Origin of the sequence: Lentimicrobium sp. L6 (genome assembly GCF_013166655.1) — a bacterium.
GTDB lineage: Bacteria > Bacteroidota > Bacteroidia > Bacteroidales > UBA12170 > UBA12170.
Genome location: NZ_JABKCA010000023.1, coordinates 1 through 57,671, shown reverse-complemented (window position 1 = coordinate 57,671; position 57,671 = coordinate 1). Strand labels below are relative to the sequence as shown.

49 protein-coding genes are annotated in these 57,671 nt (G+C 36.2%); 30 read left to right on the top strand and 19 right to left on the bottom strand.

The genetic code is table 11. The features are described 5' to 3' along the window. Positions 1-240 precede the first annotated feature (240 nt). Both HNS38_RS07835 and HNS38_RS07830 read right to left on the bottom strand, forming a co-directional pair. A complete protein-coding gene (locus HNS38_RS07835) occupies positions 241-894 on the bottom strand; it encodes an MBL fold metallo-hydrolase (protein ID WP_172346249.1) in 654 nt (217 codons plus the stop codon). Between the two features lie 68 nt (positions 895-962). Continuing rightward, positions 963-1,454, bottom strand: a complete 492-nt coding sequence (locus tag HNS38_RS07830; protein ID WP_172276459.1) for a hypothetical protein — start codon at positions 1,452-1,454, stop codon at positions 963-965. A 290-nt stretch (positions 1,455-1,744) separates the two neighbouring features. Between HNS38_RS07830 and HNS38_RS07825 the strand changes: the two genes are divergently transcribed. Next, positions 1,745-1,912 carry a hypothetical protein gene (locus tag HNS38_RS07825; protein ID WP_172276458.1) on the top strand — a complete coding sequence of 56 codons (168 nt, stop codon included), beginning with the start codon at positions 1,745-1,747 and terminating at the stop codon, positions 1,910-1,912. Between the two features lie 155 nt (positions 1,913-2,067). Here the strand turns inward: HNS38_RS07825 and HNS38_RS07820 are convergent, their stop codons facing one another. From HNS38_RS07820 to panB, 3 genes are all read right to left on the bottom strand, one after another. Next, positions 2,068-2,646, bottom strand: coding sequence for a DUF2179 domain-containing protein (locus HNS38_RS07820; protein ID WP_172346248.1), 579 nt, complete (start codon positions 2,644-2,646; stop codon positions 2,068-2,070). A gap of 242 nt (positions 2,647-2,888) precedes the next feature. After that, entirely contained in the window at positions 2,889-4,103 is a 1,215-nt protein-coding gene (locus tag HNS38_RS07815; RefSeq protein ID WP_172276456.1) for an aminopeptidase C, read from the bottom strand. A 194-nt stretch (positions 4,104-4,297) separates the two neighbouring features. Then, positions 4,298-5,119, bottom strand: a complete 822-nt coding sequence (gene panB, locus HNS38_RS07810; RefSeq protein WP_172276455.1) for a 3-methyl-2-oxobutanoate hydroxymethyltransferase — start codon at positions 5,117-5,119, stop codon at positions 4,298-4,300. A gap of 369 nt (positions 5,120-5,488) precedes the next feature. Between panB and HNS38_RS07805 the strand changes: the two genes are divergently transcribed. After that, a complete protein-coding gene (locus HNS38_RS07805; RefSeq protein ID WP_172346247.1) occupies positions 5,489-5,962 on the top strand; it encodes a hypothetical protein in 474 nt (157 codons plus the stop codon). 171 nt (positions 5,963-6,133) lie between these two features. On the opposite strand, the gene HNS38_RS07800 is transcribed toward HNS38_RS07805, so the two are convergent. The 7 genes from HNS38_RS07800 to HNS38_RS07770 form a co-directional block, all read right to left on the bottom strand. Beyond that, positions 6,134-7,720 carry a T9SS type A sorting domain-containing protein gene (locus HNS38_RS07800; protein ID WP_172346246.1) on the bottom strand — a complete coding sequence of 529 codons (1,587 nt, stop codon included), beginning with the start codon at positions 7,718-7,720 and terminating at the stop codon, positions 6,134-6,136. A gap of 32 nt (positions 7,721-7,752) precedes the next feature. Next, entirely contained in the window at positions 7,753-8,535 is a 783-nt protein-coding gene (locus HNS38_RS07795; RefSeq protein ID WP_172346245.1) for an alpha/beta fold hydrolase, read from the bottom strand. Continuing rightward, positions 8,532-9,251, bottom strand: coding sequence for a ThiF family adenylyltransferase (locus HNS38_RS07790; RefSeq protein WP_216663663.1), 720 nt, complete (start codon positions 9,249-9,251; stop codon positions 8,532-8,534). The genes HNS38_RS07795 and HNS38_RS07790 overlap by 4 nt, the downstream gene beginning before the upstream one ends. Before the next feature lie 107 nt (positions 9,252-9,358). Next, positions 9,359-10,648, bottom strand: coding sequence for an MFS transporter (locus HNS38_RS07785; protein WP_172276450.1), 1,290 nt, complete (start codon positions 10,646-10,648; stop codon positions 9,359-9,361). A 31-nt stretch (positions 10,649-10,679) separates the two neighbouring features. Further along, positions 10,680-11,081, bottom strand: coding sequence for a thiol-disulfide oxidoreductase DCC family protein (locus HNS38_RS07780; RefSeq protein WP_172346244.1), 402 nt, complete (start codon positions 11,079-11,081; stop codon positions 10,680-10,682). 4 nt (positions 11,082-11,085) lie between these two features. Further along, the gene (locus tag HNS38_RS07775; RefSeq protein ID WP_172276446.1) at positions 11,086-11,280 is read right to left on the bottom strand and encodes a hypothetical protein; all 195 of its coding nucleotides are present in this window, start codon (positions 11,278-11,280) and stop codon (positions 11,086-11,088) included. Positions 11,281-11,284: 4 nt separating this feature from the next. Further along, positions 11,285-11,854 carry an isochorismatase family protein gene (locus HNS38_RS07770; protein ID WP_172276444.1) on the bottom strand — a complete coding sequence of 190 codons (570 nt, stop codon included), beginning with the start codon at positions 11,852-11,854 and terminating at the stop codon, positions 11,285-11,287. A 151-nt stretch (positions 11,855-12,005) separates the two neighbouring features. On the opposite strand from HNS38_RS07770, the gene HNS38_RS07765 reads away from it, so the two are divergent. From HNS38_RS07765 to HNS38_RS07750, 4 genes are all read left to right on the top strand, one after another. Then, positions 12,006-12,755 carry a YebC/PmpR family DNA-binding transcriptional regulator gene (locus tag HNS38_RS07765; RefSeq protein ID WP_172276442.1) on the top strand — a complete coding sequence of 250 codons (750 nt, stop codon included), beginning with the start codon at positions 12,006-12,008 and terminating at the stop codon, positions 12,753-12,755. 15 nt (positions 12,756-12,770) lie between these two features. Continuing rightward, positions 12,771-14,003 (top strand): nucleoside recognition domain-containing protein, encoded by a 1,233-nt coding sequence (locus HNS38_RS07760; protein ID WP_172346243.1) that lies wholly within the window; start codon positions 12,771-12,773, stop codon positions 14,001-14,003. Beyond that, positions 14,004-14,588: an SAM-dependent methyltransferase gene (locus HNS38_RS07755; protein ID WP_172346242.1), complete on the top strand. Its 585-nt coding sequence runs from the start codon at positions 14,004-14,006 to the stop codon at positions 14,586-14,588. Between the two features lie 387 nt (positions 14,589-14,975). Further along, the gene (locus HNS38_RS07750; protein WP_172276436.1) at positions 14,976-15,224 is read left to right on the top strand and encodes a hypothetical protein; all 249 of its coding nucleotides are present in this window, start codon (positions 14,976-14,978) and stop codon (positions 15,222-15,224) included. 57 nt (positions 15,225-15,281) lie between these two features. On the opposite strand, the gene gpmI is transcribed toward HNS38_RS07750, so the two are convergent. Then, on the bottom strand, positions 15,282-16,805 hold the full coding sequence (gpmI, locus tag HNS38_RS07745) for a 2,3-bisphosphoglycerate-independent phosphoglycerate mutase (protein ID WP_172276434.1): 1,524 nt from the start codon (positions 16,803-16,805) through the stop codon (positions 15,282-15,284). 104 nt (positions 16,806-16,909) lie between these two features. Here gpmI and HNS38_RS07740 point away from each other — a divergent pair, with 104 nt between their 5' ends. Next, positions 16,910-18,499, top strand: a complete 1,590-nt coding sequence (locus HNS38_RS07740) for a S41 family peptidase (RefSeq protein ID WP_172276432.1) — start codon at positions 16,910-16,912, stop codon at positions 18,497-18,499. 24 nt (positions 18,500-18,523) lie between these two features. Here the strand turns inward: HNS38_RS07740 and HNS38_RS07735 are convergent, their stop codons facing one another. After that, positions 18,524-18,889, bottom strand: coding sequence for a hypothetical protein (locus tag HNS38_RS07735; protein WP_172276430.1), 366 nt, complete (start codon positions 18,887-18,889; stop codon positions 18,524-18,526). Positions 18,890-19,076: 187 nt separating this feature from the next. Here HNS38_RS07735 and HNS38_RS07730 point away from each other — a divergent pair, with 187 nt between their 5' ends. Together HNS38_RS07730 and HNS38_RS21075 are read left to right on the top strand one after the other, a co-directional pair. After that, on the top strand, positions 19,077-19,877 hold the full coding sequence (locus HNS38_RS07730; RefSeq protein ID WP_172346241.1) for a polysaccharide biosynthesis/export family protein: 801 nt from the start codon (positions 19,077-19,079) through the stop codon (positions 19,875-19,877). Between the two features lie 10 nt (positions 19,878-19,887). Next, a complete protein-coding gene (locus HNS38_RS21075; RefSeq protein ID WP_172346240.1) occupies positions 19,888-22,362 on the top strand; it encodes a tyrosine-protein kinase in 2,475 nt (824 codons plus the stop codon). A 51-nt stretch (positions 22,363-22,413) separates the two neighbouring features. On the opposite strand, the gene HNS38_RS07720 is transcribed toward HNS38_RS21075, so the two are convergent. From HNS38_RS07720 to HNS38_RS07710, 3 genes are all read right to left on the bottom strand, one after another. Beyond that, on the bottom strand, positions 22,414-23,049 hold the full coding sequence (locus HNS38_RS07720) for a viroplasmin family protein (RefSeq protein ID WP_172276424.1): 636 nt from the start codon (positions 23,047-23,049) through the stop codon (positions 22,414-22,416). Positions 23,050-23,145: 96 nt separating this feature from the next. Further along, the gene (locus HNS38_RS07715) at positions 23,146-24,756 is read right to left on the bottom strand and encodes a T9SS-dependent choice-of-anchor J family protein (protein ID WP_172346239.1); all 1,611 of its coding nucleotides are present in this window, start codon (positions 24,754-24,756) and stop codon (positions 23,146-23,148) included. Positions 24,757-24,838: 82 nt separating this feature from the next. Next, positions 24,839-29,647 (bottom strand): lamin tail domain-containing protein, encoded by a 4,809-nt coding sequence (locus tag HNS38_RS07710; protein ID WP_172346238.1) that lies wholly within the window; start codon positions 29,645-29,647, stop codon positions 24,839-24,841. A gap of 333 nt (positions 29,648-29,980) precedes the next feature. On the opposite strand from HNS38_RS07710, the gene HNS38_RS07705 reads away from it, so the two are divergent. The 7 genes from HNS38_RS07705 (at position 29,981) to HNS38_RS07675 (ending at position 38,663) form a co-directional block, all read left to right on the top strand. After that, positions 29,981-31,234, top strand: coding sequence for an efflux RND transporter periplasmic adaptor subunit (locus HNS38_RS07705; RefSeq protein ID WP_172346237.1), 1,254 nt, complete (start codon positions 29,981-29,983; stop codon positions 31,232-31,234). Next, positions 31,222-32,694: a TolC family protein gene (locus HNS38_RS07700; protein WP_172346236.1), complete on the top strand. Its 1,473-nt coding sequence runs from the start codon at positions 31,222-31,224 to the stop codon at positions 32,692-32,694. The genes HNS38_RS07705 and HNS38_RS07700 overlap by 13 nt, the downstream gene beginning before the upstream one ends. 10 nt (positions 32,695-32,704) lie before the next feature. Continuing rightward, complete coding sequence (locus tag HNS38_RS07695) at positions 32,705-33,370, top strand: ABC transporter ATP-binding protein (protein ID WP_172346235.1); 666 nt, start codon at positions 32,705-32,707, stop codon at positions 33,368-33,370. Between the two features lie 11 nt (positions 33,371-33,381). Beyond that, positions 33,382-34,638 carry an ABC transporter permease gene (locus HNS38_RS07690; RefSeq protein ID WP_172276412.1) on the top strand — a complete coding sequence of 419 codons (1,257 nt, stop codon included), beginning with the start codon at positions 33,382-33,384 and terminating at the stop codon, positions 34,636-34,638. Then, positions 34,635-35,801: an ABC transporter permease gene (locus tag HNS38_RS07685; protein WP_172346234.1), complete on the top strand. Its 1,167-nt coding sequence runs from the start codon at positions 34,635-34,637 to the stop codon at positions 35,799-35,801. Before HNS38_RS07690 ends, HNS38_RS07685 begins: the two co-directional genes overlap by 4 nt. 218 nt (positions 35,802-36,019) lie before the next feature. Next, positions 36,020-37,381 carry a sigma-54 dependent transcriptional regulator gene (locus tag HNS38_RS07680; RefSeq protein ID WP_172276408.1) on the top strand — a complete coding sequence of 454 codons (1,362 nt, stop codon included), beginning with the start codon at positions 36,020-36,022 and terminating at the stop codon, positions 37,379-37,381. Then, entirely contained in the window at positions 37,371-38,663 is a 1,293-nt protein-coding gene (locus tag HNS38_RS07675; protein WP_172276406.1) for a PAS domain-containing sensor histidine kinase, read from the top strand. Before HNS38_RS07680 ends, HNS38_RS07675 begins: the two co-directional genes overlap by 11 nt. Before the next feature lie 167 nt (positions 38,664-38,830). On the opposite strand, the gene queA is transcribed toward HNS38_RS07675, so the two are convergent. Further along, entirely contained in the window at positions 38,831-39,877 is a 1,047-nt protein-coding gene (gene queA, locus HNS38_RS07670; protein WP_172276404.1) for a tRNA preQ1(34) S-adenosylmethionine ribosyltransferase-isomerase QueA, read from the bottom strand. A 542-nt stretch (positions 39,878-40,419) separates the two neighbouring features. Here queA and HNS38_RS07665 point away from each other — a divergent pair. From HNS38_RS07665 to HNS38_RS07610, 12 genes are all read left to right on the top strand, one after another. Beyond that, positions 40,420-41,922: a glutamine synthetase family protein gene (locus HNS38_RS07665; RefSeq protein WP_172276402.1), complete on the top strand. Its 1,503-nt coding sequence runs from the start codon at positions 40,420-40,422 to the stop codon at positions 41,920-41,922. Positions 41,923-42,085: 163 nt separating this feature from the next. Next, positions 42,086-42,646, top strand: coding sequence for a hypothetical protein (locus HNS38_RS07660; RefSeq protein WP_172276400.1), 561 nt, complete (start codon positions 42,086-42,088; stop codon positions 42,644-42,646). A gap of 112 nt (positions 42,647-42,758) precedes the next feature. Next, positions 42,759-44,444 (top strand): glutamine--tRNA ligase/YqeY domain fusion protein, encoded by a 1,686-nt coding sequence (locus tag HNS38_RS07655; protein ID WP_172346233.1) that lies wholly within the window; start codon positions 42,759-42,761, stop codon positions 44,442-44,444. A 786-nt stretch (positions 44,445-45,230) separates the two neighbouring features. After that, the gene (locus HNS38_RS07650) at positions 45,231-45,599 is read left to right on the top strand and encodes a hypothetical protein (protein ID WP_172276396.1); all 369 of its coding nucleotides are present in this window, start codon (positions 45,231-45,233) and stop codon (positions 45,597-45,599) included. 88 nt (positions 45,600-45,687) lie between these two features. Further along, on the top strand, positions 45,688-49,509 hold the full coding sequence (locus HNS38_RS07645; RefSeq protein WP_172276394.1) for an efflux RND transporter permease subunit: 3,822 nt from the start codon (positions 45,688-45,690) through the stop codon (positions 49,507-49,509). Next, the gene (locus HNS38_RS07640; protein ID WP_172276392.1) at positions 49,506-50,732 is read left to right on the top strand and encodes a TolC family protein; all 1,227 of its coding nucleotides are present in this window, start codon (positions 49,506-49,508) and stop codon (positions 50,730-50,732) included. The genes HNS38_RS07645 and HNS38_RS07640 overlap by 4 nt, the downstream gene beginning before the upstream one ends. Positions 50,733-50,743: 11 nt before the next feature. Then, the gene (locus HNS38_RS07635; RefSeq protein ID WP_172276390.1) at positions 50,744-52,579 is read left to right on the top strand and encodes an efflux RND transporter periplasmic adaptor subunit; all 1,836 of its coding nucleotides are present in this window, start codon (positions 50,744-50,746) and stop codon (positions 52,577-52,579) included. Positions 52,580-52,601: 22 nt separating this feature from the next. Further along, on the top strand, positions 52,602-52,943 hold the full coding sequence (locus HNS38_RS07630) for a heavy-metal-associated domain-containing protein (RefSeq protein WP_172346232.1): 342 nt from the start codon (positions 52,602-52,604) through the stop codon (positions 52,941-52,943). Positions 52,944-52,993: 50 nt separating this feature from the next. Then, positions 52,994-53,686: a Crp/Fnr family transcriptional regulator gene (locus HNS38_RS07625; protein WP_172346231.1), complete on the top strand. Its 693-nt coding sequence runs from the start codon at positions 52,994-52,996 to the stop codon at positions 53,684-53,686. 358 nt (positions 53,687-54,044) lie between these two features. After that, on the top strand, positions 54,045-54,722 hold the full coding sequence (locus HNS38_RS07620; protein ID WP_172276384.1) for a T9SS type A sorting domain-containing protein: 678 nt from the start codon (positions 54,045-54,047) through the stop codon (positions 54,720-54,722). Positions 54,723-54,726: 4 nt separating this feature from the next. Beyond that, complete coding sequence (locus tag HNS38_RS07615) at positions 54,727-55,095, top strand: hypothetical protein (RefSeq protein ID WP_172276382.1); 369 nt, start codon at positions 54,727-54,729, stop codon at positions 55,093-55,095. A 33-nt stretch (positions 55,096-55,128) separates the two neighbouring features. Next, entirely contained in the window at positions 55,129-56,067 is a 939-nt protein-coding gene (locus tag HNS38_RS07610; protein ID WP_172276380.1) for a transporter, read from the top strand. On the opposite strand, the gene HNS38_RS20685 is transcribed toward HNS38_RS07610, so the two are convergent. Continuing rightward, on the bottom strand, positions 56,064-56,198 hold the full coding sequence (locus HNS38_RS20685) for a hypothetical protein (RefSeq protein ID WP_256367515.1): 135 nt from the start codon (positions 56,196-56,198) through the stop codon (positions 56,064-56,066). The two genes, HNS38_RS07610 and HNS38_RS20685, sit on opposite strands and share 4 nt — an antisense overlap. A 56-nt stretch (positions 56,199-56,254) precedes the next feature. Here HNS38_RS20685 and HNS38_RS07605 point away from each other — a divergent pair, with 56 nt between their 5' ends. After that, entirely contained in the window at positions 56,255-56,638 is a 384-nt protein-coding gene (locus HNS38_RS07605) for a hypothetical protein (RefSeq protein ID WP_172276378.1), read from the top strand. Positions 56,639-56,747: 109 nt separating this feature from the next. Continuing rightward, complete coding sequence (locus HNS38_RS07600) at positions 56,748-57,593, top strand: transposase (RefSeq protein WP_216663662.1); 846 nt, start codon at positions 56,748-56,750, stop codon at positions 57,591-57,593. Positions 57,594-57,671: the final 78 nt, after the last annotated feature.

Genomic DNA, 57,671 nt, shown 5'->3' with positions numbered 1-57,671 from the left:
CGTGAAATAAATTGCACATCAGGAATAGATTCCTAGAAATTGGTTTTAACTTTAAGTACTTTAATACACTTTAAGTACTCTAAGTACTTCTCTTTTTGCATGAATTTAACCTCTTTGGAATTCATCTTCTAACCTTAACTAGTTTTCTTAAGTACTTCTAATATTATCTCCGAAGGCCTTTGATCTTTTATCCCGCAACTTTTAACTTTAAGTACTTTAATATACTTTAAGACCTTCTTTCTAATGCACCTCTCCAAAATGAAGAAATGGATTATTAGCTTGTTCATGAGCAATACTCGACTGTGGGCCATGACCAGGATAAACTACAAAATCGCCAGGTAATTGGAATAGCTTATTATTTATGCTCGCCAAAAGCACATCTAAATCACCGGTGGGCAAATCGGTGCGACCAATGCTTTCTCTAAAAAGAACATCTCCAGTGATGACGAATTTATCGCTATGACTCACAAAGCAAAGACTACCATCGGCATGGCCTGGTGTATTGAGGATTTCTAATTCACTATTCCCGAATTTAATGCTTTCTCCTTCATCAATAAAAATTTGAGGAGGGAGTATTTCTGCAATTTGCATTCCATAAACAGCAGCTTGTTTGGCCGCGTTTTCAGTAAATTGGATGCCGTCTTTATGCGCTGCATAATCCATCTGATGATGTTCCTTCAAAAATGGAGCTCCAAAACAATGGTCAAAATGACAATGGGTATTATAAACACCTTTAAGCGTTAATCCTTCACTTTGTAGAAGTCTAGCTATCACTTGGTATTCTTGTTCTGAACTAAAAGAAGGATCTACGATGATGGCCTCTTTGGTCTCGTCCCAAAGCACATAACAATTACACTGAAAAGGATTGAAAGGAAGTATTTTGATTTGAATCATTGTTTTAAATTTTTGACAAAAATAATAGTTTTTGCTTAGTGATGAACACTAATTATAAGGTCCTAAGATTATTCTTTCTCCAAAAGTTCAATTTGTTTTTCTAGCTCTGCTTTTCTATTAAAATCTAATTGATGAAAAGCTTCTTTACTCTTTTGGAAATCCATTAGCTTGTAGATGAAAAAAGCTATGAACAGAGCTGAAATTGTGATGTATAGAAAAAGAGGAGGTTGTTTTTTAAGGATTAATCCATTTTGATTTTGAATATAAATCATGGATGAGATGACCATAATCCCAATGGCATAGATAAAACTTGATTTTGTATCCTTTTTCTTTTTAATATATTCTTTTTCTAGGCTTGTAAACTCCAATACTTTTTCATCTAATTGATCGAGGATTTTATTTTTAGCCTTCTCCAGTTTTTCTTTATTGTATTTTTTTTGCTTGAGGATGGTAATAGTAAAAAGAATAGATTCGAATTCCTTTAAATTTCCTTGCTTAAGTAAGGAAATGAGCTCTTGATCTGTTTTTTCCTCTAGCTCTTTGAAAATACTATCATTCATACTTTGAGATTTTGGGTTTTATTATGAAGAACCAAAATTAGAGTAAAATGAGATAGGTCTGTATTTTTTTGTCAGATTCTCAAAAATTATGATTTAGGTAGCTCGTGACCAGAAAGATTTTAGAAGGGCCGTAAACGGTAATTTATTATTACCTTTATCTCGAGCATTAATATTAAATTATGTAAACTAAATCCCAAATAGCTACTACGTTTTATTGGTTAGGACATCTATTGGCCTTGGCATTTTATGTATTCTTGATTTTGCTTGATTTTAATATTAATTATTTTCAGATGTATGAGACGGAAGTAATTTCTTCAAAATCTTCTAATTGCACATATGAATACTGTGAAAATTTGAATAATGGTGGTTCTGTTGAACAATTAATAACAGGTTATCATGAAGGTGATGTTGCTCAATATTTACTAAAAACACACGCTAGAAGAACAGAGAATCAATAGATTTTTGCGGTAAAGTGGTTGGGTAATCACACTGAAATTATAGGTAATTTTAATAATAATTAGTTTAATAAAATTTATTTTGTAACTACTGATCGTGATTCGCTTTTTCATCATATAATTGAACCATTTGTTCATCAAGAATATATGATAGTTTTTTATTTACCCTTCTGGTTACGGCGAAAAAAGCTTTCCTTCTTTAAAGAATATCCTTGTTTTACCATCTTCACATCTTCTATGGTATAAAAAGCATTAGGATTGTTCTGGTTTAAGATTTTTAGAAAAACTTTCAAGCGGTTTCGCATGATTGTACTGAATACTACTTTAACTGGCTGATCCATACCTTCTGCATCGCTTATGGTCAGTCGATAGTCTGCTTCCCGTAATAAGGAGATAGTGGTTTCTGAGTCTTTCTGAAAGATGACTCTTACCATAACGTATCCTATAGATAGCTTTTGCTCTAAGTAAATTCCAACTACATTTCCTGTTGCAAATCCGCCAGCATAGGCTAAATAGCATAGGGCATTATCTAAGTGATTCATGATTTGACCAATAGCAATCAGCCAGATTAATGACTCCATAAACCCTGCAAAAAAAGCTGGGTATTTTAATCCTTTGGTGGCGAAGATAATTCTAAGTATACCAACAGATTGATCAAAAATTCGTGATAAAAATATCAATATGGGTAAGATGACATAAATAAAAATGTCCGAATTAAATAGGTCTGCAAAGTCCATGATAGTATGCTGCTAGTTTGAGTTATTAATTATAATTCTACTTGTGAAATATTTTTGCAAGAGTACAGTTTTCTTTAACATGATATCTAATTCATATGAAATTATTTCCATTCTATTTAATCTTCGTAAGCATCAGTATATCAGTAGTGTGTGATGATTGTTATTTACTCAGGCATCTTGTCAATAAAAAAAGGGCTCCACTAAAAAGTGAAACCCTAAAACTCAAATGTAGAAATCAAATACTATTTAATTCCCATTTTATCTTTTAATTCCTGTGGAATAGCATCTTTATGTACCAATACATCGATAGTCTTTAAAGCAACAAATGGCTTAGAAGCATAGAAGTATCCTACATAAGGACTTCCTTTTTCGCTCCAGCTATTCTTGACTTTGAAGAATAATTGTCCGTTTTGGTCTTTAGAAATCCCCGTTAATAACATACCATGATCGTCAGTAGTTTTATAGTTATCATACTGCTCTTGACGCATTTCTTGAGTGATAGTTTTTTCAGAAACTGGTTCATCAAAGCTATAAAGCATTTTGTTTTTTTCCTTAGCGTCCATCTTTTCCCATTTTTCGCTTTCCATACCTGCGATTTCTGGCTTGTCGGCATCAGGAACAATAGCTACACCATTTTTCCAGCTAAATCCTTTTTCACTTACATCGGCTCCCCAAGCTACTGAATATCCATTCATAATGGCATTTTCAATGATAGTCATCATATCTTCCATAGGTACATTATGAATTTCGTCTAACATCCAATTGTCTGGAACCTCTAGGATAAAGCTGCTATAAAATGGATGATGAGTATAAGAACCGATTTCAACATAATCACTCATGTCTAAATCTAAATATTCGGCATAAGATTTAGGAGTATATTCCACACCTTCTACTTCGAAAGTTTCAGGAACTTCACCTAAATAAGCATCTAAGATTCCATCAAAACCAGCATGCCAAGCTGTGCTTACTTTTTTGTTCTTGTTTTCAATTACTGTTTTTACGTAACCGTCTAAAAGAGCATCCATTTCACCATGAACGTGTTTTTCTTCACCATATTCTAATCCAGCATAGGCTATTTCAGGAACAGCACCATAGTTTTCGAAAACCCAAGTCACATCGTGAAAAGCTCCACCGCCACCAAAGTTTAAGTTCCCATGCCAACGTACCGTGTTAATTGCTTTTTGGCTATAAGCATTGCGTACTACGAACATTTCGGAAAGGTCAACCTTACCTTTGCCTGTTCTGATTAATTCAGTTTCTAAAAAGCTTAAACCGCTGAAGCTCCAGCAAGTACCAGAACGGTATTGGTTTTTAATAGAGGTAGTAGGAATGTCTTTTACCGCCGTAAAAACATAAGCGTCTTTTTTATCCTCTTCTTTGTCTTTTTTCTTGGCTATGGCAGGAAAAGCCAGCACTAAAGCCAAAATAATGATTGTAAAATGTTTTATATTTCTCATGATATTTAATTATAGTTTTATTCTATTTTTTCTTCATTATGTACCCTGAGCGGAGCCGAAGGTATATGGGCCTTATTTTTTGGTCACTTCGACAAACCTGCCTAGCTTCGTTGCCAGATAGACTCAGTGACCCAGTATTTTCTATATTTAACTTTAAATACTTTTATCTCTAAGTACTCCAAGTACTAGCCCTTTTAATACTGCTCTCTCTCGTTTGGAAATTCACCAGTCTTCACATCATTAATATAAGCTTTTACAGAGCCTTGAATTTCCTCACTTAAATTATGGTAACGACGTAAGAAACGAGGAGAGAACTTTTGAGTAATACCCAACATGTCGTGTAATACAAGTACTTGTCCATCGACTTCATGTCCGGCGCCAATACCTATAACAGGAATTTTTACCATTTTCTGAACTTTGGCTGCCAACGAGGCTGGAATTTTCTCCAGTACCAAAGCAAAACATCCTGCTTCTTCTAGTTTCTTAGCATCATCGAGAAGTTGCTGTGCTTCCTCCTCTTCTTTGGCTCTTACTACATAAGTTCCAAATTTATGTATGGACTGTGGAGTTAAACCCAAATGCCCCATTACTGGAATTCCAGCAGATAGAATACGGTTGACAGATTCTAAAATCTCTTGACCACCTTCCATTTTAATAGCATTTCCACCACTTTCTTTCATGATTTTAATAGCAGAGAGCAGCGCTTCTTTACTATTTCCTTGGTAGGTACCAAATGGCATATCCACCACCACCAAGGCTCTTTGTACGCCGCGCATTACACTCGATGCATGATAAATCATCTGGTCTAATGTGATTGGCAGTGTAGTTTTGTGACCAGCCATTACATTGGAGGCCGAATCGCCTACCAAAATAACGTCTATTCCAGCAGAGTCTAAAAGTGTAGCCATGGAATAATCGTAGGCAGTAAGCATTGAAATTTTCTCTCCTCTATGTTTCATTTCATTTAAAACGTGAGTAGTGATTTTTCTATAATTTGATTCTAAATATGCAGACATATTGTTTGTATTAGGGGGACAAATCTACGATTTATTCTTTTTGTTTCTAATCTCTTGAGATTTTTGCATGATATACGGGGACTTAATTCTTATGGGCTCCTTTGAGTTTATATATTCTATTTGTATTCCGTAATAATTTGATAGTTGAATTTAATGTGGTTATTTTTCTAAGCATATCATTAATCTAGGAGAAAAAAGAGAGATTTAATTCTGATTTATCAAATTTGAAATATGCTTTTAATCAATAGTAGCGCACGTTTAATAAATACAGTCAAACGCTTATTCATTTAATTAACCTTTTTAAGCCATAGGCAAATAAAATTGTAATTTCGCCATTATTATTCAATATCAATCTAAAAGATTTATCAAATGAAAAGAAAATTACATTTTTTGATTATTGTTGCCTTCTTGGGTGTATTTATAAGCTCATGTAAAAAGGATGAGGAAGTTACTCCAGTTGACCAACGTGACCAATGGATAGGTACTTATGTAGGAGAGACTAATGGTTCAATTACATTGACCATGGCGGGGCAAACTTCTACACAGCCTCTAAATGGTGATATAAGTTTTCAGATAAAGAAAGGAAACAATACTAATGAAATTTTAATGGTTGATGAAACAGAGGCCGTTAGAGGTGTTATAAGTGGTACTAGCGTTACCTTTGATCCGATGACCACAGAGCAGGTGCAAGATGGAGTGACCATTCAGCTTACTGCAAATACAGCAGGGACCTTATCGGGGAGTGTATTTAATTATAAAATGATTATTACTGGTCAAGGAGAATATTTAGGTGTTAATTTCCCCATTGAAGGAATAGCAACTACCGTTGCAACTAAGCAATAGAATATCATTTTGAGATAAAATAAAAGGGTGGTTTCTAGTTGGAATCATCCTTTTTAGAAATAGCCAATGGGTGATTATTTCATGTTATTAGTACTGAAGTATTGACCCCTGATAGTGACAGGAGAGTTTGAAGCTCACCTATATCTACCGATCTGTGCATATAAAAGATTCTTAATGAGCCATTAACTTTGAAACCTTTATTCTATTTGAATTCTTTTCCAGAGCTTTCAAAAAATATAAACCTGAATTTAGTTTAATGATGGGTAGCGAAATTTGGTGTTTACCTTGGCTGTAATCTTGCATTGGGATTCGAACTATTTCTTTACCTTGACTATCTGTTATGGTAAATTCTAACTCAGTTTGTTCCAGAATATTCAAATTGATTATTGAATGATCAGTAATGGGATTCGGAGAAACTGATAGTTCCAATTTATTAATGGTTCCACTTTGGATTCCCGAATTCCCTTGGTTTTCATAGCAGCCCATGTCAATCTGGTCTTCCTGAATCCTTAATTGGCCTGCTAAATCCGTATGTGGAAGCAAAAGTCCAGTGGTGTCTGGAGTTCCTGTATTCACAGAGGGGGAATCTCCATGGGGGCTGAAAGGAAAATCACCTGTTCCCACAAACTGAGGGTCAAGGTCAATATTATTATCGTATATGATCAGGCCATTTCCAACACCAGAACCCGTAAAATCTTCAAAACCACCTTCTATATTATTATAATAAAATTCGGGAGCTGAATATACATCATACACACAGACTTGTGGACCTTCTTCGCTGCTGATGGTATTATTCCATATAATGCAGTTCTTGATAATGGGATTGGCTCCCGCATTAATATGAAAACCTCCACCATAAATGGAACTATTATTTACTACAGTATTATTTGTGAAAAGCGTATGGGCTTCTAAAAATGCAAGGGCACCCCCAAAAAAGGTGGAGCCATTATGATCAAAAAGGTTGTTTACAACAGCTTTGCCTGCTTTTGATCGAATACAACATAAGCCTCCACCAATGGCACTGAAATTATTATAAAAAATATTGGCCTCAATATCTGGGTCTGAATATTCAAATGATAAACCACCTCCGGTGCCTGTGGATGAATTTTTTGCAAAATAGTTTCGGCAAACTATTGCATTAGAATATTCGAGGCAAACGGCACCACCGTAACCCCATTCAATAGATGTGCCACCTGCATTATCGAGAAACATACAATGTTCTATTTTGATATCGGAATCTCTGCAATAGATGGCACCTCCGTTTTTATAGGCGATATTGTTTGAGAATGAGCAGTTTGAAAACCGGATTCGGTCAGATTTATTAATGCGGACCGCACCTCCATACCAATAAACAGAATCTGTTGATACTGCTTTCCCATAATTAAATTTGCAGAATTCAAAAGTAGATGAATCGTTGTTTGGGCTAATTTGCTCAAACCAAAAGCCAGCCCATGAGCCCTCATTAGTTTCAAGATTATATAGGCCTGTAGTATCCGAAACAAAAAAGGAGATGGAATCATTTGCTAATCCATTGGCCTGTATCTGTCCTGAAATATTAAAAAAATAATAGCCATCAAAAATGACCTTTACACCAGGGTTGATGGTAAGGATTTGATTGTTAGGTATTAGTATATCATCAATGACTTGAACGGTGTCCGCATTCCATGTTCCGGAAACATTTCCAGAAACTTGAATAATGCTTGCTCTTATTGATACTGTAAGGATAAGGAAAAAAGAAAATAGAAATATTGTCCTCATTTTTTTGTGTTTTGAGCAAATTTAGAATTTAATCACAAACTAGCGTTTGATTCATAAGTTTTTTTAAAAAAATCCATTACCAGCTTCTTGATTTCACTAGGTTTTTGAAAATGAGGGATATGGCCACAGCTGGGAATAAGATGGGTCTCGGCAGAAGATAAATCCCTAATAATCTTCAATTGTTCAGGACTTCCATATTCATCATCTTCTCCTTGAATGGCTAAAACAGGACATTTTATTTGCTTCAGCTCAATATTCATGTTCCAAGATTTGAATGCTGGATCTATCCAAGTATCAGACCAATGATAGAAAACCCAATCGGTTTTATCTCCATGATGTTTTTGTAGGGGTTTTCGGATTTTATCTTGATAAATAGCTCTGATTTTCCGAATTCCTTCTACGCTCATGTTTTCAATAATCACATGAGCGGCTTCAGATATCACACTTAAGCATTTTTGAGGATGGTAGGCAGCAAATAATAGGGCGATGGTAGCACCATCCGAGTGACCGAAAAGGTGACAAGTCTCAATCTTTAGTTGTTCGAGCAGTTTAGGTAAAATAGTTTGGGCCTCATAGCGAACATAATCATAGGGATAATTCTGAGGAACTGGTGATGATTTTCCATACCCACTGCGATCGTATACCAACACGTTCATGCTTGTTAATTCAGAAAACTCTTCTGGCAAATTCTTCCATTGTGCCACCGAACCTAATCCTTCATGCAGAAAAACTAGATATTCTGCCTCCTCTGATTTTTGAAAAAGCTCATAATAGATTTTTTGCCCATTTATATTTCCGAAGCCTGCTTTTTTCATTTCGAATTCATTAAATCTCGAATGACTATGCTCGACAAGAAATTACCAAAGATGGCAGGCATATAACTAATGGTTCCTACTGTAGTCTTCTTGTTTTGTTCGCCTTCGGTGAGAATGACTGCCGATTCGTCTACTACTTCAGGAGAAAAAACCACTTTTATTCCTTCATAAACGCCCAATCTATGGAGCCTTTTTCTAAGGATTCTAGCCAATTTATCATTATATGATTTGGAGATATCAGCTATCTGAACTTGGCTGGGGTCTACCTTTCCACCAGCACCCATTGAACTAGCGACTTTCAACTCTTTTTGTAGACAGTGGTAAAGTAGAAATATCTTAGGAGATAAGGTATCTATGGCATCTACCACATAATCATAGGGATGGTCGAGGAGTTCTTCCATCCGCTCATCTTTAATGTATTCGTTTATGGTGGTGATTTTTAAATCCGGATTGATATCCAGTAGCCTTTGTTCCATGATTTTAGCTTTAGATTGATCTAAAGTACTTACTAAAGCGGCCATCTGTCGGTTTCTATTGCTTTCAGAAACAGCGTCGCCATCTACTATGGTCACTTGTCCAACCCCTGCACGCACTATTTGCTCAGCAGCATAGGCTCCAACTCCTCCGAGTCCAACAATCAATACATGACTATCATGTAATTTCTTTATTTTTTCTGCTCCTAAAAGCAGAGCAGTTCTTTCTTGCCAGTCCGACATTATTCTCCAATAAATTTATAATATTAGGGCAAAAATACATTTTTTGTTTTGAAATTTATTATTCCACAATGTTTCTCGAAGGAGTCATGAAAATGACAAATAAAAAGTTAGCCAATTTTTCGTCTACGATAAGACCATATCATCAATAGAACCGCAATTAAAAGGCAAAGAATAGCAATGCCAAAAGTAATAGTATATCCAAATAATTGATAAAAGATAATACCCACAAGAGGGGCAAAGGCCGCTCTAATCCCAGTAAGTGATAGGTGGACAGCTTGTAAATCACCAGCATCTTTGTCTTTTCCGAAATAGGCTGAACCTATAAACCAAAGCAAAGACATGGTAGCTGCAAAAATGCTGTGAAACAGAATGTAAGCCAGCATCATATAATAGATTTTGATATTCCAAAGGTTTATATTTGCTGGAAAGTATTGGGTTAATGCTAAAGCTAGAATATACAATAACATACTACTAAAAGTGATGACAGCAAATTTTCTGGGATCTATCTTGCCTAAGAGTTTTCCAAAAAATGGCAATATCATAATAGCCAATATGTTGTATGAGTTTTTATAGAAGGCCACTGAAGAATAATTCAAATGTAAAACCTCATCGTAGTAGATGGTAACTACAGCAACGGTGGACATAAAAGCAAAGCCATAAAGCATAAATCCTAATTCGAAATGCAGATAGGGTTTGTTGGTAACTACTAAATTTGTCATTCTTTTAATACTATCCTTTACGGCTACATTAAAGGGCTTTTTAATGATGACATCCTTGTCGGTGTATGGAATTTTCGATAGTAGATGTACCGAAGCAATTCCTATAATGGCAATAATTGGATAAATCCAAGTGAAAGCATAAGGATCAATATCGAGCCATAAACCATAGGCAAAAGTGACCACTAGCATCACAATTTTATTTATAGAGGTGGCATTGGAAAAAAGCCGCCCAAAGTTTTTGTGGCTATAAGTGTTTTTAAGAAATTGATTGATAGTGGGATAGATTATAGGAGCCGCCAGGTAATAGGCTAAGAATATGGCCAAGAAAATCAGGTGATAAATAGAATCCCCATCTAGTGCCGCTTCGCTGCGAGGAAAGAAAAAGAGAAGGACGAGGGGTAGTCGAGTGAGAATGGCTGTTATTCTCAACATCTTGGCTTTGTTTTTGGTTCTCCTGATGAGTTCATTAATAAAAATCAATCCAATAAATACCACCATGCTAAATTGGAAAAGAATTCCCAATTGCATATTGCTACCTTTTAAACTCTTCAGGAAAACGAATTCGTTGAGGGCCAATACACCCAAGACTATGCCTTCTAAAATAGAATAGATAAGGTGAAGCCTGAAAGTATATCTTTCGGCGGGGCTAAGGCCACTCAGTTTTAAGCTGATTTTCATGGCGCCAAAGATAGTTCTCTAATTCATCATTTTATATAAATCTATCAATTAAATTTTCATCGGGAATCATACAAGTATTATACTTTCCAAACCAAGAATATCGGTATTTGGCAATGAGATCATAAATATAGTCTCTGATGGGTTTTGGTAGCATAATAAACACATAGAAAACAGGCCATAAACCATCCAGATTTTTACATATTTTTAAAGCTGCTGTTGATTTGGTGAAAATTTTCCCTTCCTGAATATATAGGATAGAATCGGGGATGGGCTTTTGAATCTGACTTTCTAATAATTCAAAGTTTTTAAAATCTTGCAAAGCTTGGAATCTGAAAATCGCTTTAGAATCTCTGTGGATAATAAAGTTGACCGATGCATGACATAATTTGCATACTCCATCATATAGAATGATATGGGAGTGTTTAGTATTCATTGAATTATTGTTCTTTTTCTTGTTCCGATTTGTTTTTCAAATTCATGCCAGAGATAAACAATAATCCACCAATGGCTATAAATACAGTACCTATTGATTGAGGTGCATCAGTCATGATAGTTGAAAATGCTATTCCTAGAATAGTGACAATCATAGCTCCGTAAAATCTTTTCTGCCAATTGTTTAGGCTTTTTATCATTGTATTATTTTTTATATATTTTCACACCCATCTTTTTATACTTCCTGAAATACTTTTCTTTACTTATTTCGGATCTGGCGAGTATGGCTTCTGGTATCATATACATATCATAATCGTGTTTAACTCCAGATTTTAAAGTGATAAATATACAGCCATCTGCAATAAGTCCAATGACTACAATTTTATGATCGGGGAATTTTAATAGATATTCCTCTAATCCATCCGCTGTGAAAGAGTCACCTTCTGTTTTTATAAAAACATGCTCATTTACTATTTTTAAGTCAGGTTCGAAATTTGGGAAGCTCACGGTGTCAATGGATTTTCCTTTAAAAGATAGAGAAAGTACCAAAGACAAATCTCTAATATAGATTACTTTTTCTTTCTCGAATGACTCAATCACTCCATTAACCTCTTTTAAAAAGTCTTGATAAACTTCTGTTGGAATTTCCTCCTTCACATTCTCAAATTCTTGCACGTCTATAACCATCAAAAGGTAATTGTCATCTTGGCCTTGAGCGGAAAAGCCACAGGAAAGGAGAAAAGCAATACTGATATTTAGAAGTATATTTTTCATAGCGAACTGTTTCGGTTCAAAGATAGTGTATATTTATCAAAATCAAGACCTTGGGATGTTGGTTTCTGAAATTTGGTTTTTAAGTCTAATGCTTCACTAAAATAAGCCACGAATTTTCGTAATTTTACCCATTCAATAAAAAAATAGAAATATGTCAGGACATAGTAAATGGTCAACCATTAAACGCAAAAAAGGAGCAGCAGATGCTAAGCGCTCTAAAATGTTTAGTAAAATTGTTAAAGATATCACTATCGCAGTAAAAGAGGGTGGTAATGATCCTGATTCTAATCCTAAGCTTCGTTTGGCCATTACCAATGCCAAAGGTGTGAGTATGCCCAAGGATAATATCCTAAGAGCGATTAAAAAAGGAGATGATAAAGATTCTAATAACTATGAAGAGCTCACTTATGAAGGATACGCTCCTCATGGAATTGCTGTTTTCCTAGAATGTACTACTGATAATACCCAAAGAACAGTTGCTAATGTTCGAGCGGTATTCAATAAGTACAGTGGAAGCTTAGGAAAAAACGGGTCTTTAAGCTTTATTTTCGATAGAAAAGGATTCTTTAGTCTGGAGCTTGGGGATTTAAATATGGATGATTTGGAATTGGAATTTATTGATGCTGGTGCCGAAGATATAGAAGTAGAAGAGCAACATATAACCATTACTACAGCCATGGAAGACTTTGGTTCTATGATGAAAAAACTAGAGGAGCTCAATATTGAACCAGAATCGGCAGAATTACAGAGAATCCCTGTCACCACAGAAAAATTAGATGTAGAATCAGCCAAAAAAGTATTGAAAATTATTGAGATTTTTGAGGAGGACGATGATGTGTCTAATGTTTATCATAACTTAGAAATGACAGACGAGTTGGAAGAAGCCCTTTCCCAAGAATAAGTCAAACTCATTTTTATGGCTCTTAATTATATTTGGGTATTCTTTTTTCTTTGCGCTTTTGTGATAGCTCTGGTGCGCCTGATATTCTTTGGCGATACAGAAATATTCCCAGCTTTGATGAATAGCACTTTCGTTAATGCCAAAACGGGTTTCGAAATCAGTTTAGGCTTAACAGGAGTCATGACGTTATGGTTAGGCCTAATGAAGGTAGGCGAAAAAGGAGGAATGGTGGCTATTTTAAGTAAGATAGTGGGGCCGTTTTTTAGAAAACTCTTTCCAGATATCCCTGCCGATCACCCTGTAAATGGAAGTATCATGATGAATCTGGCGGCTAATATGCTGGGTTTAGATAATGCGGCTACTCCCATGGGTTTAAAAGCCATGACACAGCTTCAAGAATTAAATCCCAAGAAAGATATAGCCTCCAATTCCATGATTATGTTTTTGGTATTGAATACCTCTGGATTAACCTTGATTCCAATTAGCGTGATGGTGTATCGAGCTCAATTAGGAGCTGCAGATCCATCTGATATTTTTCTACCCATATTGCTTTCTACCTTCTTCAGTACCATGGCTGGAATTATTGCTGTGAGTTTATATCAAAAAATCAACCTTTTCAATAAGGTCATCATAGCCTATATGGGTGGGCTTTCCTTATTTATTGCGGGTATTATCTATTTGTTCTCTGTCTTGCCCCAAGAAAAAGTTTCCGTGTATTCCTCTGTTGCAGCCAATGTAATATTGTTTTCCTTAATCATATCTTTTATTGTATTAGGGCTAAGAAAGAAGATTCATATCTACGATACCTTTATTGAAGGCGCTAAAGAAGGTTTTGGAATTGCTATAAAAATCATTCCATTTCTCGTAGCGATTTTAGTGGCTATTGGCGTTTTTAGAGTGAGTGGCGCCATGGATTATTTAATTGATGGAATAGCCTATTTAGTGCAGTTGGTAGGTTTAAACACCGATTTTGTACCCGCTTTACCCACAGCTTTTATGAAGCCATTATCTGGCAGTGGAGCTAGAGGGGTGATGTTAGAAACCATGAATACTTACGGGGTTGATTCCTTTGCGGGTCGATTGAGTTCTACCATGCAAGGAGCAACAGATACTACCTTTTATATTATTGCTGTTTATTTTGGTTCTGTGGCGGTGAAAAATACCAGATATGCCATTACTGCTGGATTAATTGCAGATTTAGCAGGAGTTATTGCGGCCATATTCATCGCCTATTTATTTTTTGGATAGATGAAGGATAGAGCCGAATATTGGAATCAACAATATATCAACCAAGCCACTGGCTGGGATATGGGATATGCTTCGCCACCAATAATGAAATATTTTGCTTCTGTTAAAGATAAATCACTTCGGATTTTGATACCTGGAGGAGGTTATGCATGGGAAGTAGAGCAATTATGGAAACTAGGTTTTCAAAATGTATTTCTTCTAGATTTTAGTCATAAAGCTTTGACCTTATTTCGGGAGCGTGTTCCCAATTTTCCAGAAGAGCAAATCATAGAAGGAGATTTCTTTAAACACGAATCCAAGTATGATATCATCGTAGAGCAAACTTTCTTTTCTAGTTTTGAGCCTAGTCAACGAGGAAAATACGTGGAACAAGTAGCTTGCTTATTAATGGATGGTGGCAAATTGGTGGGTTTGCTTTTTAATCATGAGTTTACCTTTTCTGGTCCTCCTTATGGTGGTAATCAAGAAGAGTATTTAAAGCTTTTTCAGCCTTCTTTTCATATTAAAACCATGGAGCTTTGTCACAATTCTATTAAGCCTCGTTTGGGTAGGGAGCTGTTTATTCTGCTTTACAAAGAAACGTAATTTCGATGAAAAGCCCTAAACGCTAATTAGGTGCTTACTAATATTCATATCCTCCATATGGTCTCTTTTGCTTTCATACTTTTGCCTCATGATATTTGGAGTCATTATATATTTTGTGTTGTCAATAGCAATAGCTTTTTGGGGAAAACATAGGACCATCGGGTTTCTAAGTAGTCTCATCATAAGTTTATTGTTGACTCCAATTGCTGGATTGTTAGTTGTTGTGAATTCCCAAAAATTAATTCTGTATCACATTGTGCAGCATGAATGTCCGGAGTGTGGTTTTAGTTTCGACGAAAACCATGATTCTTGTCCTTTATGTTTAAAGCAAGGTAAATATGTGGTCTTGAAATCAACAATTGTCCCAACAACTTAAAAATAGATATCATGATAATATTAATTAGCATCGTATTAGTAGTGGTTATTGGAGGCTTAGTGGCCTTCAGAACTCTTAAAAAAGACAATCCCGAATTACGCATCTATCGGAAGCACTACTCTTGTTCCATTTGTGGAGCTGAATTCAACCAAACCCTGGATTATTGCCCAGAGTGTGCCAATGAGAGACAAACAACCGTTTTACTTCACGAGTTCTTTGTTGAAGTAAATGAGGGCAAACAAAAAGTTAGATTAACTTAACCTAAAAAACCTTAGCAAATCGCTAAGGTTTTTTTATTTGTTTTAAATTTAAAGTATTTATACTAATACTTCTCCTGTCATTTCTTCAGGAATATCTAAACCCATTAATGTTAATAGGGTAGGAGCTAAATCAGCCAGCTTTCCATCTTTTAATTCTTTATGTGTTCCATCCATAAGGAAAACAGGAACAGGATTCATGGAATGTGCTGTATTAGGACTTCCATCAGCATTAATAGCATGATCAGAATTTCCATGATCTGCAGTAATCATAACAGAATAATCTAGTTCTCGCGCAGTTTCTGTTACTTTTTGAACGCATTTGTCTACTGTTTCTACAGCTTCTTTAATGGCTTCATAGATACCGGTGTGACCTACCATATCAGAATTTGCAAAATTTAAAATAACCAAATCTGGTTGGTTTTGATTCAATTCTTTAACAATTGCATCGGTCACTTCATAAGCACTCATGCTGGGTTTTAAATCGTAGGTAGCTACTTTAGGTGATGGAATTAAAATCCTCTTTTCGCCTTCAAACTCTGCTTCTCTACCACCAGACATGAAAAAAGTAACATGGGCATATTTTTCTGTTTCTGCAATTCGGATTTGACTTTTTCCAGCTTTACTGATTACTTCACCTAAAGTCATTTTTAAGTCGTCTTTATCAAAGGCAATGTGAACATTTTTGAATTTCTCATCATAACGAGTCATGGTCACATAATAAAGTGGAAGCTTGGTCATGCCTTCTTCTGGCATGTCTTCTTGACTTAAAACAGTAGTGATTTCTCTTAATCTATCCGTTCTGAAATTGAAACAGAAAACCACATCATCAGCTTCTATCTTTGTCAAAGGCTCCTTGTTCTCGTCAACTATCACCGCTGGATTTACAAACTCATCTGTTTTATCTTCGGCATAAGCAGCTTTCATAACCTCCTCAGCAGATTGGAAAGCTTGGCCTTTTCCATGAACCAAAAGATCGTATCCTAGCTTAACTCTATCCCACCTTTTATCACGGTCCATAGTATAATATCTACCACAAACGCTAGCGATTTGAGCTGATGTATCTTTAATATTGGCATCAAGTTCTTTAATAAAGCCTAAACCACTTCTTGGATCGGTATCTCTTCCATCTGTTAAGGCATGAACAAAAACATCTTTCAAACCAGCATCATCAGCCATTTGGCATAATTTTACTAAATGAGCACTCGCAGCATGAACACCACCATCAGAAACCAATCCAATAAAATGCATCTTCTTTCCATTTTCTTTGGCATAAGCTATGGCTTTGGTGATTTCTTCATTCTGCTCGATGCTTTTGTCTTTTATGGCATTATTGATTCTTACCAAATCTTGGAATACGATTCTTCCAGAACCAATATTGAGGTGACCTACCTCTGAATTTCCCATTTGGCCATCTGGTAAACCTACGTGTTCACCATCAGTATGGAGTAGCGCTTGAGCTACATTTGGGTTGTTAAATAAGCTTTTTGTAAAGCTGGTATTCGACTGGTAGATGGCGTCGGCTTTGTCTTTCTTGCCTTGTCCCCATCCATCCATTATGATTAGTATGGCTTTCTTAGTCATTATTTATCAAATTTTTATGGTTAAAATTTTCGCTGCAAAGATAACTTTTCTAAAAATATCTTTTACTTTTGACGGCTAAAAGTCTTAAAAATACTGTTAATAGTATGAATACAACCTGGTGGAATAAAGTTTATACTCCGATAATAATAGCTTTAGTGTTTGTGGTAGGGATGTCTGTTGGAAGGCATTTTTTAAGTGAAGGAAGCAATAGCTATGGAGGAGCAGCAACAAAAGTAGATCGTATTCTGAATTATATAGAACACGATTATGTGGATAGTGTTGATTTGGCTGATATGGAAAAACAAGCCATAAATGAGTTGATCAAAGAGTTAGATCCTCACTCCTCCTATATCACTCCTGAGAACTATCACTATGTGGTGGATCCTTTATTAGGAAATTTTGATGGGATTGGAATTCAATTCCGAATGATCAGAGATAGTTTAACTGTGATGCTCCCTTTGGAGGGTGGTCCATCCTTAAAAGCAGGAATTAAAGCTGGTGATAAAATAGTGATAGCTGATGGGGATACTATCGCTGGTCAAAAGATGAATTCTGATGATGTGATTAAAAGACTAAAAGGTCCACGAGGAAGCGAAGTTGACTTGTTTGTTCATAGAAGTCATATCGATACGCTGCTGCCATTTACCATTATTCGCGATAAAATCCCTACTTATAGTCTTGATGCATCTTTTATGGTCAATGATAGTTTGGGATATATAAAGATAAGCAAGTTTTCAGCTACCACCATTGAGGAGTTTGATGAAGCCATGGCCGACTTATTGAAATTAGGAATGGAAGCTTTGATTCTAGATTTACGTGGGAATAGTGGTGGTTATTTAAGAGCAGCCATTGCCATGTCAGATACTTTCCTCGAGGATGAATCATTAATAGTTTATACCAAGGGAAAGAACCGTCCTGAAAAAAGATACTTAGCTGATAAGAATGGCGCTTTTGAGGAGGGCGCTTTATTTATTCTTATCGATGATAATTCAGCTTCAGCCTCCGAAATTGTAGCTGGAGCCATACAAGATAACGACAGAGGAACTATTGTTGGAAGGCGTTCCTTTGGTAAAGGATTAGTTCAGGAACAAATGGATTTTGAGGATGGTTCTGCATTAAGATTAACAGTAGCTCGGTATTATACTCCTACAGGAAGAAGTATACAAAGACCCTATGACAAAGGCTCTGAAGCTTATTATGCCGACCATTATCACAGAATGCTCGATGTGGACAAGTCAGATAGTTTAATAGTGCAAGATACTACCAAATATGTGACTCCTCAGGGTAAAGTGGTTTATGGAGGAGGTGGCATCATGCCAGATGTAGAAATTCCATTTGACACCATTTTTAATTATTATTTCTATAATAGAGTGATTAGAAATAGTATTGTGGTGGAAAATGCAATAGATTTTTATAATGAGCACAGAATGCAAATAGATGCTTTTGAAAATATGGAAGCTTTTGCTAAAGAATTTGTATTACCGTCTTCAGTATATAAAAATATTGTAGCCATAGCAAAATCGCAAGACATTGAAGGCAAACAAGAAAATATAGAGAAAAGTGAACAAATGCTGATGAATACTTACAAAGCCGAGTTGGCTCGGTTGGCGTTTGGCGAAAAAGCCTATTTCTACGTATACCTTCAGGAAGATGAAATGTATGAGAAAACAGTGGAATTATTAAGTGATAACTAGTTTGATGTCCCCTTATTGTATGCATTAGTCCACGTAATCTTTTCTTTTCACGATGACGATTTCTTCATGGCTCAATTCTAAATAACCATAATCGTAGCAAAAAACATATTGTTGCCCTTTTTTGGTTAAGTATACATTGGTATGGTAAAGAAAATTAAACCCTTCGCTGGTCATCTGTCCTCTGGTGGATTTTGACTTGGAATAGGGGCATAGTTTGGCTAGAATCCTCCGGTTTCTTCTTAGTGTATTGTTAATATTTCTAATGAAATTGGTAGAATCACTATTTAGCTGATTGTTATAGGCGTTTCGGCATAAATCGGAGCAGTATTTTTGGTCGGATCGGCCTTGCAGCTCATAGCCGCAATTTAAGCATTGACGTTTTTTATTCATGGATAAATAATTTGATCATAAAGATAAATAAAATTATAGAAAACCAGGGGCCTTTATCCTAGAAATTGAATGGATTAAATTTTGAGTTTTGGGAAAATTGACTAAATTTGCCATGTTAAGAAAAAGGATCTGTCCACACTATTCTAGCTCTGAACCATCAAGAAAACAAAATTATAATTGGTATTGAATGAAACGTAAAATTAACTATTCCCTCATTACTGGATTAAAAATAATTGCAATTTTAATTATATTTAGTTCCTGTATCCCCCAAAAGAAGATAAAATACATGCAGCCAACGCATGAAGATAGTACCAATCGGACTGCTTTTGCTACCCCTGCTTATCAAGAGTACCATCTAGGAATTGGTGATAACCTCTATGTTAAAGTTCGTAGCTTGGATGCCAAATCAAATGATTTCTTTAATAATATGGGCAGTAATAGTAATAATAACTCGGGTTATAATGATGCAAGTATTTATTTGAACAGCTATAATGTTGATCAGGAAGGAAATATTATTTTTCCTTTTGTAGGACCCATCAATGTGATTGGGTTGACCTTAAATCAAACTCAAGAGAAAATTGCTGGAATACTTAATGAATACCTTAAAGAGACCACAATTATTGTTAAGCTCGTTAACTTTAACATTACTTTTGTAGGTGAGATAAAGAAACCTGGAGAGTATAAAATTTACCAAGACAATATCAGTATTTTCGAAGCTGTGGCTCTAGCTGGAGATATTACAGATTATGGTAATAGAAATGAAGTGAAACTGATGCGTAAAACTGATGATGGTACCGCATTACATATATTGGATTTAACTCGTGAGGATATTCTAGAATCCCCTTACTTTTATTTGAAGCCAAATGATGTAATTTATATTGAGCCATTAAAAGGAAAACAATTTGCATTCTCCACATTTCCATATGCATTATTGTTCTCGACCATTACCACACTTATTGTCCTATTAACTTTCATACAAGTAAAATAAAATCTGTATCGTGAACGAAAATTATAACCCGCAAGATATTTATCAAGAAGAAGCAGTAGATTATAAAGCTTTGTTTTTTAAGTTTTATCGTCATTGGTATTTCTTTGTAGTGACCATCTTTATAGCATTAGTTATCGCATTTCTATTTAATAAGTATACTAAGCCTATTTATGAAGTTTCTACTACACTTTTGATAGAAGACAAAAGTGCTGGTGATGCACAATCGCTGCTAGGTTTAGGTTTTAGAAACAATATGCAAAATCTGGAAAATGAGATAGGTAAGTTAAAGTCTTATAAGCTTTCACACCAGACTATTAAGATGTTAGACTTTGAAGTTTCTATATTTGGAGAGGATAATTTTATTTCTAAGGAGTTGTATACAGAGGCTCCTTTCAAAGTAGAATTTGATAATAATCATATTCAAACCTTAACTTTAAATTTTAATATAAATATCAATTCACTAACTGAATTTACATTAGCATGTGATGGTGAGAATTTGGATTTATATGATTATTCAACAGATAAAAAAATTGAAGATCAAAATCTAAAGCTCATCAGTATTAATGAGAACCATCGTTTTGGAGAATGGATAGAATCAGAATATTATAGATTTAGATTAATATTGACCCCTAAATTCGATCCTGAAAAGAATTTGAATCAAAAGATGTATTTTGTTTTCAATAGCACTGATGGATTAGTTGGGAGGTATAAAGGATTTGAGATTGAACCTATCAATAAAGAATCCTCTATTATTGAAGTTAAGCTCAAAGGAAGTAATAAAGATAAGTCGGTAGATTTCTTGAATATGCTCACCAGAGTGTATTTAGATATGGAGTTAAACAAGAAAAATAAGATTGCTGAGCGAACTATTGAGTTTATTGATGAGCAATTGGTATCTATCAGTTCTAACCTCGATTCAGCAGAGTATAATCTGCAAATATTCAGAACCGAGAATGATGTGATGAATATGGATTTTCAAACCACTCAGGTTTTTGAACAAATGGCCACTCTTACAGAGAAAAAAGCTGAGCTTTTATTAAGCGATAAATATTATCAAAGTCTTAAAAACTACATTATAGAGAATCAGGATAAAATTGATGATATTATTGTGCCATCTGCATTAGGAATTAACGATGCTGTTACTAGTAGTTTTGTGCAAATTTTAATTGATTTATATCAGGAAAGAGCAGAATTATTGTATAGTGCCACTGATATTAATCCAGCTGTCATTCAAGTAGATATTAAAATCAATAGTCAGAAAAGAGCATTGCTAGAGAATATTGATAACTTGGTAGAGTCGTCGCAGATATCACTTAATGATATCGATGAGAGAATTGAATTATTGGCAACCGAAGTAAACAAACTGCCATTAACTCAGAGAACTCTTTTTAACATGGAACGTCAATTTCAATTGAGTAATACCATGTATGTGTTTTTATTAAAGAAGCGCTCAGAAGCTCAAATTACAGCTGCTTCTAACCAACCTGACAACGAGATTGTAGATCTGGCCCGTAAGAGTGCTGGAGGGAGCCCTGTTTATCCAAAGAAATCACTTAACTATTTAATAGCACTAGTTTTAGGTGTTGTTCTTCCGGTGGGATATATTCTTGGTAAAGACTTTATGAATGACAAAGTGATTGAAAGAAAAGATGTAGAGAGTTTGACTAAACTCCCCATTATAGGTCATACCATTCATAGCAGTAAAGAATCAAAGATTGTTGTAGCTACTTCACCTAAGTCTTCCATTGCGGAGTCCTTTAGATCGATTAGAACCAATCTTCAATATATGGCAAAAGGGAAGGAACAACAGACTATATTGATTACTTCGGATATGGTTGGGGCAGGTAAAACCTATTCTTCTATCAATATGGCCTCCATTTATGCCATGTATGGAAAGAAGACCTTATTGATGGGATTTGACTTGAGGAAGCCAAAGATTTATCAGGATTTTGGTTTGTCCAATACAGAGGGAATTTCTTCCTACTTAATCAATAAAAGTAGTTTTGAAGATATCGTTCAGAAATCTTCTATCGATAATCTTGATATTATTATGTCTGGTCCCGTACCACCAAATCCTGCCGAGCTTATTGCTTCAAGTAAAACAGATGAGCTTTTTGAAAGATGTAAAGAAATATATGATTATATCATCATTGATACTCCTCCAGTTGGTTTAGTAACTGATGCTTTCCTTTTAATGAAGCATACAGATATTACATTGTTTATCGTCCGACAAAACTTTACCCATAAAAAGGTATTTGCTAGTATCATTAAGGATATAGAGCAAAGGAACATTCCAAATGTAAATATCATGATTAATGATGTTCGTCTCTCTAGAAATGCTTATGGCTATGGTTATGGCTATGGTTACGGCTACGGATACGGTTATGGCTATGGTTACGGCTACGGATATGGCTATGGTTATTATTCTGATGATAAGGATGTAGAGAAACCTAGTTTGTTGAAGCGAGTTTTTCAGAAGTCATAAAACGGATAACAAAATGCAAAAAAAAGGCTGAATCTTAAGATTCAGCCTTTTTTATTTCCTTCCAAAGTCTGCAGGTATTTCTCCCCAGGTTCTGGTTTCCCATTTTAGTATTTCTGTGGTAAAAGAGTTGTCATGAAGCCAAAAAAGGGCTCTGTCCACCAGTTGAAAGAGCTTTTCAGTTTGTTGGTTTCGAGGCAGATTGGTTTTGATTTGTTTTCGTTTAACCCATGACATTGCCGTTCTCGAATCTGTGTAAATGGGCATGGTCAGTTTGTTCTTCTTTAAATAAGCCAATGCATGAACCAAGGCTAAAAACTCTCCAATATTTACCGTAGCCACAGGGAAAGGGCCTAAATGAAAAACTTTGGTTTCTGTTTCGGTAAAAACCCCTTGATACTCCATGATTCCAGGATTTCCACTGCAGGCAGCATCAACGGAAAGACTGAAAAGATTAGGTTTTTCATCCTCTGGGAGAATCAGTTCTTTTAGGTTCTTCTTTCCCTTTTTACCAATGTAATTAGAAGGGTTTTCTCGATATGCCTTCGAGGCTTCCTCACCATTATCGAATGATTTATAGATAGGACTGGGGTAGCCATTAATATGTTGTTGGCATTCAGCCCAGCTCTCGTATATGCCAGGATGGTGTCCTTTCCAAACGACGTAGTATTTTTGTTTTTTCTTTGCCATAAAAATAAGGAACAAAAATAGCTATAAAAGCATCATTTTGTTCCTTATATCAAATTAATTCTTAACAGGCTCAATCGAGCATATATAAGAAATAAATTATTTCTTAATTACAGAAACAGTTTTTGTATTTCCTTGTCCTGTTAATTGAACTAAATAAACACCATCATTCTGATTTTGAATATCTAAGTTTATTAATTGCTCTGAAGAAATAGTTTCATAAACCAATTCTCCTAAGATATTATAAACACTGATGTTCAACTTGGTTTGTTGAGTATTGTTTATATTATAAACTCCATTACCAGGGTTAGGATAAACATTAATAGCTGTTAATTCTTCTTCATTAACTGAGCTAGACATAGTACCAGTTAACAATAGATTATCTAATTCCCAAGTAGCAGCACCAGATGTAGTAGAGGTGTATTTAAATGCTATATTTACTGTTCCAGTGTAGGAGTCAAGATCAATTTCACCAGAATTAACATAATCCCAAGATCCACCAGGGCTAGCCTCGAAGGCTAATTCAGTCCAAGTAGCTGTAGTAACGTCATCAGTATAGTCAGATGAAATATAGAATAACATTTCAGGGCCATCATAATTCATTGCATTATCGAATGAAAAAGTGATGTTTGAATAGGTATCAAAGTCATATGTTGGTGAAACTAACCAATCTTCATTGTCAAATGCACCACCATCATAACCTGCCATCTTAGCACAATTGCCAGGGTTTCCATAAGCTACAACTTCCCAAACTTGGGCGCCATTTACGTTGATGCCAGACCAGTCACCTAACGTGTTGTCTTCAAAGTCAACGAAATCAATAATGGATACATCTGGCATTGTTAAAGATGCAGCAGGAGCACTACCATCAGTTTTATAATCGATATCAGCACCACTATTGGTATAAGGGAATATGATGAAAAAGTATTCTGTAGCAGGTGATACGCCAGAGAAAGAAGCAGACTGACTACCAAAAGCAACATTTAAAACAGCGGTTCCGTCAGAAAGATCTGCATCATCGGCTACTGGCGTTCCGTCTACAGGTACAGTGAAGTTTGCTGAAGTAGAAGCCATTACTAAATAAAACTGAGGAAGCTGTCCACCTTCAGAATCAGTCCAAGAAGCATTAACAGCAGCACCATTTGCGGCAGCAGCAAAAGCTGTTGGGTAATTAGTGGGTTCTGGCTTGATAGCATTATCAATGATAAAACTACAGTTGTCTACTAAGATTTCGGCATCACCATCCCAGTTATCCGATACGTCATAGAAACGAATTTGATATGTGGCAGTAGTTGCCCCATCGGGAACTGTTCCTTCATAACTGATCATTTGCCAGCTGCCCATATCTTCACTGTATTCACCATAATAGTTATCAGCACCTTCGAATAATACAGAAAGACGAGCTCGTCCTGCAACATCATTATCATATATATAAACGCTTGTAGCTATAGGATCGCCAGCGCTTACGGCAAACGTGTTGGATTGAAGATTTTGATTATCTTGGCTGGTAAATACAACCTGACAACTAGAACTTCCCTCTTGTACGTTTGTAGTATTCTGTGATAGGGTAATGGCATCACCAGCGGTTACCCATGTGTCAGGTTGTCCACCGGTCCATGTTTCAAAACCTGGGTTTTCAATAAGATTTTGGGCATTTAATCCCAAGGTAGCTATTAATAAAGCTGCCCATACAAAAGTAAATTTTTTCATATGCATAATGTTTAATTAGTTTTTGTAAATAAAGCTATCGCAAAGATAAAAAAACATTTTGCGACAGCTTTATATGATTTATTTATTGTTTGATAATTCTCATGGTTTTGTATTCACCATCTATACTCAATTGTAACAGATAGATACCGCTTTCTTCTCTAGTTAAATCAATAACTTCATGTGATAGTACTGAATGCTTCTCGTAAACTAACTTACCAAGTACATTATATACCACGGCAGAGATTTCATTATTAGAGGGGTTTTCTAATGTGAATAATCCAGTAGATGGATTAGGCATAATTGAAATTTCTGCTAAAGTTTGTTCAGCAATACCAACACCTACTCTAATATACTCTTCCAACGTGATGGTGTGACTTCCTATAGCATTTGTTACTGTTAAAGTCACATCAAAATCACCAGCCATAGCATATGTAATTGATGGATTTGGCTCTGTCGAACTTCCTGGTGTACCACCTTCAAATGTCCATTCAAAAGATTCAGCATTACAAGTGGATAGTTCTGTGAATTCTACCTGGCCACCAACACTGGGTAACTGATCGTTGGCTGTGAAATTTGCAACAGCTACGGGGCCGGTTCCTGGAGTGCCGTATATAGCATCACCATTGGTATTATCGGCTAAATAGTTTACTGATGCATGCCAATTCTCACCCACTGAGTTTTCTGCTTCTGGATCACAAATAGTAATAGAAGGTCCTGTTCCATCTCCATCCTCTGGCCATGGAGTCATATCACTATAAGGAACTGAATCTACTGTAATGCCTGAGGCAGAAATAATCTTAATTAACTCTCCGCCATTACTCAGGCTTCCAGATGTCCACTCTATTGCAGTAACACCTAAGGTGTTTTGCATAGCATTGGCATTTTTAGCAATAACAAGATAATCATTAATGGCTAAACTCATATTAGGGAAAGTAAACTCTACTCCATCAGAGAAGGTATAACCCAATAGGTTTACAATATTAGCTGAGTTATTATAGATTTCAATATATTCTAATGAATCATCACCAGATTCTGGTGGGTTGTACATGATTTCAGTAATCACTAAATCTCCAACGGTGGCTGGTAATACAGTGATATAATCTGTTTTCACCATTTCATCATCACCAGCTGTGTTTTCTACAAATAGGGTTACATCAAAAATGCCAGGTGCATTATATGTAACACTTGGGTTTTGTAATGAGGAAGAAACTGGCGTTCCGCCTTCGAATGTCCAGCTGTAAGTAACAGGTTCGTTTTCAGAAAGGTCAGTGTACAGAACACTTTGTCCAACGAATATCGTAGTCAGATTCGCAGAAAAATTAGCAATTGGAGCAATAGTTGGATCTATTACTTCAATATAATCTACCATCTCTATGGTGTGACTACCTATAGCATTGGTTACGGTTAATGTCACATCGAAAACACCTTCATTGTCGTATGAAACTACAGGATTCTCATCACTGGAAGTACTCGGTGTTCCTCCTTCAAATGTCCATTCAATACTAGTGTAATTACAAGTAGATAGGTTTGTAAACTGAACATCTTCTGTGATAAATATAGAGGTTTCGTTTGCTGAGAAATGAGCTACAGGAGCTGAAGCAGTTCCAGGAGACCCATAAATAGCATCACCAGCATTATCTGTTAAATACTTTGTGGAGGCGTGCCAGTTTTCACCAATTGAATTCTCTACTTCAGGATCACAAATGGCGATAGAAGGTCCGTTACCATTACCATCTTCTGGCCATGGGCTAGATATTGCATAAGGAATAGAGTCGATAGTTATACCTGTTGGAGAGCTTAATTTGATTAATTCACCACTATTACTTAAACTTCCCGAAGTCCATTGTAATGCAGTAATACCTAAAACAGTTTGCATGGCATTAGCATCTTTGGCAACTAATACATAGGCTCCACTTGCAAGATCCATTGTAGGGAATGTGTATTCGATACCTGCAGTAAAATTATAACCTATTAGGTCTACTGTTTCTTCAGAATTATTATAAATCTCAATATATTCCAAAACATCATCACCAGCTTCTGGCGGATTGTACATGATTTCAGTAATTACTAAATCACCTAATGTGGCAGGCAATACTGTGATATAATCCATTTCAACCAGTTCATTAGAACCACCACCATTGGCAACAGTTAATGATACATCATAAATCCCAGCTGTGCTATAAGAAATATTAGGATTTTGATTGCTTGATGTTGCAGGAGTTCCGCCTTCAAATGTCCATGAATAAGTATCTGGATCATTAGCTGATGTACTGGTAAACTGAACACTTTGTCCAACGAAAATGGTAGTTAGGTTGGCAGTGAAAGCAGCAATAGGAGGGGTGATTGGATCAACAACTGTGATATAATTCGTTTTGGTTTCTGTATTATTATCATCATCAGTTGAGATGGTAAGAATTACATCATAAACACCAGCAGTATTATAAACGATATCTTGAGGGTTCTGACTAGTTGAACTTGAGGGAGTCCCACCTTCGAATGTCCAAGACCAAGAAGTAGGGTTTCCTGTAGAAAGGTCTGTGAAGTCAATACTTTGTCCTGTTTCTATACTTGTTGAACTAGCAGAAAACTCAGCAACTAGAGGAGCTACACCACAACTTGCCATAGGCGTTCCATAGATATCTATAGCTTCATCTCCAGTTCCAATTGTTGTTAAGAACTCTATACTTATGCTCCAATTGGCAGGGTCGTTATTGGCTAGACCTGGATTACAGAAACGAATCGATTTACCATCTTCTAATGATGGCCAATCTCCGCCAGTTCCATAATCTACATAACTAACTACATTACCTAATGGATCTGAAAGTTCGATTTCTTCTCCGCTATTGCTGAGGCTATTAGAAGTCCATTCTTCAGCGTTAACACCAAGTAATTCTGAAACAGCATCAGCGTCTCTTGCAAGTAGTAAATAAGCTCCGGATCCTATTGAAACATTACCAAAAGTATGAACCACACCTTTAGACATTGTGTAATTTTCAAGGTTTATAGCTGTTGAACCATTATTATAGAACTCAATATATTCTAGTGAATCTTCACTTCCACCCATTGCTTTATACATGATTTCAGAAATAACAATTTCTGGAATGATGACCTCTAAAACATTGAAAGCTGCACTTGAGCCAGATTCTAAACCTCCACCAGATACATTTAATATCACGCCATTTTCATGAGGGCCATAAGTGACACCACTAATAGTAATGGTACTAGTTCCTGCAGCAATGGTTCCTGTTAATGTTCCACCTAAGTTACCTGAACCCGTTCCCAAGGAAAGGCTAATGGCTAAATTAGCATCCACATTGGCAGCAGCACCATCGTCATCTTGAGCTTGAACAGTCACTGTAAAGGCTTGATTTTCGTAAACTGCATTTCCACCATTGATAGAGGTGATGTCTAATTGAGTGGCTGGGTTTGCAGATGATGCAGGATTGATATCTAAACTGCTTCTGCTGGTTACGAAGTTTTCATCTTCATCATCGTTCTCAGGGTCAGTGGTATTAGCTAACATTATTAGGTCTTGAGCTCCAGCAGGGATTGCAGTTCCAATATAATCTACATCATAAAAAGTAGTTCTGAAATTAAAAGAACCTTTGCTTCCATCAGTTATAGCGTATATTGTTCCGTTTTCAAAATCAGCTCCAGCATCAACAAATATTGCATTCTCAACTTTTATTAATTCAGCTTGATAATCTTGAAAATCACTTAATAAATCGTCTAATGTAACTACTTCAGGTGTAATAGAGTTTGCTGTTGAACTTGCAGCACCAGGATCTGAAATAGGAATAAATTGAAGCATTCCTTCATATAAATTCAGACTTCCAATAATTCCAGTAATTCCATCATAGAGGTCGTAAGTTGTTGTTATATTTCCATCAAGGTCATCAATGAAGATGGCAGCAGTAGCATCTTGAATATATTTTTGGCCTCTATATGACTGTTGATAAGTTAAAATGGCTTCTCCTGTTAATTGATAATAATCATCTCCCACAGTTTGACTTCTTAATTGAGAAATATTTGAAATATCAGTTACCGATGGGAAAGCATAATTGTTAGTGGCAATAGCACTTTCAGTTAAGCCTGTTTTATAGGCTCTTGCTTTAACTGTTTTGTTTGAACTTACAGAGAAACCAGCAGTGTATAATGTAGAAGATTGAGTTGGATTACTACCATTAGTAGTGTAATAAATGGCTGCATCATCTGTTCCACATGTCATGGTCACGGTTATTGGGGCAAAATAATCACCAGAAGCTGGGGAAATGATAGGTGTAGAAACTGTAGTTGCAGCTCCTGCTGTATATGTTCCAACTGGGAAAGGTGTTGCAGAAGTTGCATTCGTTAGGCTTCCTTCACCATCCCATACATTAGGGCCGCTATAAGAGAAGTTGCCTAGTTCAAAATTACTACCATCAGGCCCAGAACCATTAGTTCTATAAGCCCAACCATCAAGGTATTCCCAAGGTTGTCCTGAACCACTTTGGTTGATATCACCAAATACATCTATTACTGTACTATTCATAAATAACTCTACTGCATCATCTCCATTTATCGCCATAGAACCATCAGTATAATTAGGTGCAAATCCAAACCAATTGGCGAATTCTACATCTTCGGTGGCAACATAGATAAAGCTACCTGCAGAGGCAGCATCAGCTGGGAAAGTAAATTCTTCTCCGTCAGAACCTCCGCCGTTATTTGCAGATCCTAAGCCATAAACACTTAAGTCTGCAATGTTAACTAGAACGTAAAGTTCAACACCTTTTGGTGTTCCACCGGAACGTGGACCATCATAGACACCTGAGATGACAAGATCTTGAGCTTGTGAAGACGTCCCGATAAACATCAAAAGCATCAGTAAAAGAGTAGTAAATTTTTTCATCATTTGTATTTTATATTTAGAATTAGTTTCTTTTCTTTCTATCCTCATTTCTAGTGAAAAGGGCATCAAATTTACTAAAAAATGAGATGCAAATTTATAGCTATATCATAAAACTTAATGCAATGTTCTATTTCTTCATGAAAAATTAATCTCAGCTATATGTCAATACTTATAGTCATTTATTTTGAGCTTTTAATCAAGTTTTTTTAAGAATGAACACCTTGCCCATTATTGGGCAGTTTTTTTTACCCTATAATTCATACCCGTCTGTATATGTATGTGTTAGGGGTTTTGGCATTTGAATTGTAATAAGCCTATCAAATTCTAATAGACATGGATAGAGAACTTTCTAAAGATTTTGTGATAGCAAAAAGGAAAAAACGTTTGATTAAATTTTCAATAATAATTGTCATTATCATACTTCCTATTTGGTATATCATTGACCATATTAAGCCCAGTGTTGAGTTGAAAAAGGTCCTTTTGAGCACAGTTTCTGTTGGTGAGGTGGAGAATTCATTTTCCAGCAATGCCACCATTGAACCTTATTATCAAGAATTACTGACTTCCTCAATTTCAACGGAGATTCTAGAGATTAATAAAGCAGCTGGTGATATAGTTGGACCAAACGATACTCTGTTTATTCCTAATGTGGAGGATTTAATATCTCAGAAAATTCAAATTGAAAGAGAAATTGCTTTGAAGTTAAATAGTATTTCCAGAAGCCAAGAGGAGTTGCAGCAGAAACGAAGAGCATTGAGAAATAATCTAAAGAAAGACTCTATCCAATTGCAGCAATTGCAATCGCAACTAGAAAAAGAAAAATACCTATTTAATATTGGAGGAGGTTCACAACAAAAAGTGGATCAAGCACAAATAGATTACCAGCTTTCTTCCATCAATCGGAATAACCAAAAAGGGGAGTTTGAGTCTTTTAAAAAACTGCAAAAGTTAGATTTAGAGCGCATGGAGTTGGAGCTTCAGCTGAAGAAGCAAGAAAAGATGAAAATGGAAACCTTGATTAGTCAAGCTTTTGTTCAGCCCAAGATTAATGGAATTATCACTTCTATATTGGTTCAACCTGGAGAACATGTAAGCGAGGGGCAGGCATTGGCCCATGTGGCCGATGCTCAAAGGTTTAAAATTGAAGGAAGCATCTCTACTCGTTATGCCGATAAGGTATATGTGGGACAAAAAGCTTTGGTGGATATTAATGACAGTATACTCCATGGACTCGTCACTGCTATTTCACCATCTGTTGATAACGGAAGTATTTCTTATACTGTAAATCTCGAAAATCCTCAACACAGACTCCTCAAGGCCAAATTAAAAGTAGAAGTGAGGATTATTCTTTCGGAGCAAGAAAACAGGCTTCGTATTGCCAATGGGGATTATTATTTTGGACCTGGATATACCGACTTGTTCGTGAAAATGGGAGATCAATTAGAAAAGAGAAAAGTAAAACTAGGTGGAGCAAACTTCGATTTTGTAGAAGTGATTGCTGGATTACAAGAAGGAGAAATCGTTATCATTAGTAATGCCTTTAATGAAAAACATAAAAAATACAATTCATTATCATGGAGCGAATAATCAGATATATTGGGATTTTAGGAATGGTATTCCTTGCTTACTTCAGTTCTAAGGCTCAGGTGGTTTTAAGTCTTGAAGAAGTAGTGGAGATAGCAAGAACCGAAAATCTCAGCGCTAGAAAAGCTTATGTGACAAAGAAAAATGCTTATTGGAATTGGCAAATACATCAGTCTAATTTAAAGCCTCAGTTGAGATTAGATACTCAAATTACAGATTTTACAAAAGGAGTGACTCCCGTAAATCAAGAAGACGGAAGCATTGCCATTAAAACCATAAATCAGAATTCCAGCAATGCCAACCTTTCCTTGCTTCAACCTTTGCCTTTTATTGGAGCAGAAATATTTATGAGTTCTTACCTCTATCGTTTTGATAATTTCAGTTCTAAAACTCATAGTTATAGCTCTCAACCATTGGAACTTGGAATTCATCTACCAGTATTTCGTTTCAATCAATTGAAATGGGATAAGAGGATAGAGCCTGTTTTGTATGTGGAATCTCAAAAAGAATACGATAGAAATCTAGAATTATCTGCATATATGGCAGTGGATATGTTTTTCCAAAATTTGAGCGATCGACATGAATGGACTATGGCCAATGCCAATATGGAAATGAATACGGAATTGTTTCGGATTACAGAGGAAAGGTTTAATCTAGGTCAGGTTTCAAAGGATGAATTGTTACAAGTGAAGTTGATGCTGGTAAATGCCAAAAAGAGTTTAAAAGCCGCACAGGTAAGAATGGAGAATTCAGCCTTACGATTACTTACTCATCTTTCTTTAGGTGATGTTGAAGGTTTTCAACCCCAAATCCCTTCTGTCATACCAGATGTGGAGATTATAACTGAGGAGGCCATCAAATATGCATTGGAGTATAATCCGGAAAGTATCGCATTCAAAAGAAGATTGCTCGAAGCAGATCAAGAAGTAGCCAGAGTAAAAGGAGCAACCGGAGTAAATGGAAGTGTATTTGCCACCATTGGTTATGGTTCTAATTTCGATGAGTTGCCACAATGGGATCAAGACCTGAACCAACATGCAGCAGTACAAATTGGACTGGCCATTCCTATCATTGATTGGGGAAGAACTTATGCCGCACGCAAACAAGCTTCCATGAAAAAGGAATTGGAGGAGACATCGGTATTGCAAGAGCAAATAGATTTTGAGAATGAAATAGTGAGTTTGGTGAATGTGGTTGATATGTTGAAAGAGAATATAGAAGTGGTAGAAGAAGCAGAAAGCATTGCCCAGGAAAGATATGAGATTGCTTATAAACGATATATGGCAGGCGACCTGAGTGTTTTGGAGTTAAGTATGGCTCAGAAAGAAAAGGATTATGCTAGCCGCGATCTATTGTCGGCAAAAGGAAGCTTTTGGGTGAATTATCACCGATTGAGGATGATTACCCTTTACGATTTTGTCAATCAGGAAGCATTAGTAAGTCAATTAGAAACAGAAATTTAAATATACCATCATGATACAATTAAAGAGTGTTCAGAAAATTTATCGAACCCGAAATATAGAAACTATTGCATTAGAGCAAGTAGATTTGGAGATTAAAAAATCTGAGTTTGTCTCCGTTATGGGACCTTCGGGTTGTGGTAAGAGTACTTTGCTCAATATCATGGGTTTGTTGGACAGGCCTACAGAAGGTGAAATCAGTATTGCTGAAACCAGAATAGTAGGCCAAAAAGACAAAAAGCTAGCTCAGTTTAGAAATGAAAAAATAGGATTTATCTTTCAGCGTTTTCACCTCATTAATTCCCTTAATATTATTGACAATGTGGAGCTTCCATTACTTTATCGTAATATTTCTGCATCTCAAAGAAGAAAGATAGCGCAGGAAACATTAGAAAGAGTTGGGCTTTCGCACCGAATGAAGCATTTCCCTTCGGAATTGTCAGGAGGACAGTGTCAGAGAGTGGCTATAGCAAGAGCTATTTCTGGAAAACCAGATATACTTTTGGCAGATGAGCCAACTGGAAACTTGGATTCTCAGATGGGTCATGAAATTATGGAAATCCTCCATCAACTGAATACCGAAGGTAAAATGACCATAGTTATGGTGACCCACGATGAGCATTTGGCCAAGCAAACTAATCGCATCATCCGTTTCTTCGATGGTAGACAAGTCAATTAAAAACCGGAGCTATGTGGAAAACAAGTTTTATACAGTTTTTGAAGATTATTCAGCAGAATAAATTCTTCACGTTTTTAAATCTATTTGGTGTGAGTATCACCATTATGATCATCCTCATTGCCGCCATCAAGATTGAATCTACCATTAGGCCTGGTGGTCCTGAAAAAAATAATGACAAAATGCTCTTTATTAAAAATGAAGTAGTAGTGGCCGAACAAAATATGTCGATGGGGGGATTAAATTTTACTTTGGTTGAGGATTATTTGGCCAAGATGAAAAGCCCCGAAGCGATTGCTTATAGCAGCCAAACCCCGTGGAGCTTCTTTGGGGAAAACGGAGTAGAAGAATATGAACTGAGAAATGTTAATGCTGGTTGGTGGCAGGTTTTTGATTTTGAGTTTGTAGAAGGACGAGGATTTAACCCGGAAGAAGTTGAACAAGCTGCTTCATTAATAGTCATTGATGAGAAAGTGAAAAACAGGTTTTTTCAAGACCAAAAAACAATTGGCGAATTGATTGAAATATCAGGAAAGTATTATAAGGTATGTGGAGTTATTAAAGAAGTCCCCAGTAATTGTATGGAAGCTTATGCAAATGTTTTTATCCCTTATTCACTGCTGGAAGGTCAAGAAAGAAACTTGATGCAAACGGGTTCTTATTCCATTGTTTTTTTAGCCAAAGACAATCAAAATAAGGAAGAAATAATAGCAGAAGTAGAAGCCGTGAGAAGGAAAATATTACCGCTTCTAGAGGAGGGTTATGAATTGCATCTTGGCGGACCAGATAGTGCCTTATCTTATTACTTGAAAGGTTGGGAGAGACCAGATGAATACAAGGGAAATACTAGAGCCATATTGATTATTTTAGCTAAGTTTTTATTGGTTTTATTTCTTCCAGCACTAAATTTAGTTAGTATTCAGCTGATTAGGATTCATGAGCGTTCAGAAGAAATAGGAGTAAGAAAAGCCTTTGGTGCAACAAGGGTGGGTTTAATTAAACAAATTCTTTACGAAAACACATTGCTTACTTTTTTGGGAGCCATCTTGGGTTTAGTTTTGGCAGTTACTATTGTTTATGGGTTTGAATCTGCTTTAAAAAGTGCTTTATTTAGTGATGCTGGAAACAATGTCCAGATTCAGCTTAACTATGGCTTATTTCTAGTTAGTTTGTTTGTGTCCTTAGTGTTAAGTTTATTATCGGGAATGATACCTGCCCTTAAAATGTCGAGGGTAGAAGCCATAGATGTTTTAAAAGGAGGTGAATTATGATCAAACATAGTTTTAAGTTAATTTGGAATCAAAAGCTCAAGAATACTTATATCATTCTTGAATTGTTTTTCTTATTCGTCATTCTATTAATAAGCTCAGTTTACATGATAGAAAAATACGAGCTTTATGCTGGTGGTACAGGTGCTGAAATTGATAATATGTTTCATCTTCGTATCAATCAGAAGGATTTCAAGGATGTGGATTTTATAGAAAGGTTAGTGGCGCTAAGAAAAGAAGTATTATCAAATCCCGAGGTTGAACAAGTTTCGTTTTCTCAAAATGCAATCCCATATATTTGGTCTATGAGCATGAATACCAGTATATACGACAGCGTTCACGAAAGTACAGTTTTGCGTGGTGTTGATGAAAATTTTGGGCGTATTTTTCAGTTGGAAATGATAGCTGGGAAATGGTTTGAGGATGATTATCAGAGTGCAAATACTCCTGTTGTTATTGATAGGAAATTGGCAGAAGCTTTGTTTGATAGTCCAGAAGATGCTATCAGTAAAATTATTGATAATAATGGTGACAAACTAGTAGTTGGTGTTTATGAAATGCTGAAAAGAAATGAATATGAAGAAAATTATTCTTCACTTTGCTATCCTAGAGATTTTAGTAGTACCTGGTCTGCAGATATGGTGGTCAAATATAAAGATGAGTATTTAGCAAATCCTTCTCAATTGGCAAAAACCATTCATCTATATTTTAATAAAGAAGAATTTGCCATTCGCTATGCTTCCACCATGAATGCCAAAAAACAAGATGTGGTGGCTGAAACCAATATTGAAATGACTATGGTGGGTTTCTTTGCTGTTTTCTTAATCGTGAACATCATCTTAGGTATGATTGGTATTTTTGGTTACAGTGTGAAGCGCAGAAAAGGAGAATTGGGCATCCGAAGAGCCATGGGTTCCAGTGCTCAAAAGCTATATTTATTACTTTTACTAGAATCTTGGTCCTTGACTATTCTGGCGCTTATTCCTGCCATTATTTTAATGATACAGATTCCTCTACTCGATCTATATCCTGTTGAAACCCATATCTTTTTGCAGGCTCTTGGATTGAGTGTTTTGTTGATTTTTGTTTTGGTGAGTATGTCGGTTTATTATCCAGCTTATTTGGCATCTAAAATTGAAGCTGCGGAAGCATTATCAGAGGAATAATTTAATAGAACCGCCCGATGAAGCTTGTGTAGGAAACAGAAAGGCATACGGTGATGGTGTGTGTATTAAATCGCCGGAAAACATACTGATGTTTCAATCAGCAGAACTTTCCGGCTGAGCGAGAAGGTTGATGACCGATGCGGATGTATAAAGACGGAAAACATGTTGATTTTCCCTTTCTAAATACACAATGGATTTTTAATTAATTTAGCCTAATCATGAATAGTATTTTAATAATAGACGACGATATAGCGGTTTGTACTTCTTTAAAGTTACTTTTAAAGCAAGCCAAATACCAAGCGTATGCCTGCTATGATCCTGAGGAGGCCTTAAAATGGCTGCGACAGAATAGTCCTGAATTAATACTCATGGATATGAATTACTCCATAGAAACCAGTGGACGAGAGGGGCTGGAATTGCTCCAGAAAGTGAGAGTCTTCCATCCTCTAGTTCCTGTGATTCTCATTACAGGTTGGGCGAGTATAGCCTTGGCCGTGGAAGGGATTAAAAATGGAGCCTCCGATTTCGTTAGCAAACCTTGGGATAATGAAGGCTTATTACAATCCATAAAAAGTAATATTCAGTGGGCGAAAATTAATCTGGAGAGCTCTTCTAGTAATCGCAAAGAATTAGATCAGCAATTCGACTTAGGTGGAATCATAGGAGAACATGAGTCTTTATTGGAGGTTTTGTCTGTTTCGGGTCGAGTAGCCAGTAGTGAAGCCACCGTTTTAATCACCGGAGAAAGCGGTACAGGAAAAGAATTGATAGCGGAAGTTATTCATAATAATAGCAAGCGAAAAGCCAAACCTTTCATAAAAGTGAATTTAGGAGGTATCTCCGAAAGCCTATTTGAAAGTGAAATGTTTGGTCATAAGAAAGGCTCGTTTACCGATGCTATTGCCGATAGAAAAGGCCGTTTTCAAATGGCAGAAGGGGGAAGTATTTTCTTAGATGAAATAGCCGAACTTTCCTTGGCCTCACAAGTGAAATTATTGAGAGTTTTGCAGGAACGTACCTATGAAGTTCTGGGTGAAAGCAGCGTAAGAAAAGCCAATGTGAGAGTGATTTGTGCTACCAATAAAAACCTCAGCGAAATGGTGCAACAAGGATTATTCAGAGAGGATTTATACTATCGTATTAATCTCATCCATATTCATAATCCCAGCTTGCGACAAAGAGTGACTGATATTCCTGTTTTGGCTAAACAATTTGTAGCCCTCACTTGTCAAGAGAATAGAATGGCTGAGGTAAACCTAACTAAAGAAAGTCTTTCGTTTTTAAAGCTTCAAAATTTTGCTGGCAATATTAGAGAGCTCAAAAACTTGATGGAGCGATGTGTTTTAATGTGCTCCAAGAATCAGATTGAGCCATCGGATATTGAGAAATATATGGATAAAGCCGAACCTCAATCGTCCGCTGATGGTTTAAAAACTTTAGACCAAATTGAAAAGGAAGCCATAGTGAAAGCCATGGAAGTTTATAGTGGAAACATTTCTAGAGTAGCCCGAGCTTTGGGTTTGAGCCGCGGAGCACTCTATCGTCGTTTCGAAAAACATAAAATCCCCTATGAGCATTAAATTAAAATTTATACTTTGGGGCCTCTTATTTTATCTATCCACAGGCTTTCTTCTCTACCATTTATTGGAAGTAAATAAATGGTATTTTGTGGCTGGGGAAGTCTTGTTATTACTGTCCTTGGTACTGTTTATCATTTTGTATGGACAATTGGTAAAACCCATTGAAACCATAAGCTCAGCCATTCATTTATTAAAAGAGAAAGACTTTAGTACCCGTTTAAGTCCGGTGAAGCAAAAAGAAATAGACCAATTAATTGACGTTTTTAATAAGATGTCGGAGCAATTGCATTTGGAGCGGGTGGAGCATGAGGAGAAAAACCTTTTCCTGGACCGATTGATAGAAGCTTCTCCATCGGCTATACTTATCTTAAATACCGATAATGATATTGAGCGTATGAATCCCGCTGCTCGTCAACTCTTTCAACTATCCAACGAAAAACATACCACTATAAACTTTTCTCAGCTCCCTCCTCCATGGACCCAAAAGCTACAATCCTTAAATGAAGAAGGCTTTTCAAGTATTAAGTTAGATGGAGTCAGAAGATTTAAAGCCAGTTATAATACTTTTATGGATAAGGGTTTTTCTCGGCCTTTTATACTAATTGAAGAAATGACAAGAGAACTGGTGCAGGCAGAGAGACAGAGTTATGAGAAAGTCATCCGGATGATGTCTCACGAAGTAAACAACTCGGTAGGTGCTGTTAACTCGGTCATGCAATCGGTATTGGGAATGAGTGAGCAGTTGGACGAGAATATTCGGCAAGATGTGGAACATGCTTTGCAAATTTCTATGGATCGTAATAAAAGTCTCAATCGCTTTATGGCCAACTTTGCCGATGTGGTAAAACTACCTCTTCCAGATAAAAAAGAAGTAGATCTTGCTGAGCTGATTAAAAAAGTCATTCCTTTATTTAATGCCAGTTTTCAGATGCAAGAAATTCAATATATCGATAAATCCTCCTCCTATTTTATTTATGCCGATGGTATTCAGATAGAACAAGTTTTGGTCAATATTATCAAAAATAGTGTGGAGGCCATTTCATCAAGGGGAATCATTCAAATAGAAATAAATGACAATAGACTATCCATATTAGATAATGGAGGAGGTTTTACAAAGGAGACCATAGAGAAATTATTCACCCCCTTCTATTCCACCAAGCAAACCGGCCAAGGAATAGGTCTAACCTTAGTCCGTGAGATTTTAATCAATCATGGCTTTTCCTTCAAGCTACACCGCAAGGATAAGGTGTTTACTGAGTTTTTGATTCTTTTTGGAGAATAATATATGGTAAATATTTGTAATATAAAGTCAATTACAAATCTAAAAACCTAGTTATATAGTAGGTTTTAAATGAATCAAATCAAAATCAGATTAAAAATGATGAATTTATAAACACGAAAAAGCCCACTCCGATGAGCAGGCTTAATATTCTGTATTTTCAATATCGATTATATAATCAACATGGCATCTCCGTAGGTGAAGAAACGATATTTTTCTTTCACGGCTTCTTTATAGGCTTCCATCATAAAATCATAACCCCCAAATGCACTCGCTAACATCAACATGCTAGAGTATGGCAAATGGAAATTGGTGATCATACAATTGGCAATTTTGAAATTATACTGTGGGAATATGAATTTGTTGGTCCATCCAGAGAAAGGTTTTAAATGTCCACTAATACTAGTAGAAGATTCCATTCCTTTCATAACAGTAGTTCCAATTCCACAAACTCTTTTCTTTGCGTCAATAGAAAGATTTACACGGTCTGCAGTGGCTTCGTTAATGAATAATTGCTCACTATCCATTTTGTGTTTGGTCAGATCTTCAACTTCAATGTCGCGGAAATTACCAAGCCCTGCATGTAATGTAATTTCAGCAAAATTTACACCTTGTAATTCGAGGCGTTTTAAAAGTTCGCGGCTAAAGTGTAATCCAGCAGTAGGAGCGGCAACAGCACCTTCATTTTTCGCATAAATAGTTTGGTAACGCTCACTATCTTCTGGCTCAATAGCACGATCGTGGATTTTTGGTAGGGGAGTTTCTCCTAATCTCTTAATGGTCTTTTTGAACTCTTCGTAAGGGCCATCGAATAAAAATCTTAGGGTACGACCACGGCTAGTGGTATTGTCAATAACTTCGGCTACTAATTCATCGTTTCCGAAATATAATTTATTTCCAATTCTAATTTTACGAGCTGGATCTACTAATACGTCCCATAAACGAGATTCTTGATTGAGTTCTCTCAATAGAAAAACTTCAATCTTAGCACCAGTTTTTTCTTTTTCACCGTAAAGGCGAGCGGGAAAAACTTTTGTATCGTTTAATACAAAGATGTCCCCATCCGAAAAATAGCTTAAAACGTCCTTGAACATCTTGTGCTCAATTGTTTTTGTTTCTCGATTTAAAACCATTAATCGAGACTCATCTCGGTTTTCAGTTGGATGGGTGGCAATCAGTTCCTTTGGTAAATTAAATTTGAATTTGGATAACTTCATTCTAGAGTTTTAAATTGCTATAAGATGATACTTTGTTTCCCCTAAAAATCATTAACTTAGGGTTCGCTCAAAAAAGGATGCAAAGATAATACAAAAACAGGCCTTTGTCAAGGGTATAAATGGTTTAAATAGAAGCTTTTGAATAATAGCAGATCTTCTGGTGTATAAATGTAACTAGACTAGGCGTGTTTATTGGCTTGTGTGCACTTCTTATTATGGTGATAATTAGAAGATTCCATAAGAATATAAAGGCTATATTGGGAAATACCTCTTTAAATATTCCTAAACCTATGATGTTTATGATATTATTATAAAATTGGGTTTGTTTAAAAAATGGACACATTTTGTTGTTTCAAATAGATGAACATCAGAAAAATACTGATTTTTTAAAGATCAGGTATTCACGCTTTTTTCCTAATGGATTTTTATTTTCTTTTGTAGCTGGGGGAAAACGCCATATTTGGCATCTTATATTTGGTCGAAAAACGACAAAGAATGTGTTCTCCCTTTATAATTAAGTTTATATTGAAAAAATAAATCATATGAGTAATCAAACAATTAGCAGCCCTAACCCATTGGTTCAATACTTGCAAAAACAGCCCAAAGATTTTACGAAATCTGATATTATTAAGTATATTTTGGAAAATGGTATTGAAATGTTGAACTTTAGATATACCGGAGGAGATGGAAGGTTGAAGACTTTGAACTTTGTAGTTTATGACGAAGATCAACTAGAAGAAGTATTAAGCTCAGGAGAAAGAGTTGATGGCTCTAGTTTATTCCCATATATTGAAGCTGGAAATAGCGATCTATATGTTATTCCTCGTTTCAGGACAGCTTTTGTTAACCCGTTTAGTGAACTCCCAACCATTGATATCCTTTGTGGTTTCTATGATAAAAGTGGTGAACCTTTTGATGGTTCTCCAGCCTATACTTTGCATAAAGCACATCATGTGCTGAAAGAAAAGACGGGTTTTGAATTCGAAGTGATGGGTGAATTAGAATACTATGTCATTAGCGAAAAAGAACCTTATTTTGTAGCCGATGACCAAAGAGGGTACCACGAAAGTACACCTTTTACTAAATGGGAAGAATTACGTCGCGAAGCCATGTATGCCATTGCCACAGTAGGTGGAAATATTAAATATGGTCACTCAGAAGTAGGAAACTTTACCGTAGGAAACCTCGAATACGAACAAAACGAGATTGAGTTTAAGCCTAGTCCTTTAGAAGATGCTGCTGATCAATTGGTGATTGCAAAATGGGTAATGAGAACTTTGGCTCATAATTATGGTGTTACTATTACTTTCGCGCCTAAAATTACTGTTGGTAAAGCTGGAAGTGGTTTGCATATCCATACTCGTTTAATGAAAGATGGTAAAAATGTAATGATAGAGGATGGTAAGATTAGTGATGTGGCTAAGAGAGCCATAGCTGGTTATCTAAAATTAGCTCCTTCTATTTCCGCATTTGGTAACACCAATCCAACCAGTTATTTCCGTTTGGTACCCCATCAAGAAGCACCTACAAATATATGCTGGGGCGATAGAAATCGTTCTGTATTGGTAAGAGTACCTTTAGGTTGGACGGGTCAGATGAACATGTTGAAGCATGCCAATCCACTTGAAAGCGATGTTATTGAAGATTTCTCTTCAAAACAAACAGTAGAATTCCGTTGTCCAGATGGTAGTGCTGATATTTATCTATTATTGGCTGGGTTGACAGTTGCTGCTCGTCATGGTTTAGAATGTAAAGACAGTTTGGCTTATGCTGAAAAGACATATGTGGATGTAAATATCTTCGATGATGCACATAAAAGCAGAGTTGAGGAATTAGAACAATTGCCTATTAGTTGTCATCATTCTTCTCTCGAACTTGACAGACAAAGAGAAGAATACCTCAAATACGGAGTCTTCAATGAACTAACCGTGGATGGGATCATCAAGAAACTTCGCGATTTTCAAGACGAAAACATTCGGGAAGAAGTAGGCAATGATGACGAAAAGATTTTAGCACTAGTTGACAAATATTTCCATTGTGGATAATTTGCAAGTATAAGATTTACAATATAATGATAGGGCAATTGGAAACATTTGCCCTATTTGTTTATCAAGAAACAACTGTTTATATTTGCCCCATCTAAAGACTTCAGAAAATGAATTAAATCTTTAGATTTGCATTAAAATTATTAACTAAATCTTATAAACAATGAAAAAATTAGCGTTAGCATTATTTACTATTTTAATGATGTCCGTTGGAGCACAAGCTCAACATGTATTTAATAAAGGTGATATGGGTATCAATGCAGGATTAGGTGTTGGTGGACTTGGAGGGCTTTATCCTTCTATTGAAGCTTCATTTGAACTTGGAGTTATTCCTACTGGAGATATTGGACTGGTTTCGTTTGGTGGTGTTGTAGGTTGGAAATATTCTAGACAAACTTACGATTATTGGTATTATAATGAGACTTTACATTATAATCAGTTTATTATTGGTGGTAGAGGTACTTGGCACCTTCACTCATTCACTAGTGATAAATACGATGTTTATGGTGGTGTTGGTGTAGGTCTTAGGCTACATGCTGATTATAATTATGATAGCTGGGATGATCAAGAAGGTTGGACACCAACAAAAGATTCAAAAGCATCTATTTATGAAGAAATATTTGTGGGTGGTCGTATGATGTTAAATCCTGGTTTTGGCTTATTTGCTGAAGTGGGATACAGTAGAATTTCTAATGTTCGTTTTGGTTTAACGTTCACAATGTAATCCATAGAACTAAAAATATATAGCCGATGGAAGCCATTCTATCGGCTTTTTTATTTTACGTGATTAAATATCTCTAAATCTGTGTATTTTTGCAGATTCAAAATTTAAGAATATGACAACATCTGATAATAAGCCTGAAGAAACAAGAGCAAAGCTCAATTTCATCGAACAGATTATAGAACAAGATATAAAAGCAGGTAAAAATGAAGCTAAGGTTCATACCCGCTTTCCTCCCGAGCCTAATGGATATTTACATATTGGCCATGCTAAATCTATTTGCCTCAACTTTGGAATTGCCGATAAGTATAATGGAGAGTGCAATTTAAGATTCGATGATACCAATCCTGTGAAGGAGGATGTGGAATATGTGGACTCTATTATTGAGGATGTAAAATGGTTGGGATTCGATTGGGAAGATAGATTATACTTTGCTTCCGATTATTTTGATCAGATGTATGATTTTGCAATTCGATTAATCAAAGAAGGCAAAGCCTATGTTTGTGAATTGACTGCCGAGGAAGTAAGTACCATGCGTGGGACTCCTCAAAAGCCTTCACAGCCAAGTCCATATCGCGTCAGAACAGTGGAAGAAAATCTTGATTTATTCAAAAGAATGAAGGATGGAGAATTTGAGGATGGTAGCAAAACACTTAGGGCTAAAATTGATTTAGCCTCTGCTAATATGCAGTTACGCGACCCTGCTATTTATCGCATTCGCCATGCACATCATCACCGTACTGGTGATAAATGGTGTATTTATCCAATGTACGACTGGGCTCATGGTTTAGAAGATAGTATAGAAAATATTACACATTCTCTTTGTACTTTAGAATTTGAAAATCATCGCCCATTATACGATTGGTTCTTGAATCAATTAGAAGTTCACCATCCTCAACAAATTGAGTTTGCGCGTTTAAATCTCACTTATACTGTGATGAGTAAGCGTAAATTATTACAATTGGTTGAAGATAATTTGGTGAATGGGTGGGATGACCCTCGTATGCCTACTATTGGTGGAATGCGTCGTAGAGGTTTTACGCCTGCCAGTCTTAGAAATTTCTCCGATACCATAGGAATTGCCAAGCGCGATAATATAATTGATGTGGCCCTTCTGGAACATCATGTGAGAGAAGATTTAAATAAAGTAGCCAACAGAGTAATGGGAGTTTTAGATCCTCTCAAAGTGGTGATCACCAATTATCCTGAAGGACAAACAGAAGAAGTAGAAGCCATCAATAATCCTGAGGACGAAAGTGCTGGAACCCGTATGCTTCCATTTAGTAGAGAAATTTATATCGAAAGAAGCGATTATATGGAGGATGCTCCTAAGAAATTCTTCCGCATGACTTTAGGTAAAGAAGTTCGATTGAAATATGCTTATTTTGCTACTTGTAATGAAGTGATAAAAGATGAGGATGGTAAAATTATAGAATTGCGCTGTACTTACGATCCGTTGTCAAAAGGAGGAAAATCTCCAGATGGTAGAAAAGTAAAAGGAGCCATGCATTGGGTGGATGCGAGTGATAACGTTGAGGCCGAAATTCGCCTTTACGATAGATTATTTACTGTTGAATCTCCAGATACCGATAAAGAAAAAGACTTCAAAGAATTCTTAAATCCTGATAGTTTAAATATTATCGAGAAAGCTTATGTGGAGCGTTCTGTAAAAGGAAAAGAGCCACTAACTCATTATCAATTTGAGCGTACTGGATATTTCAATATCGATAAAGACAGTACTGATGAGAAAATGGTTTTCAATAGAACTGTTGGACTTAAAGGTGGGTTTGATAAGAAATAATAATCCTTATTCTTAAGATATTTTGCAGAGGCATTTGAGGTTTTAATCCTTGAATGCCTTTTTTTTATGAATGAACATTGCAAATTGGAGCTATTACACAAAATGCACTAAGGATCCACAAAAGACACAAAATATAATGTTGTTATACTTTCTTTTTTGAGTTTTTAGTGCCTTCTATGTGGACCTTTGAGTTATAATTTAGTAGCTTGGTAATGTTGAGAAAGAGAAGATTGATTCTCATTATTATTGTAAATTGAAGCTATTGCACAAAACGCACTAAGGATTCACAAAAGGCACAAAACTTTATAGTCATATTTCTTCGTGCTAGGTCCTTTGAGTCTTTAGTGTCTTCTTTGTGGAACTTCGTGTTATAGCTTTTTAGGCTGGTAATGTTGAGAAAGAGAAATCTGATTCACATGATAATTGAATTTTGAAGCTATTGCACAAAACACACAAAGGAAACACAAAAGGTACAAAACATATTATCGAATATTTTTTTCTTAGTGCTTTTAGTGTCTTCTTTGTGGAACTTCGTGGTATAGCTTATCAGGTCCGTGGTATTATGAAAGTGAAGGATGAATAGGACTAAATATCAAATTGGAGCTATTACACAAAATGCACTATGGATACACAAAAGACACAAAAACATATCGTAGAATCTTTTCTCTTAGATCCATAGCTTGACAAGCACGTGGTGATGATAAAGACAAAAGAAAAAGTTAATTAATGGAAATAGCTCGCAAATCTGATTACATTTGTTTTCTAAATGAAAAAATTATTAGCAGGTTGAAGAAATTAGTTTACATATTTATGGCCATTTTATGGTTCTCTGCCAGTACTGGTTTTAGTGTGACCAAGCACTATTGTAGTGGCAAATATATAACTATGTCTATTAATTCAACTCCCGAATCTTGTTGTGATGATGGGGATTGCTGCCGTAATGAAAGTGAAGCATTTCAATTAGATGAAGATACTGTATTTCAGGTAGATCTCATTGTTGATGAAGCTCCCTCATTTGATATCATGGTTTTCGAAAACGAATTTTTCCAATTGGATTCTTTTGAGGATATCAATTCTTTATATCTAGATAGAGTTCATATTCCACCGCCGAATTTGCCAGATATACTGGCCAGTTTCCAGTCTTTTATTTTATGATTTTTATTTGATGAATAGGATAGCTTGAGGAATTATTTCTTCAGGCTAATGTTGTGTATTTATTCTATCAAATTAATAATCATGCAAAATGCTAAATAAAACCATCAAGTTTTTTCTTGAAAACAGATTGGTGACTTTCCTTTTACTTTTTACATTCATTCTTTGGGGTGTAATCAGTTCTCCTTTTGGATGGGAGACCGGAATCTTACCACGAGACCCTGTCCCTGTTGATGCCATTCCCGATATAGGAGAGAATCAACAAATAGTATATACGCAATGGCCAGGTCGATCGCCACAAGATATAGACGATCAAATATCTTATCCTCTAACCACTTCTCTTTTGGGTATTCCAGGAGTGAAGACCATACGTAGTAATTCCATCTTTGGAGTTTCTAGTATCTATATTATTTTTGAGGATGGATTAGATTTCTACTGGACCCGTACTCGTATACTCGAGAAACTCAATTCACTTCCTCCCGGTACTTTGCCCCCTGATGTCATACCTTCTTTAGGCCCAGATGCCACTGCTTTAGGGCAAGTCTATTGGTATACATTAGAAGGAAGAAATAAAGATGGCGAACCTTCTGGTGATTGGGATCCTCAAGAGCTCAGGAGTATCCAGGATTTCTATGTGAAATATGCATTAACGGCTGCAAAGGGAGTTTCGGAAGTAGCTTCAATTGGCGGCTTCGTGAAAGAGTATCAAATAGATATTGATCCCATAGCCATGAAAGCTCATGGTGTAAATATTGCTCAGATAATGAATGCAGTTAAAAAGAGTAATCTGGATATTGGTGCTAGAACAATAGAGTTCAATAGAGTAGAATATTTAATCCGTGCATTGGGTTATGTGAAAACACTATCAGAACTTGAAGAAAGTGTGGTTGCAGTTAATGAAAATGTTCCCATTCGAATAAAAGATGTGGCAAAAGTCAACTTTGGCCCTGCCACCAGAAGAGGTGGATTGGATAAAGGAGGAGCAGAAGCTGTGGGAGGTGTTGTGGTGGCACGATATGGCTCTAATCCATTAGAAGTTATAGAGAATGTTAAAGCAAAAATAGCAGAGATAAGTCCAGGCCTTCCTTCTAAAACCCTGGCAGATGGGAGTGTCTCGAAAGTAACTTTGATTCCCTTCTACGATCGTACGGGTTTAATCAAAGAAACACTAGGAACCTTAGAGGAGGCTTTATCATTGGAGATCCTCATCAGCATCATCGTCATCATTGTATTGATGTTGAATTTGCGAGCCAGCATTTTAATTACAACTCTTCTACCAATAGGCGTTTTAATGACTTTTATCGTGATGAGGCGATTTGGTGTGGATGCTAATATTGTGGCTTTATCAGGTATTGCTATTGCCATAGGAGTGATGGTGGATGTGGGAGTCGTCTTTACAGAGAACATCATTAGGCATATAGAAATGGCCAAAAATGTGGGCGCCAAAGGAAAGCAATTATTAGGTGTGGTTTATGAAGCGACCACCGAAGTAGCAGGAGCAGTTATAACGGCATTAACAACAACCGTCGTAAGTTTCCTTCCCGTATTTGCTATGGAAGCTGCCGAAGGTAAACTTTTTAGACCTTTGGCTTTCACAAAGACCTTTGCCATGCTTTCGGCTTTAATTATTGGTTTGATTATCATACCAGCGTTGGCTCACTTTATCTTTTCTATCAAATTCGACAAGAAGAAAGTCCGTTGGATTTGGAATGGATTACTCATCTTGGGCGGATTTGTCCTCTTATTTATTTCTGGTAATTTCATCACTTTAGGGATGATAGCGATCGGAATTAATAATATCATGGAATTCAAATGGTCTGAAAAATACCGAAAGTTTCCAAATTATATCAATATTTCTATCATCTTAATGGTGGTGGTTTATTTCTTAACCAAAGCATGGATGCCTCTTGGAGCTCAACAATCTTTGTTCTCCAATTTCATTTTTGTAATCTCTATTATCGTTTTTGTTTTGGCATTTATGATGGCGATGGTGCATTTCTATCGTCAAATACTTTCTTGGTGTTTAAATCATAAGTGGTTCTTTTTAAGCTTTCCTATCATTCTAATCCTATTTGGTTTAATGACTTGGCAAGGAATAGATAAGATTGGTGGTTTTGTTCCTGAAAGCATTAAGGAATCAAAAACTTGGAAGTCGCTAGATGAATCATTACCTGGTATAGGGAAAGAGTTTATGCCAAATCTAGACGAAGGAAGCTTTTTGTTAATGCCAACCACCATGCCGCATTCTGGGATTGAAGAGAATTTGGAAGTCATTAGAATCTTAGATAAAAAAGTAAATGCCATTCCAGAAGTTGAGAATGTCATCGGTAAATGGGGAAGAGTGAATTCAGCATTGGATCCTGCACCTGTTTCCATGTATGAGAATGTAATCAATTATAAATCTGAGTATATCTTAAATGAACATGGAAAGCGACTTCGATTTAAAGTAGATGGAGAAGGCGCTTTTGTACTTAAAGATGGCAGTACCTATCATCCAAGGGAGGAAGAGTTTAAGGTCATTGAAAGGGAAAATCTAATTGTTGAGGAAGATGGAGAATATTTTCGTCAATGGAGAGAGAATATAAATTCTCCTGATGATATTTGGAAAGAGATAGTTCATCATTCTAGTATTCCAGGACTCACCTCCGCGCCTAAATTACAACCCATTCAAACTCGCTTGGTCATGTTGCAAACCGGAATGCGGGCCCCCATGGGCATGAAAGTTTATGGCCCTGATTTGGAATCCATTGAAAAGGTGGGCTATGAATTGGAGAAGCTTTTAAAAGAGGTGGAAGGCGTTTCTGCTATGTCGGTTTTTGCTGATAGAGTTGTTGGGAAGCCTTACCTAGAGCTCAATATTAAAAGAAAAGAATTAGCTCGTTATGGGCTTACCATTCAAGACTTGCAAGGAATTATTGGTAGTGCAATTGGAGGAATGCAACTTTCTACCAGTGTAGAAGGCCGCGAACGCTATCCCATCCGATTAAGATATGCTAGAGAATATAGAGATCATCCTGAAGGCTTAAAGAAAATTTTAATTCCTACACCCATGGGACAACAAATTCCTTTGGGAGAACTCGTAGATATTGAGTATTCTCGAGGACCACAAATGGTCAAAAGTGAAAATACCTTTTTAGTGGGCTATGTTATTTTTGATAAGCAAGAAGGCTTTGCTGAAGTGGATGTGGTAGAAAATGCTCAGAAGTATTTGGAGGATAAGATGGAGACTGGTGAACTGGTGATGCCTGAAGGTGTGAATTTTATTTTCACTGGAAACTATGAGAACCAAATTAGAGCGACCAAACGTCTCTTGTTGATTATACCAATATGTTTAGTGGTGATTTTTCTGATCCTGTATTTTCAGTTTCGTTCGGTGATTACCTCCTCATTAATTTTCTCAGGAATAATAGTGGCTCTGGCTGGAGGCTTTATCATGATTTGGCTTTATGGCCAGCCTTGGTTTTTAGATTTCTCCATTTTTGGCACCAATATGCGTGATTTGTTTCAAGTGAGAACCATCAATTTAAGTGTGGCGGTTTGGGTTGGTTTCATTGCCCTGTTTGGAGTGGCTACCGATGATGGTGTATTAATTAGCACCCATTTAAAACAACTTTTCGAGAAGAATAAGCCAAAGAACAAAGCAGAAGTAAGAGCATTGGTGATAGAGGCCGGAATGAAAAGAGTGAGGCCTGCTATGATGACAACTGCAACTACAGTTATTGCTTTGCTCCCCGTGCTGACCTCTACTGGAAAAGGCTCCGATATTATGGTACCAATGGCCATCCCACTATTTGGAGGAATGACTATAGAAGTGCTCACCATGTTTGTGGTACCTGTTTTATACAGCATGTGGCAAGAAAGAAAACTGAAGGAAGAATCCATCAACGAATTAACAGAAGGAGGAGCGATATGAAAAAGATAATCGTCATTTGTATTTGCATATTGGGTTTTCAAATGAGCTATGCTCAAGAAGATTTACAGGTTTATTTGAAGGCAGCAGCCCAGAATAATCCGGGATTACAAGTCAAGTTCAATGAATATATGGCTGCTTTGGAAGTCATTCCTCAAGTAGGTAGTTTGCCAGATCCAAGCTTTGCCTTTGGCTATTTCATCCTTCCAGTTGAAACCCGTGAAGGTCCTCAGATTGCTAAAGTATCAGCCAATCAAATGTTTCCTTGGTTTGGTAGTCTGCAAGCCAAAGAAGATGTGGCTGTTCAACTGGCAAAAGCAAAATATGAAGCTTTTGAGGAGGCCAAGTCCATATTATTCAACGAAGTAAAAGCTACCTATTATAATCTCTATTTTACTCGTAAGGCTATTTTTGTGATGTCTGAAAATCAGAGCATATTGCATGTCTTTAAGCAATTAGCCCTCACCAAAATTGAAACCGGAAAAGCCAGCCTTAACGATGAACTAAGAGTGGAAATGGAATTGGCTGATTTGGAAAATCAGTTGGCTCTTGTTCAAGATAAATATGAAGTGCTTTCTATCACTTTCAATAATCTATTAAATGTAGATAATGAGTCTATAATTTCCATTCCAGATCTTATTTGGGAGCAGGATTTGAAACTCGATAAAAAAGCCTTGTTGGATAGTATATATGCTAATAATCATCAGCTTTTGAGTCTGGAATATCAATATCATTCTTTGGAATCTCGTCAGCAAGTGGCTAAAAAAGCGGGTTTACCCAATATCTCAATAGGCATAGATTATACTTTTATTGGAAAAGGAGAAAATAACCTATCTGGCAAAGATGCGCTCTTGTTTCCCAAAATAGGAATTACCATTCCTCTATATCGAAACAAGTATAAAGCTATGGTTAATGAAGTATTGTATTTGCAAGCTGCAAAAACAGAAGAGAAATTTGAGAAAGAACTCGTATTGGAAACCATTTTCGAGAATGCTTTTAAAGACTATAAAGATGCACAACGACGAATCTCACATTATTCTAGTCAAGGGAAATTGGCTAAGCAATCACTAAAGCTTATTGAAGTGGAATATTCCACCAATGCAAAGGGATTTGAAGAAATGCTACGCATGGAACGACGGCTTTTAAAATATGATTTGGAATTGGAGAAAGCTAGAGTAGATAAGCTAGCGTCCATTGCTTTTGTTCAATATTTAATGGGTCAATAAAAAACAGAAAAATGAAAAATATAAAACAATATATATACGTCATCATTCCCACATTGATTATAGGAATGTTGATAGGTTGGATGTTCTTGGGTGGAAGCAGTCAACCTTCAGATGATGAGCACAATCATGAACATCAAGAGGAAGAAGTAGAAACCATGTATACCTGCTCCATGCATCCTCAAATTAAGCAAAACAAACCCGGTCTTTGCCCCATTTGTGCTATGGATTTAGTTCCCATGCAAACCATGGGTTCAGGTGGTGATCATGCTTCTTCAAATGAAATCAGCATGACTAAGGCAGCCGCAAGTTTAGCCAATATTCAAACTTTAATAGTGGAGGAGGCTTTGCCAATGAAAGACTTGTTTTTGCAAGGAAAGGTAAAGGCCGATGAACGCAATATTGCCGAAATCACGGCTCGTTATGGGGGGCGGATAGAAAAGCTATTTGTGAATTTTACTGGCCAACAAGTGAAAAAGGGGGAGCTTTTGGCCACTATATATTCTCCTGATTTGGTTTCAGCACAAAAAGAATTATTAGAAGCGCTTTCTTTTATAGATACCCGTCCAGCTTTGTATGATGCAGCCATAGCTAAGCTTAAATTATGGGACTTATCAAAATCTCAAATCAAAGCCATAGAAGAAAATGGAGAACCACAGCTCTATTTTGATGTGTTTTCTCCAATTTCAGGAACAGTAAGTGGCAGACATGTCACAGAAGGGGATTATGTGAAAGAAGGTAAAGGCATGTTGCAAGTAATAGATCTCACCAAAGTTTGGGTGCTTTTTGATGCATATGAAAGCGATTTGCCTTGGATTAAAATAGGTGATGAAATCAATTTTAAAATTAAGGCTTTGGCCCAAAAGGAGTTTAGTGGAAAGGTCTCTTTTATTGATGCTTTTCTGAATCCAAAGACCAGAGTGGTGCAGGTGAGAGTAGAACTAGATAATTCGGATTTGTCTCTGAAGCCAGAAATGTTTGTGGATGGTGTTCTACATTCAGAATCGGCATCAGAGGAATTAGAAATTTTAATTCCACAATCATCAATTTTATGGACTGGAAAGCGAGCTGTAGTTTATATAAAAGTTCCTGAAAGAAATTCTCCCACATTTCTGTATAGAGAAATTGATTTAGGTGCTGAGGTTGGCGATTATTATATTGTGAAATCCGGATTAGAAGTCGGTGAAGAGATCGCCGTAAATGGAGTGTTTAAAATAGATGCCTCAGCACAATTATCTGGTTTGCCCAGCATGATGAATCCAGGGGGTGGAGCAGTAAGTTCAGGACATGATCATGGTGAAATGCCTAGTTTGGAGAATGCTGATGACGCTTTTACGGTGTATGGAAATTGCAGTATGTGTAAAGAAAGAATAGAAACTGCAGCCTTATCAGTAGCAGGAGTAGAACATGTCAATTGGGATGAAAATACCAAGAGTTTATACCTTCATCATGAGTCGGTAGATTTGGCGGAAGTACATCAGGCTATAGCTCATGTTGGGCATGATACTGATTTGGAAACCTCCCCAAATGAAGTCTATGAGTCCCTACATGAATGTTGTAAATACGATAGGCCTCAGAACTTAAAACTAGAAGAAATTAAGGTTTATGGAAACTGTGGTATGTGTAAAGAAAGAATTGAAACTGCGGTTTTGGAGCTTCAGGGTGTGGTGAAAGCCGATTGGGATTCAGAAACCACTATGCTCAAACTGAGTATTAATCCTGAGGAGGTAAGTATGGGACTTATTCATCAAGAATTGGCTCAAGTTGGGCATGATACCGAATTGGCAAAAGCCCCTGATGCCGTTTATGAGCAATTACATGCTTGTTGTAAATATGAAAGAAGTAAATAATAACAAATTAAAAATTAGAAACATGAAAAAGCAATTCAGTTTATTATTAGCCATGGTATTAATGTTTGGCTTTTCTGCCATAGCGGGAAATGTGACCAAAGAGAAATTTAAAGTTTACGGTAACTGCGGAATGTGTGAGAAGACCATAGAAAAAGCAGTAAAGAATGTTGATGGGGTGAAAAAAGCCAATTGGAATCAAAAAACTAAAATGATGGAAATTACCTTTGATGCTGAAAAAACCAATATTGAAGCTATTCATCAGGCAATTGCCGATGTGGGGTACGATACAGAAAATGCAACTGCAAAGGATGAGGTCTATGAGGCTTTACATTCTTGTTGTAAATATGATAGACCGGAAAGGTAAGTTTTGAGAGTGCATTTGATCGGTATTATTTAAACAACAAAGGAGAGAAGATGAATTGTATACAAGATAAACACTGTTGTAGTTGTTCTATGAAATCACCACTTTTTCAAGTGCTGACAGAAGAAGAATTAGAATTAATCAATGTCAACAAAAGGCAAGTAAGGTTTAAGAAAGGAGAAATCATAGTGAAGCAAGGGGCGCCTATGTCCCATGTGATCAGTTTCACCTCTGGTATTGCCAAGGTTTATATTGAGGCTTCGGGCAATCGAAACTTATTGTTGCAATTTATAAAACCCACCAATTTCTTGGGTGCTCCAGGCATATTTGCCGATCAAATTCACTATTCTTCAGTAAGCGCTATTGAGGAGTCCTCCGTTTGTTTTATCGACATCCACATTTTTAAAAAGGTGATAAAAATGAATGAGAGATTTGCAGAGCAGTTTATGGAGTTGATCAGTTGGAATGGAATTTTTAATTACGAGCGCTTTACTTGTTTAACTCATAAAAATACCCATGGTCGATTGGCTGACAGCTTAATCTATTTACATGAAAAGATATTTGATGATAGAGACCATCTCATTTCTATTTCAAGACAAGATATGGCCGAGCTTACAGGAATGTCGAAGGATACAGTAATAAGAACTTTGAAGGAGTTGAACGAGGAGGGCGTCATTGAAATTATTAAAAATGACATTCGGATATTGGAAATAGATAAGTTGCAAAAGATTAGTATGATCAGTTAGGATTTTATTGGTCTCATTCGTTTTTAAAACTATACACTTTAGTGTTTCGGTTTCTATATACTTCATGGTTCGAAGTCGGGAGTCAGAAGCTAGAAGTAAATCTACTTCGGGCTTCCATCCATAATTGGTCATTATTAGAACGAATATTATTCCTAAAACAAACCTATGCTAATTCAGTCCATAGTGGTTTAGCTTTGATGCTACTTTCTTGAAATAATAGGGAGTAAAAAGGCGATATACAACGTAAAATTCTAGGATTAAATCGAAATATACTCGTCACGTAAGGGTAGGGATTAGTGTTGTTTTCAAGGTGATAATAATACTTTTGTGATACAAAAACCTAATTAACAATACCCTTATGAAAATAAAATCTACGTTTATCCTAGTGATGGCTATTCTGTTGGCTGCCCCATCTTTATTTGCTCAAACTAAAGATGATTTCACAGTAAGATTCATCACCCTTGGCAATTGTTATACTTGTAAAGTAAGGGTAGAGGCAAAACTTAATGCCATGGAAGGGGTTAGTTTTTCCAAATACGATCCTTTTTATGCAGAAACTACGGTTACCTTCGATGAGTTTGTTACCGATACTTATATCATTATGCAAGCTGTTGCAGATACAGGTCACGATACCGAATGGTTCAGAGCTCCCGATGAAGCATATCAGCTGTTGATAGGCACTTGTTGTGAATATGAACGAACTATCAATTATGATGATGTTCAAATGGGTTATTTGAGTTTAATGGGTATCTACGTTGGACATGTAGCTGTAAATGAGTATGACTACCTAAGTGATATTTCAGTTTTTCCAAGTATTAGCAGTGGTAGGTATAGCATTAACTTGAATGATACACCAAGTATTCTAAATGCTAAAATTCAAGTCTTCTCCATGCAAGGTCAAATGGTATATTCAAGCTCCATTGAGGATGGTAATAATCAGGAAATAGACCTAACAAATAAAGTAAATGGAACATATATGGTCATGATCTCTAGTAATGGGATGGCCGTTTCAAGCACAAAAATAATTAAACAATAAACCCATGAAATATACAATAATAGCCCTGTTGATGCTAGCCACTGTTTTTAGTATCAGTTGCAAGAAAGAAGAAACAACAACACCTAGTACAACAACTACTACTCCTGAGATTTTAAGTCTAACATCTGATAAATCGACCATCAAATTTGGTGGTGAAGAGCCTGCTATCATTACCTGTGAGGCTTCTGGAGGAAATTGTGAATATACTTGGGAAGTTGATCTGGGTGATATCTTTGTATTGAATGAAGATGGATCTCAAGTAAGATTTACAGGTTCGGAATGCTGTATTGGAGATAAGATTATAAAGTGTACAGTGAAGAATGATAAAGGCGAAGTAACGGAAACGGTAACCGTTAATATTTACATTCCCTAAGGTCTATTATCCACATTTTCATAAACACAAAACATGATGAATAGATTCATTATATTGGCTATGGTATTGGCAAGTTTTTGCTGCATCCAAGAAGCCGAAGCCCAATGCTGCGCTGCAGGAAACCCAATAAGCGATGATGGCTCAGCAAGTGGAGGAGGGAAGAAAATATTGGAAGCCGGTATTTTAGGTACTTATAGCTATTCCGATATATACTTCAAAGGGAATGAAAGATCCGATTATGAATATATAGACTATTCCTATTTTATGTATTCCTCTGCAAATCTGGCTTATGGAATTACTGATAAATTAAAAGTGACAGCAGAGATAGGCTACTTTTTTGCCAAGGCTCAATACTTTGTTTTCGATCAGAATAGAAATGCAACTGGCTTAGGAGATCTGGTTTTGGGAGCTCAATATTTAGCTTATCAGAATTGTGAGAAATTCTTCAATATATTTCCAAGAGTAAAAGTGACTTTGCCCGTTGGAACATTCGATCAGGTGGATGGTTCGGTCGTCCTTCCTATCGATATCCAGCCTTCTTCTGGTTCTTATAAATATCAGATTGGGCTTTTGTTTTCAAAGTTATATATGCAAGGGAAATTGGCCTTGTTCTTTGATAATTCCTTCGAATACTCCCAGCGTATTGAAACGGAGAGAACCAATTATAAGTATGGGAATCTTTATAATAACTCTCTTTATGCGGGATATAAAATTATGTCTAAACTAACTTTAGCTTTACAGTGGAGGTCACAATATAGAGATAAAGCCTCCGATAAAAACAAGGAATTGGTGAATGCAACAGGCGGGCATGTGATGTTTATAGCTCCTCAACTACGATATAATTTCTGGAAGCAATGGAATGTCTCATTAAAATATGATTACCCTTTTTATAAAAACATGAATGGTACTCAATTGACCAATAATTATGCGGTATCTCTACGTTTATCTAAGAGTATCGATTTTAATCATTAGGATGTTTCTGTTCTGCTCTTCAAGTCACCCTTTCCCCAACTCGTCCAATCGCTCCAGCTCCCCAAGTCTCCAAGTCCATCTTCAGCTCTCCAGCTGCCAAATATTACATCCCCAAGAAAAAAAAGGGACACATAAAAAACTTGGGGACAAAATTAAGAAATCTATATTTTTGGCATAAAAATGATCTATGCAAAAAGATATCTCCTATATGTTACTTCCGACGAGTTTTTTAGATTACTTTGAAGTAATATCGGTAAAAGAGCTATGTGATTTAGAGACAAAGCAAGAGCTTTTTCAAATTGAATTAGAGGAGAAGAATCAGCTTCCCCATGGCTATAATCAAGACGCATATCAGTCAAAAGGTTTTTACCCATCAAAGACGATTCAAGATTTCCCTGTACGTGGGAAAGCATTATATTTAAGCATAAAACGAAGGCGATGGCGTTCAAAAGACGGTTTATCACCAGACCTAAAAGGAGATTATACTTTTATAGCAGAGGGTTCTAAAATAACAAAGGAACTGTCTGATTTTTTAAAAGGTACAGGTAGAGACCCGAGTAGATACCATTAGTAATATAGCCAGCTATTATTGTATTAAGCCAGATAAACTAAGGCGTAATTATAAAGATCATAGCAGTGATTTTAAAGATTGGGATCAAAAGAAACATGCAGAAGATTATATGATTTTCCCAGAAAACATAGGAGAATTCTTAAGTATAGATGAAGTTTCTTTGTCACAAGGAGAGTTGTATACCTTTGTTACAAACAAGCAGGGTAAAGGAAAAAAAGGAACACTTGTAGCTAGCATAAAAGGCACTTTATCTAATGATATATCAAGTGTTGTAAATCTCAAACCCTTAGAACAAAGGAAAAGGGTTAAAGAAGTTACTTTAGATATGGCAAAAAACATGGAGGCTAGTATGCGAATAAGCTTTCCTAATGCTGACTTCGTAATTGATAGGTTTCATGTCGTTAAATTGGTAATAGAATCATTACAGCAAATCCGAATCAAATTAAGATGGAAAGCAATTGATGAAGAGAACAAGGCTATTTCTGAAGCTAAAAAGAATGGTGAAAGATATGTTCCCAAAGAGTTTTCAAATGGAGATACAGTGAAACAGCTACTTGCCAGAAGTAGATTTCTTCTTTTTAAATGTTCATCAAAATGGACATATACCCAAAAGCTAAGAGCTAAAATACTATTTAAAGAATACCCCAAATTAATGGTAGCATATAAAATTACAATGGTGTTCAGAAACATCTATGAGTTAAGAAATAAACAAGTGGCTGAACGTAACTTCATAAACTGGATAACAAGTGTGTTCGCTAATAAGATGGAAAACTTCTACACAGCAGCAAATTCTATTGGAACTAATATGGAGAATATAACAAACTTCTTTTTAAACAGAAATACAAATGCTAATGCGGAGTCTTTCAACTCAAAGATCAAACTCTTCAGAGCGAATTTAAGAGGGGTGTCTGATACTAATTTCCTTCTCTTTAGATTGCAGAAGCTTTTTGCTTAATCCCCAAGTTTTTAAACTGACCCGTCATTTCAGGAGTGGTTTGGTTCACGAGTACCTTATGCGACTTGTATCCAATAA

Excerpts from the sequence above, each read along its gene's own strand:
- HNS38_RS07835 (WP_172346249.1), bottom strand. The coding sequence starts at position 894 with ATGATTCAAATCAAAATACTTCCTTTCAATCCTTTTCAGTGTAATTGT.
- HNS38_RS07830 (WP_172276459.1), bottom strand. The coding sequence starts at position 1,454 with ATGAATGATAGTATTTTCAAAGAGCTAGAGGAAAAAACAGATCAAGAG.
- HNS38_RS07825 (WP_172276458.1), top strand. The coding sequence starts at position 1,745 with ATGTATGAGACGGAAGTAATTTCTTCAAAATCTTCTAATTGCACATAT.
- HNS38_RS07820 (WP_172346248.1), bottom strand. The coding sequence starts at position 2,646 with ATGGACTTTGCAGACCTATTTAATTCGGACATTTTTATTTATGTCATC.
- HNS38_RS07815 (WP_172276456.1), bottom strand. The coding sequence starts at position 4,103 with ATGAGAAATATAAAACATTTTACAATCATTATTTTGGCTTTAGTGCTG.
- panB (WP_172276455.1), bottom strand. The coding sequence starts at position 5,119 with ATGTCTGCATATTTAGAATCAAATTATAGAAAAATCACTACTCACGTT.
- HNS38_RS07805 (WP_172346247.1), top strand. The coding sequence starts at position 5,489 with ATGAAAAGAAAATTACATTTTTTGATTATTGTTGCCTTCTTGGGTGTA.
- HNS38_RS07800 (WP_172346246.1), bottom strand. The coding sequence starts at position 7,720 with ATGAGGACAATATTTCTATTTTCTTTTTTCCTTATCCTTACAGTATCA.
- HNS38_RS07795 (WP_172346245.1), bottom strand. The coding sequence starts at position 8,535 with ATGAAAAAAGCAGGCTTCGGAAATATAAATGGGCAAAAAATCTATTAT.
- HNS38_RS07790 (WP_216663663.1), bottom strand. The coding sequence starts at position 9,251 with ATGTCGGACTGGCAAGAAAGAACTGCTCTGCTTTTAGGAGCAGAAAAA.
- HNS38_RS07785 (WP_172276450.1), bottom strand. The coding sequence starts at position 10,648 with ATGAAAATCAGCTTAAAACTGAGTGGCCTTAGCCCCGCCGAAAGATAT.
- HNS38_RS07780 (WP_172346244.1), bottom strand. The coding sequence starts at position 11,081 with ATGAATACTAAACACTCCCATATCATTCTATATGATGGAGTATGCAAA.
- HNS38_RS07775 (WP_172276446.1), bottom strand. The coding sequence starts at position 11,280 with ATGATAAAAAGCCTAAACAATTGGCAGAAAAGATTTTACGGAGCTATG.
- HNS38_RS07770 (WP_172276444.1), bottom strand. The coding sequence starts at position 11,854 with ATGAAAAATATACTTCTAAATATCAGTATTGCTTTTCTCCTTTCCTGT.
- HNS38_RS07765 (WP_172276442.1), top strand. The coding sequence starts at position 12,006 with ATGTCAGGACATAGTAAATGGTCAACCATTAAACGCAAAAAAGGAGCA.
- HNS38_RS07760 (WP_172346243.1), top strand. The coding sequence starts at position 12,771 with ATGGCTCTTAATTATATTTGGGTATTCTTTTTTCTTTGCGCTTTTGTG.
- HNS38_RS07755 (WP_172346242.1), top strand. The coding sequence starts at position 14,004 with ATGAAGGATAGAGCCGAATATTGGAATCAACAATATATCAACCAAGCC.
- HNS38_RS07750 (WP_172276436.1), top strand. The coding sequence starts at position 14,976 with ATGATAATATTAATTAGCATCGTATTAGTAGTGGTTATTGGAGGCTTA.
- gpmI (WP_172276434.1), bottom strand. The coding sequence starts at position 16,805 with ATGACTAAGAAAGCCATACTAATCATAATGGATGGATGGGGACAAGGC.
- HNS38_RS07740 (WP_172276432.1), top strand. The coding sequence starts at position 16,910 with ATGAATACAACCTGGTGGAATAAAGTTTATACTCCGATAATAATAGCT.
- HNS38_RS07735 (WP_172276430.1), bottom strand. The coding sequence starts at position 18,889 with ATGAATAAAAAACGTCAATGCTTAAATTGCGGCTATGAGCTGCAAGGC.
- HNS38_RS07730 (WP_172346241.1), top strand. The coding sequence starts at position 19,077 with ATGAAACGTAAAATTAACTATTCCCTCATTACTGGATTAAAAATAATT.
- HNS38_RS07720 (WP_172276424.1), bottom strand. The coding sequence starts at position 23,049 with ATGGCAAAGAAAAAACAAAAATACTACGTCGTTTGGAAAGGACACCAT.
- HNS38_RS07715 (WP_172346239.1), bottom strand. The coding sequence starts at position 24,756 with ATGAAAAAATTTACTTTTGTATGGGCAGCTTTATTAATAGCTACCTTG.
- HNS38_RS07710 (WP_172346238.1), bottom strand. The coding sequence starts at position 29,647 with ATGAAAAAATTTACTACTCTTTTACTGATGCTTTTGATGTTTATCGGG.
- HNS38_RS07705 (WP_172346237.1), top strand. The coding sequence starts at position 29,981 with ATGGATAGAGAACTTTCTAAAGATTTTGTGATAGCAAAAAGGAAAAAA.
- HNS38_RS07700 (WP_172346236.1), top strand. The coding sequence starts at position 31,222 with ATGGAGCGAATAATCAGATATATTGGGATTTTAGGAATGGTATTCCTT.
- HNS38_RS07695 (WP_172346235.1), top strand. The coding sequence starts at position 32,705 with ATGATACAATTAAAGAGTGTTCAGAAAATTTATCGAACCCGAAATATA.
- HNS38_RS07690 (WP_172276412.1), top strand. The coding sequence starts at position 33,382 with ATGTGGAAAACAAGTTTTATACAGTTTTTGAAGATTATTCAGCAGAAT.
- HNS38_RS07685 (WP_172346234.1), top strand. The coding sequence starts at position 34,635 with ATGATCAAACATAGTTTTAAGTTAATTTGGAATCAAAAGCTCAAGAAT.
- HNS38_RS07680 (WP_172276408.1), top strand. The coding sequence starts at position 36,020 with ATGAATAGTATTTTAATAATAGACGACGATATAGCGGTTTGTACTTCT.
- HNS38_RS07675 (WP_172276406.1), top strand. The coding sequence starts at position 37,371 with ATGAGCATTAAATTAAAATTTATACTTTGGGGCCTCTTATTTTATCTA.
- queA (WP_172276404.1), bottom strand. The coding sequence starts at position 39,877 with ATGAAGTTATCCAAATTCAAATTTAATTTACCAAAGGAACTGATTGCC.
- HNS38_RS07665 (WP_172276402.1), top strand. The coding sequence starts at position 40,420 with ATGAGTAATCAAACAATTAGCAGCCCTAACCCATTGGTTCAATACTTG.
- HNS38_RS07660 (WP_172276400.1), top strand. The coding sequence starts at position 42,086 with ATGAAAAAATTAGCGTTAGCATTATTTACTATTTTAATGATGTCCGTT.
- HNS38_RS07655 (WP_172346233.1), top strand. The coding sequence starts at position 42,759 with ATGACAACATCTGATAATAAGCCTGAAGAAACAAGAGCAAAGCTCAAT.
- HNS38_RS07645 (WP_172276394.1), top strand. The coding sequence starts at position 45,688 with ATGCTAAATAAAACCATCAAGTTTTTTCTTGAAAACAGATTGGTGACT.
- HNS38_RS07640 (WP_172276392.1), top strand. The coding sequence starts at position 49,506 with ATGAAAAAGATAATCGTCATTTGTATTTGCATATTGGGTTTTCAAATG.
- HNS38_RS07635 (WP_172276390.1), top strand. The coding sequence starts at position 50,744 with ATGAAAAATATAAAACAATATATATACGTCATCATTCCCACATTGATT.
- HNS38_RS07630 (WP_172346232.1), top strand. The coding sequence starts at position 52,602 with ATGAAAAAGCAATTCAGTTTATTATTAGCCATGGTATTAATGTTTGGC.
- HNS38_RS07625 (WP_172346231.1), top strand. The coding sequence starts at position 52,994 with ATGAATTGTATACAAGATAAACACTGTTGTAGTTGTTCTATGAAATCA.
- HNS38_RS07620 (WP_172276384.1), top strand. The coding sequence starts at position 54,045 with ATGAAAATAAAATCTACGTTTATCCTAGTGATGGCTATTCTGTTGGCT.
- HNS38_RS07615 (WP_172276382.1), top strand. The coding sequence starts at position 54,727 with ATGAAATATACAATAATAGCCCTGTTGATGCTAGCCACTGTTTTTAGT.
- HNS38_RS07610 (WP_172276380.1), top strand. The coding sequence starts at position 55,129 with ATGATGAATAGATTCATTATATTGGCTATGGTATTGGCAAGTTTTTGC.
- HNS38_RS07605 (WP_172276378.1), top strand. The coding sequence starts at position 56,255 with ATGCAAAAAGATATCTCCTATATGTTACTTCCGACGAGTTTTTTAGAT.
- HNS38_RS07600 (WP_216663662.1), top strand. The coding sequence starts at position 56,748 with ATGATTTTCCCAGAAAACATAGGAGAATTCTTAAGTATAGATGAAGTT.